The 51,070-nt window shown below is 65.3% G+C and carries 44 protein-coding genes and 1 tRNA gene; 32 read left to right on the top strand and 13 right to left on the bottom strand.

The annotated features are described in order from the left end of the window. Nucleotides 1-32: 32 nt before the first annotated feature. From VOI27_RS19120 to VOI27_RS19110, 3 genes are all read right to left on the bottom strand, one after another. Complete coding sequence (locus tag VOI27_RS19120) at nucleotides 33-1,610, bottom strand: gamma-glutamyltransferase family protein (protein ID WP_323767496.1); 1,578 nt, start codon at nucleotides 1,608-1,610, stop codon at nucleotides 33-35. Between the two features lie 244 nt (nucleotides 1,611-1,854). Next, entirely contained in the window at nucleotides 1,855-2,307 is a 453-nt protein-coding gene (locus tag VOI27_RS19115; protein ID WP_323767494.1) for an ATP-binding protein, read from the bottom strand. A gap of 23 nt (nucleotides 2,308-2,330) precedes the next feature. After that, nucleotides 2,331-2,669 (bottom strand): STAS domain-containing protein, encoded by a 339-nt coding sequence (locus VOI27_RS19110; protein WP_323767492.1) that lies wholly within the window; start codon nucleotides 2,667-2,669, stop codon nucleotides 2,331-2,333. Nucleotides 2,670-2,761: 92 nt separating this feature from the next. On the opposite strand from VOI27_RS19110, the gene VOI27_RS19105 reads away from it, so the two are divergent. The 12 genes from VOI27_RS19105 (at nucleotide 2,762) to VOI27_RS19050 (ending at nucleotide 14,355) form a co-directional block, all read left to right on the top strand. Then, the gene (locus VOI27_RS19105; RefSeq protein WP_323767491.1) at nucleotides 2,762-3,934 is read left to right on the top strand and encodes an acetyl-CoA C-acyltransferase; all 1,173 of its coding nucleotides are present in this window, start codon (nucleotides 2,762-2,764) and stop codon (nucleotides 3,932-3,934) included. A 153-nt stretch (nucleotides 3,935-4,087) separates the two neighbouring features. Further along, the gene (locus VOI27_RS19100; protein WP_323767489.1) at nucleotides 4,088-4,708 is read left to right on the top strand and encodes a DUF998 domain-containing protein; all 621 of its coding nucleotides are present in this window, start codon (nucleotides 4,088-4,090) and stop codon (nucleotides 4,706-4,708) included. A gap of 73 nt (nucleotides 4,709-4,781) precedes the next feature. Further along, entirely contained in the window at nucleotides 4,782-5,333 is a 552-nt protein-coding gene (locus tag VOI27_RS19095; RefSeq protein ID WP_323767487.1) for a DUF421 domain-containing protein, read from the top strand. An 11-nt stretch (nucleotides 5,334-5,344) separates the two neighbouring features. Then, nucleotides 5,345-6,058 carry a tRNA (guanine(46)-N(7))-methyltransferase TrmB gene (trmB, locus tag VOI27_RS19090; RefSeq protein WP_323767485.1) on the top strand — a complete coding sequence of 238 codons (714 nt, stop codon included), beginning with the start codon at nucleotides 5,345-5,347 and terminating at the stop codon, nucleotides 6,056-6,058. A 592-nt stretch (nucleotides 6,059-6,650) separates the two neighbouring features. Next, nucleotides 6,651-8,000 carry a 3-phosphoshikimate 1-carboxyvinyltransferase gene (aroA, locus tag VOI27_RS19085; protein ID WP_323767483.1) on the top strand — a complete coding sequence of 450 codons (1,350 nt, stop codon included), beginning with the start codon at nucleotides 6,651-6,653 and terminating at the stop codon, nucleotides 7,998-8,000. Between the two features lie 24 nt (nucleotides 8,001-8,024). After that, a complete protein-coding gene (locus tag VOI27_RS19080; RefSeq protein ID WP_323767481.1) occupies nucleotides 8,025-8,642 on the top strand; it encodes a d(CMP) kinase in 618 nt (205 codons plus the stop codon). Then, nucleotides 8,639-9,637 carry an aldo/keto reductase gene (locus VOI27_RS19075; RefSeq protein ID WP_323767479.1) on the top strand — a complete coding sequence of 333 codons (999 nt, stop codon included), beginning with the start codon at nucleotides 8,639-8,641 and terminating at the stop codon, nucleotides 9,635-9,637. Before VOI27_RS19080 ends, VOI27_RS19075 begins: the two co-directional genes overlap by 4 nt. A 4-nt stretch (nucleotides 9,638-9,641) precedes the next feature. After that, nucleotides 9,642-10,739 (top strand): hypothetical protein, encoded by a 1,098-nt coding sequence (locus VOI27_RS19070; RefSeq protein WP_323767477.1) that lies wholly within the window; start codon nucleotides 9,642-9,644, stop codon nucleotides 10,737-10,739. Nucleotides 10,740-11,005: 266 nt separating this feature from the next. Beyond that, nucleotides 11,006-12,685 (top strand): 30S ribosomal protein S1, encoded by a 1,680-nt coding sequence (rpsA, locus tag VOI27_RS19065; protein ID WP_323767475.1) that lies wholly within the window; start codon nucleotides 11,006-11,008, stop codon nucleotides 12,683-12,685. Nucleotides 12,686-13,034: 349 nt separating this feature from the next. Continuing rightward, nucleotides 13,035-13,316, top strand: coding sequence for an integration host factor subunit beta (ihfB, locus tag VOI27_RS19060; RefSeq protein WP_323767511.1), 282 nt, complete (start codon nucleotides 13,035-13,037; stop codon nucleotides 13,314-13,316). Nucleotides 13,317-13,325: 9 nt separating this feature from the next. Continuing rightward, nucleotides 13,326-13,676: a LapA family protein gene (locus tag VOI27_RS19055; RefSeq protein ID WP_323767473.1), complete on the top strand. Its 351-nt coding sequence runs from the start codon at nucleotides 13,326-13,328 to the stop codon at nucleotides 13,674-13,676. 10 nt (nucleotides 13,677-13,686) lie between these two features. Beyond that, nucleotides 13,687-14,355, top strand: coding sequence for a phosphoribosylanthranilate isomerase (locus VOI27_RS19050; protein ID WP_323767471.1), 669 nt, complete (start codon nucleotides 13,687-13,689; stop codon nucleotides 14,353-14,355). A 214-nt stretch (nucleotides 14,356-14,569) separates the two neighbouring features. Here VOI27_RS19050 and VOI27_RS19045 read toward each other — a convergent pair whose 3' ends face one another. From VOI27_RS19045 to VOI27_RS19030, 4 genes are all read right to left on the bottom strand, one after another. After that, nucleotides 14,570-15,241, bottom strand: a complete 672-nt coding sequence (locus VOI27_RS19045) for a class I SAM-dependent methyltransferase (RefSeq protein ID WP_323767469.1) — start codon at nucleotides 15,239-15,241, stop codon at nucleotides 14,570-14,572. Continuing rightward, on the bottom strand, nucleotides 15,238-16,224 hold the full coding sequence (locus VOI27_RS19040) for an NAD(P)H-quinone oxidoreductase (protein ID WP_323767466.1): 987 nt from the start codon (nucleotides 16,222-16,224) through the stop codon (nucleotides 15,238-15,240). Before VOI27_RS19040 ends, VOI27_RS19045 begins: the two co-directional genes overlap by 4 nt. Before the next feature lie 10 nt (nucleotides 16,225-16,234). Then, the gene (locus VOI27_RS19035; RefSeq protein WP_323767464.1) at nucleotides 16,235-16,927 is read right to left on the bottom strand and encodes a COQ9 family protein; all 693 of its coding nucleotides are present in this window, start codon (nucleotides 16,925-16,927) and stop codon (nucleotides 16,235-16,237) included. A 133-nt stretch (nucleotides 16,928-17,060) separates the two neighbouring features. Further along, nucleotides 17,061-18,545, bottom strand: coding sequence for a LysM peptidoglycan-binding domain-containing protein (locus tag VOI27_RS19030; RefSeq protein ID WP_323767462.1), 1,485 nt, complete (start codon nucleotides 18,543-18,545; stop codon nucleotides 17,061-17,063). Between the two features lie 177 nt (nucleotides 18,546-18,722). On the opposite strand from VOI27_RS19030, the gene rpsU reads away from it, so the two are divergent. After that, nucleotides 18,723-18,929 (top strand): 30S ribosomal protein S21, encoded by a 207-nt coding sequence (gene rpsU / locus VOI27_RS19025; protein WP_008207378.1) that lies wholly within the window; start codon nucleotides 18,723-18,725, stop codon nucleotides 18,927-18,929. 163 nt (nucleotides 18,930-19,092) lie between these two features. Here the strand turns inward: rpsU and VOI27_RS19020 are convergent, their stop codons facing one another. Both VOI27_RS19020 and VOI27_RS19015 read right to left on the bottom strand, forming a co-directional pair. Beyond that, nucleotides 19,093-19,743 carry a hypothetical protein gene (locus tag VOI27_RS19020; protein ID WP_323767460.1) on the bottom strand — a complete coding sequence of 217 codons (651 nt, stop codon included), beginning with the start codon at nucleotides 19,741-19,743 and terminating at the stop codon, nucleotides 19,093-19,095. Nucleotides 19,744-20,102: 359 nt separating this feature from the next. Next, nucleotides 20,103-20,339, bottom strand: a complete 237-nt coding sequence (locus VOI27_RS19015) for a hypothetical protein (protein WP_323767458.1) — start codon at nucleotides 20,337-20,339, stop codon at nucleotides 20,103-20,105. A 441-nt stretch (nucleotides 20,340-20,780) separates the two neighbouring features. Here VOI27_RS19015 and VOI27_RS19010 point away from each other — a divergent pair. Both VOI27_RS19010 and VOI27_RS19005 read left to right on the top strand, forming a co-directional pair. After that, nucleotides 20,781-20,856 (top strand) — tRNA-Trp (locus VOI27_RS19010). Nucleotides 20,857-21,166: 310 nt separating this feature from the next. Then, nucleotides 21,167-22,912 carry a sugar phosphorylase gene (locus VOI27_RS19005; RefSeq protein ID WP_323767456.1) on the top strand — a complete coding sequence of 582 codons (1,746 nt, stop codon included), beginning with the start codon at nucleotides 21,167-21,169 and terminating at the stop codon, nucleotides 22,910-22,912. Between the two features lie 19 nt (nucleotides 22,913-22,931). On the opposite strand, the gene VOI27_RS19000 is transcribed toward VOI27_RS19005, so the two are convergent. Both VOI27_RS19000 and VOI27_RS18995 read right to left on the bottom strand, forming a co-directional pair. Further along, nucleotides 22,932-24,158 carry a glycosyl transferase gene (locus tag VOI27_RS19000; RefSeq protein WP_323767454.1) on the bottom strand — a complete coding sequence of 409 codons (1,227 nt, stop codon included), beginning with the start codon at nucleotides 24,156-24,158 and terminating at the stop codon, nucleotides 22,932-22,934. After that, the gene (locus tag VOI27_RS18995) at nucleotides 24,151-24,954 is read right to left on the bottom strand and encodes an HAD-IIB family hydrolase (RefSeq protein ID WP_323767452.1); all 804 of its coding nucleotides are present in this window, start codon (nucleotides 24,952-24,954) and stop codon (nucleotides 24,151-24,153) included. The genes VOI27_RS19000 and VOI27_RS18995 overlap by 8 nt, the downstream gene beginning before the upstream one ends. A gap of 179 nt (nucleotides 24,955-25,133) precedes the next feature. Between VOI27_RS18995 and secE the strand changes: the two genes are divergently transcribed. From secE to VOI27_RS18960, 7 genes are all read left to right on the top strand, one after another. After that, nucleotides 25,134-25,331 carry a preprotein translocase subunit SecE gene (gene secE / locus VOI27_RS18990; RefSeq protein ID WP_048532958.1) on the top strand — a complete coding sequence of 66 codons (198 nt, stop codon included), beginning with the start codon at nucleotides 25,134-25,136 and terminating at the stop codon, nucleotides 25,329-25,331. Nucleotides 25,332-25,442: 111 nt separating this feature from the next. Beyond that, nucleotides 25,443-26,084 (top strand): hypothetical protein, encoded by a 642-nt coding sequence (locus VOI27_RS18985; RefSeq protein WP_323767449.1) that lies wholly within the window; start codon nucleotides 25,443-25,445, stop codon nucleotides 26,082-26,084. Nucleotides 26,085-26,264: 180 nt separating this feature from the next. Next, nucleotides 26,265-26,798, top strand: a complete 534-nt coding sequence (nusG, locus tag VOI27_RS18980; protein WP_323767447.1) for a transcription termination/antitermination protein NusG — start codon at nucleotides 26,265-26,267, stop codon at nucleotides 26,796-26,798. A gap of 166 nt (nucleotides 26,799-26,964) precedes the next feature. Continuing rightward, nucleotides 26,965-27,390 carry a 50S ribosomal protein L11 gene (gene rplK, locus VOI27_RS18975; protein WP_323767445.1) on the top strand — a complete coding sequence of 142 codons (426 nt, stop codon included), beginning with the start codon at nucleotides 26,965-26,967 and terminating at the stop codon, nucleotides 27,388-27,390. Between the two features lies 1 nt (nucleotide 27,391). Beyond that, nucleotides 27,392-28,090, top strand: a complete 699-nt coding sequence (gene rplA, locus VOI27_RS18970) for a 50S ribosomal protein L1 (RefSeq protein WP_323767443.1) — start codon at nucleotides 27,392-27,394, stop codon at nucleotides 28,088-28,090. A 125-nt stretch (nucleotides 28,091-28,215) separates the two neighbouring features. Further along, on the top strand, nucleotides 28,216-28,719 hold the full coding sequence (locus tag VOI27_RS18965; protein ID WP_323767441.1) for an oxidoreductase: 504 nt from the start codon (nucleotides 28,216-28,218) through the stop codon (nucleotides 28,717-28,719). Further along, nucleotides 28,716-30,524: an ATP-binding protein gene (locus VOI27_RS18960; protein WP_323767439.1), complete on the top strand. Its 1,809-nt coding sequence runs from the start codon at nucleotides 28,716-28,718 to the stop codon at nucleotides 30,522-30,524. The genes VOI27_RS18965 and VOI27_RS18960 overlap by 4 nt, the downstream gene beginning before the upstream one ends. Before the next feature lie 96 nt (nucleotides 30,525-30,620). Here VOI27_RS18960 and VOI27_RS18955 read toward each other — a convergent pair whose 3' ends face one another. Beyond that, complete coding sequence (locus VOI27_RS18955) at nucleotides 30,621-32,891, bottom strand: polysaccharide lyase family 7 protein (RefSeq protein ID WP_323767437.1); 2,271 nt, start codon at nucleotides 32,889-32,891, stop codon at nucleotides 30,621-30,623. A 386-nt stretch (nucleotides 32,892-33,277) separates the two neighbouring features. Between VOI27_RS18955 and rplJ the strand changes: the two genes are divergently transcribed. From rplJ to VOI27_RS18925, 6 genes are all read left to right on the top strand, one after another. Beyond that, entirely contained in the window at nucleotides 33,278-33,796 is a 519-nt protein-coding gene (gene rplJ, locus VOI27_RS18950) for a 50S ribosomal protein L10 (RefSeq protein WP_323767509.1), read from the top strand. A gap of 73 nt (nucleotides 33,797-33,869) precedes the next feature. Beyond that, complete coding sequence (gene rplL, locus VOI27_RS18945) at nucleotides 33,870-34,247, top strand: 50S ribosomal protein L7/L12 (protein ID WP_323767435.1); 378 nt, start codon at nucleotides 33,870-33,872, stop codon at nucleotides 34,245-34,247. 202 nt (nucleotides 34,248-34,449) lie between these two features. Beyond that, nucleotides 34,450-35,091, top strand: a complete 642-nt coding sequence (locus tag VOI27_RS18940; RefSeq protein ID WP_323767433.1) for a PEBP family protein — start codon at nucleotides 34,450-34,452, stop codon at nucleotides 35,089-35,091. A gap of 464 nt (nucleotides 35,092-35,555) precedes the next feature. Beyond that, the gene (gene rpoB, locus VOI27_RS18935; RefSeq protein ID WP_323767431.1) at nucleotides 35,556-39,692 is read left to right on the top strand and encodes a DNA-directed RNA polymerase subunit beta; all 4,137 of its coding nucleotides are present in this window, start codon (nucleotides 35,556-35,558) and stop codon (nucleotides 39,690-39,692) included. A gap of 88 nt (nucleotides 39,693-39,780) precedes the next feature. Continuing rightward, nucleotides 39,781-44,019, top strand: a complete 4,239-nt coding sequence (rpoC, locus tag VOI27_RS18930) for a DNA-directed RNA polymerase subunit beta' (protein ID WP_323767429.1) — start codon at nucleotides 39,781-39,783, stop codon at nucleotides 44,017-44,019. 185 nt (nucleotides 44,020-44,204) lie between these two features. After that, entirely contained in the window at nucleotides 44,205-45,092 is an 888-nt protein-coding gene (locus tag VOI27_RS18925) for a DMT family transporter (RefSeq protein WP_323767427.1), read from the top strand. Here VOI27_RS18925 and VOI27_RS18920 read toward each other — a convergent pair. Continuing rightward, nucleotides 45,039-45,863 carry a putative rhamnosyl transferase gene (locus tag VOI27_RS18920; RefSeq protein ID WP_323767425.1) on the bottom strand — a complete coding sequence of 275 codons (825 nt, stop codon included), beginning with the start codon at nucleotides 45,861-45,863 and terminating at the stop codon, nucleotides 45,039-45,041. The genes VOI27_RS18925 and VOI27_RS18920 overlap by 54 nt on opposite strands. Before the next feature lie 369 nt (nucleotides 45,864-46,232). Between VOI27_RS18920 and rpsL the strand changes: the two genes are divergently transcribed. From rpsL to tuf, 4 genes are all read left to right on the top strand, one after another. Beyond that, nucleotides 46,233-46,604, top strand: a complete 372-nt coding sequence (gene rpsL / locus VOI27_RS18915) for a 30S ribosomal protein S12 (RefSeq protein ID WP_005862801.1) — start codon at nucleotides 46,233-46,235, stop codon at nucleotides 46,602-46,604. A 12-nt stretch (nucleotides 46,605-46,616) separates the two neighbouring features. Next, entirely contained in the window at nucleotides 46,617-47,087 is a 471-nt protein-coding gene (rpsG, locus tag VOI27_RS18910; protein ID WP_048532943.1) for a 30S ribosomal protein S7, read from the top strand. Nucleotides 47,088-47,105: 18 nt separating this feature from the next. After that, nucleotides 47,106-49,226 carry an elongation factor G gene (gene fusA, locus VOI27_RS18905; RefSeq protein WP_323767423.1) on the top strand — a complete coding sequence of 707 codons (2,121 nt, stop codon included), beginning with the start codon at nucleotides 47,106-47,108 and terminating at the stop codon, nucleotides 49,224-49,226. A gap of 90 nt (nucleotides 49,227-49,316) precedes the next feature. Further along, the gene (gene tuf, locus VOI27_RS18900) at nucleotides 49,317-50,492 is read left to right on the top strand and encodes an elongation factor Tu (protein ID WP_323767421.1); all 1,176 of its coding nucleotides are present in this window, start codon (nucleotides 49,317-49,319) and stop codon (nucleotides 50,490-50,492) included. Nucleotides 50,493-51,070 lie beyond the last annotated feature (578 nt).

Here is a 51,070-nt window from a genome sequence, read left to right as displayed (position 1 = left end):
GACGCTCTTCCGATCTACCGCTGACGCTCGGTTCAATACCCGATCGCGCAACCATCCTTGCGCGGGTCCGATGCTCCTTCGAGCACGCCCTCATCCCGCATCGCGATGGCCTGGGCGCCGCCGATCGGCTCGTCCGGGGTGACCACGTCATGGCCCAGCGCGGCCAGCTTCGCCGCCACCTCGGGGGCATAGCCGCGTTCGAGCTGCAGCCGGCCGTCGTCGACGAACGCCCGCGGCGCGTCGATGGCCGACTGCGGGTCCATGCCGAAATCGCGCAGGTTGGTGACAAAGCGGGCATGGCCGCAGGCCTGATACTGCCCGCCCATCACCCCGAAGGGCATGCTGACGCGACCGGCCTCGCCCAGCATCCCCGGAATGATGGTGTGCAGCGGCCGCCGGCCCGGGGCCAGCTCGTTCGGATGGCCCGCCTCCAGGGTGAAGCCGCAGCCGCGGTTGTGCAGCAGCAGGCCGAACTTCGGGCTGGCGAGGCCCGAGCCGAAGCTGTGAAAGATCGAATGGATCAGCGACACCGCCATGCCGTCGCGGTCGACGGCGGTGATGTAGATGGTGTCGCGATGCACCTGCTCGGTGATCCGCGTGCGGGCGGGCTGCGCCCGCGCCGGATCGATCCGCGCCGCCAGCTCCGCGGCAAGCTCGGGGCTGCACATCCGCGCGGTGGCGTCGCTGACCTCCGGGTCGGCGATCAGCCGGTTGCGGGTGTCATAGGCGAGCTTGCTGGCCTCGGCCTCGAGGTGGGTGCGGGCGGCGCCGAACGGGTCCATCGCAGACAGGTCGAACTGCGCCAGAATGTTGAGCAGCAGGAGCGCCGTCGCGCCCTGGCCGTTGGGCGGATGCTCGAAGACCTCGGTGGCGCGGTACTGGCCGGTGATCGGCGTGGTCTCTTCGCCGCGGGTGCCGGCGAAATCCTCGGCGGTGTGGCTGCCACCCGCCCCGCCAAGCGCGGCCAGCATGTCTTCAGCCACTTCGCCCTCATAGAAGCCGCGAGCGCCATCGCGGGCGATGCGCCGCATCACCTCGGCCTGGCCGGGGGCACGGAACAGCGCGCCGGGGGCCAGCGGCTGGCCGTCTCTCAAATAGTAGTCGCGGGCCGCGCCCTGCAGCCGCGGAGCCTTGTTGGGCCAGTCAAATCCGACCCGCGCCGCCACCGGCACGCCGGCCTCGGCATGGCGGATCGCCGGTTGCAGCAGACGGTCGATCCCGAGCCGGCCATGCGCCTCTGACAATCGGCAAAAGGCGTCGACCGCGCCGGGGATGGTGACCGCATCGGCGCTGCCGTCGGGGATCGTGGCGTGACCTTCGGCGCGCAGCCGCGCCGCATCGGCCGAGGCCGGCGCCCGGCCAGAGCCGTTGAAGCCTATCACCCGATCCGCGCCCGCCGGTTTGATCAAGGCAAAGCAGTCGCCCGCCAGCCCGCACATATGCGGCTCGCACAGGCTCATCACCAGCGCGCCGCAGATCGCCGCGTCCATCGCGCTGCCGCCCTCGCGCAGGCAGGCCAGCGCCTCCGAGGCGGCGAGCGGGTGCGAGGTGGCGACCATGCCGTTCAGGGCAAGGACAGGGGAACGTCCGGGAAAATGGAAATCGCGCATCAGGAGCCTCCGTGGTTGGCAGGAGGCTAACGCCCCGGAGGGCGGAAGAAAATCGCGTTTTCGGGAGAAGGGACCTCGGCACCGCGCACTGGGTGGGGGCTGTTAATACGCGGTACCGAGGTGAAGCTTTATGCAGCTACCCGTACTGTATCGCTGTTCATTCAGGCACCGATTGGATGGCTTTGCGGCCTCTTTGCGGCAAATCCCCCGGTGACGACCCTATTGCATAACACTGTGCGCGATGTCACACAACCATAAAGAGAAGCGTGAGCTCGTTGCGGTTGTCTTTCCGGTGATATCGCAGGTCGGCGGTCATTTCGCGGATCAGGTGCCAGCCGAATCCACCCTCGGGCAGATCCTCGGTCGGCCCGGCGAGATGCGCAGGCCGGCCTTCTGGAAGGTCGCCGCCGGGAAAGGGGCGGCCGTGATCGGTGACGATGCAGGTCAGCGTGCTGTCGGTCAGCTGCAGCTCAAGCTGAAAGGGACCGCCATCGCGCTGGTCATAGCCATGTTCGGCGACATTGTTGAGCACCTCGGCCAGCACCAGCTCGACCGCGCCGCGGCCTTGCGGCGGATAGCCCCAGCGCTCGAGCGCCCGCATCGCCCGCGCCAGCAGGTTGCGCACCGCCAGGCCGCCGGTGCGGGCGCGAAAGCTGGCGCTGCGGTCGGTGGTGCGGGGCTTGGCTGCCGGTTGCAAGGGGCCGTGCTCCTCTGGCGACGTCAGCCTGCGGGGGCCATCAGCGCGGCGTCGAGCGTCGGAAACAGCGCAAAGACCGTGTCCATCCGGGTCAGCCGGAAGACGCTCTCGACCGTTGGCGTCAGCCCGGCCAGGTCGAGCTTGCGCCCGGGTCCGAGCTGTTTCATCGCGGCGACGATGGCGCCGAGGCCGCTGGAATCGATGAAATCCACCTGACTGAGGTCAAGGATCACCCGTGTCGCCGGGCCCTCGGTCTCGGCCCGCATCACGTCCTTGAACTGGATCGCCACCGCGGCGTCGATGCGTTGGGCGTTGACCGAGACGATCTGCAATGCACCTTCGGTCCTGCTGCTCATGTCCATGGCTGGGTCACCTTGCGTTACGAAATCACCCCTACGCTAGACGGCAAACCTTACTAAATTGTATGCAGGGGTGAGGATTTGGGAGACAGGCCATGAACGATGTGATGATCCTGGGTGCCGCGCGCACCCCGATGGGGGGATTTCAGGGCGAGTTCGAGGGCGTTGCGGCCAGCACGCTGGGCGGGGTCGCCATTGCCGCGGCGCATCGCGATGCCGGCAAGCCTGATGTGGACGAGGTGCTGATGGGCTGCGTCCTGCCGGCCGGCCAGGGCCAGGCGCCGGCGCGTCAGGCGGGTTTTGCTGCCGGCCTGGGCGAGGCGGTGCCGGCGACCACGATCAACAAGATGTGCGGCTCTGGCATGAAGGCGGCGATGATGGCGCATGACCGCATCGCGCTGGGCCAGGCCGGGGCAATCGTAGCCGGCGGCATGGAGAGCATGACCGAGGCGCCCTACCTTCTGCCCAAGATGCGCGGCGGCGCGCGGATCGGCCATGGCCAGGTGGTCGATCACATGTTCCTCGACGGGCTCGAGGATGCCTATGACAAGGGCCGGCTGATGGGCACCTTCGCCGAGGATTGCGCCGCGCATTACCAGTTTACCCGCGAGGCACAGGACCAATACGCCATCGCCTCGCTCGACAATGCGCTCGAGGCCGAACGCACCGGCGCCTTTGCCGACGAGATCGCGCCGGTCAAGCTGCACCGGCGGCACGGCGAAGAAATCATCACCTGCGACGAACAGCCCGGCAAGGCGCGGCCCGAGAAGATCCCGATGCTGAAACCGGCCTTCCGCAAGGACGGCACGGTGACGGCGGCCAATGCCTCGTCGATCTCTGACGGCGCGGCGGCGCTGGTGCTGGGCACCCGCGAGATGGCCGAGGCGCAGGGCGTGGCGCCGCGCGGCCGGATCCTCGGCCATGCCAGCCACGCCCAGGCGCCGGGCTGGTTCACCACAGCGCCGGTGCCGGCGGCGCGAAAACTGCTGGAACGGATCGGCTGGCGGGTCTCTGACGTGGATCTCTGGGAGGTCAACGAAGCCTTTGCGGTGGTGCCGATGGCCTTCATGCAGGAAATGGGCCTGCCGCGTGACATCGTCAACGTCAACGGCGGCGCCTGTGCCCTCGGCCACCCGATCGGCGCCTCCGGCGCGCGGATCATGGTGACGCTGCTCAACGCGTTGGAAACGCGCGGGCTGAAACGTGGCGTCGCGGCGATCTGCATCGGTGGCGGCGAAGGCACGGCCATCGCGGTGGAGCTGGCGTAGGGTTCGGCCCGGACGACAGCCTCGCCGCGCGCCCATCAGGGTCCGCGAGAGGCGGTTCCGCGGCACTTCTTGGCTCGACACCGGGTCGGACCACCCTACCTCTTGCTCGACCGGCGCATCCTGTCGCCGCAATCGACACCAAGAGGGGCCCCGATGGTCAGCCAGACCCAGTATCCAGAGGCCCGGCGCGGGCTCGTCACCGCTCTGAGCCTTTATGCCTGTCTCGGCTGCGTGATCTTTGCCGTGACAATCCTGATTGCCGATTTCGTGGTGCCCGATCATGACTGGATCGCTGACACGATCAGCGATCTGGGGGCCGGCAGATACGAGTTCATCGTCGACATCGGCATCTATGCCTTTTCGGCGGCGCTGATCGCCACCGCGCTCTTGGCGGCGCATCTGCACCTCGGCGGCTGGGAGTGGAGCCTCGGGCTGCTGGGACTGGCGCTGTTGGGGCTGATCGTTTTTCTGGTCGGCGCGCGAAACGAATATGGCGATCAGGACAACGAGGGCGTCGTGATCCATATCTATCTGGTCTATGCGCTGGGCCTGCTTTTGCTGCTGGTGCCGCTGGCGCTGGCGCGCGGCGCGAGGCTGCACAGCCCCGGCCATGCCCGCATCCTGATCGGGCTGGCGCTGCTCTGGCTGGTGTCGGCGCCGGTGTTCTTCTTTCTGCCGACCGATATCGACGGGCTCTACGAGCGCTATCTCGGGGTGATCGCCATGGCGATGGTGGCGACACTGGCGCATCTGTCGCGCCGGGTCTGTGGCTAGAGGGCGGGCGCGGCGCGGTCAGGTCGGTCATCGCCCGATGACGTGAAGACAAGACACGAGGAGAGCTAGAACGATGTTTGCCGAATACGCCCCATTCGACGTGCTTCTGCGCGCCCTGCTGCTGTCGACGCTGGCGATGTTCTGGGTGATCTTCGTGGTGCGCTGCATCGGTCTGCGGGCGTTTTCCAAGATGACCTCGTTCGATTTCGTGGCCACCGTGGCCGTCGGCTCGCTTTTGGCCGGCGCCTCGCAGGCGACGGAATGGGGTGAGTTTTTTCAGCCAGCTTTGGCTATCTCGGTCCTGCTCGGGGTGCAATACGTGATCGCGCGGGCGCGCAAGGCCTCCGATCTGGTGGAGCATTCGGTGCAGAACACCCCGGTGCTGCTGATGCGCGACGGGGTGATCCTGGATGGCGCGCTCGAGGCGACGCGGGTTTCGCAGGGGGACCTGATCGCCAAGCTGCGCGAGGCCAATGTGCTCGACTTCTCCGAAGTACGGGCGGTGGTGCTGGAGACCACCGGCGATCTCTCGGTGCTGCATGGCGAGGCGCTGTCGCCGCACCTGCTTGACGGGGTGCAGCGGCGCGATGACGGTGCCGTTGCGCCGCCGGCCAAGCCCGGCTAAACCCGCGCCCCATGAGCGAGACAAAACACCCATCGGGCGCGCCCTGGCGCAATTTCTACGGCCGGTTCAAGGGCAAGGGCCTGCGCAAGTCGCAGGAACGCTATCTTGACGAGGACCTGGCGGCGCTGTCGCCCGGCCCGGTGGGTTGGGAGGAAAACCCCGAGCGCGCGCCTCTGGACGTCGCGGCGCTGTTCGGCGGACGCGATCTCTGGCTCGAGATCGGCTTTGGCGGCGGTGAGCACCTGGTGCATCAGGCGGCCGGCAACCCGCAGGTCGGCATCATCGGGGCGGAACCCTATATCAACGGCGTGGCGATGCTGCTGGGCAAGGTGCGCGAGGCCGGGGTCGACAACCTGCGCATCCATCCCGGCGATGCGCGCGACCTGTTCGACGTGCTGCCCGAACGGTCGGTGTCGAAGGCCTTCCTGCTCTATCCCGATCCCTGGCCCAAGACGCGCCATCACCGGAGGCGGTTCGTGACGCCGGAGCATCTCGAGCCGTTGTCGGCGCTGATGAAACCCGGGGCGGAGTTCCGGGTGGCGACCGATATCCCCGACTATGTGCGCCAGACGCTGGAACAGGTGCCGCGGTTCGGGTTCGCGTGGCAGGCGGAGGGGCCGGAGGATTGGCGGCGTCCCTGGGACGACTGGATTTCGACGCGCTACGAGCAGAAGGCCCTGCGCGAGGGCCGGGTGCCGCATTACCTGACGTTTCGGAAGGTTTAGTCGGCACGGTCGCGACCCTCGGCCCGGAACAAGGGCGTAGCCCGCCGGGCCGGCGGCTGCCCGCCTCACCGGGCCGCCGCTTTTGGCTGCCGCAGGCGCTTAGGCCAGAGGGTCTACGCACTTCGCCGGAATAAATGTGGCCCACAACACCGTCAGAGCGGCACCCCGCAGGCAACCGCTGGCCCGGCTTCTGTTTCGCTAGCGGAGGCACTGGTCCCTGTTTGGCGCCTGTGCTCGCCGGACGTGATCCGGCGCGTCGCCACCAGTGCTGACGGTGAATTTCCGCGGCCCGGAACAAGGGCGCAGCCCGCCGGGCCAGCGGCTGCCCGCCCCACCGGGCTGCCGCTTTGGCTGCTGCAGGCGCGTCGTTCGGGGGTTCTACGGATTTTGCGACCATAAAGTGGACACCACTACCGTTGCAGCGGCACCCCGCGGGCAGCCGCTGGCCCGGCTTCTGTTTCGTCTAAGGCGTGGCACCTGTCTGGCACCCCCGCGCGAGACCATCGCTTTTTCCAACCGGTGTCCGCCACGGGATGGACCCCCTCCAAGCCGCTTGCTATGTAGCCGCGAGCGATAACGAAGGAACCCGCCCATGTCCGGCCACGGCACGCCCATCCCGATGATCTCCGCGCCCTGCGGCCCGCTCTCCGGCACCGCCGAGGTGCCCGGCGACAAGTCGATCTCGCACCGGTCGCTGATCCTCGGTGCCATGGCGGTGGGCGAGACCGTGGTGACCGGGCTGCTCGAGGGCGAGGACGTGCTCGACACCGCCAAGGCGATGCGCGCTTTCGGTGCCGAGATCACCCGCGACGACGACGGCACCTGGCATGTACATGGCGTCGGCGTCGGCGGCTTTGCCGAACCCGACCAGGTGATCGACTGCGGAAATTCCGGCACCGGGGTGCGGCTGATCATGGGCGCGGCGGCGACCACGCCGATCGCGGTGACCTATACCGGCGACGCCAGCCTCAACAAAAGGCCGATGGCGCGGGTCACCGACCCGCTGGCGCTGTTCGGCACGCAGGCCGTCGGCCGCTCTGGCGGCCGGTTGCCGATGACGCTGGTGGGGGCCGAGACCCCGGTGCCGGTGCGCTACACCGTGCCGGTGCCCTCGGCGCAGGTGAAATCGGCGGTGCTGCTGGCCGGGCTCAACGTGCCGGGCCAGACGGTGGTGATCGAACAGGAGGCGACCCGCGATCACACCGAGCGGATGCTGGCCGGCTTCGGCGCGACCATCACCACCGAGCAGACCGAGGAGGGCCGGGTGATCACCCTGACCGGCCAGCCCGAGCTGAAGCCGCAGGTCATCGCCGTGCCGCGCGATCCCTCTTCCGCCGCCTTTCCGGTCTGCGCCGCGCTGATCACGCCCGGCTCTGACGTGCTGGTGCCCGGCATCGGCCTCAACCCGACCCGCGCCGGGCTCTTCACCACGCTGAAGGACATGGGCGCCGATCTCGCCTATGAAAACCTGCGCGATGAGGGCGGCGAGCCGGTGGCCGACCTGCGGGCGAAATTCTCGCCCGATATGACAGGCATCGACGTGCCGGCCGAGCGCGCCGCCAGCATGATCGACGAATACCCGGTGCTCTCGGTGGTGGCGGCCAATGCCAGGGGCGTCACCCGGATGACCGGCGTCAAGGAGCTGCGGGTCAAGGAGAGCGACCGGATCGAGGCCATGGCCAGCGGGTTGCGCGCCTGCGGCGTCACCGTCGAGGACGGGCCGGACTGGTGGCAGGTCACCGGCGAAGGGCCGGGCACGGTCAAGGGCGGAGCGACCTGCGCCAGCCATCTCGACCACCGCGTCGCCATGTCCTTCATGGTGCTCGGCATGTCGACGCAAGCGCCGGTGCGGGTGGACGACGGCACGCCGATCGCCACCTCCTTCCCGATCTTCGAGCCGCTGATGGCACAGCTCGGCGCGGATATCCGCCGCGAGGCATAACCCGGCAACGGAAAGGACAACCCCATGGCATTCACCATCGCAGTCGACGGGCCGGCGGCCTCTGGCAAGGGCACGATCTCCAAGGCGCTGGCGCGCGAGCTGGGCTATGCCCATCTCGACACCGGGCTGCTCTATCGCGCGGTCGGGCGGCAGGTGCTCGACGGGGCCGAGCCGCTGGCGGCGGCGCAGGCGCTGACCGCAGAGACCCTCGAAGACCCCAGCCTGCGCACCCCCGAGGTCGCGCAGGCCGCCTCGAAAGTGGCGGTGCTGGGGGACGTGCGCGCCGCATTGGTGGATTTTCAGCGCGCCTTTGCCCGGCGCGACGGCGGCGCGGTGCTGGACGGGCGCGACATCGGCACGGTGATCTGCCCCGAGGCCGAGGCCAAGCTCTATGTCATCGCCAGCGCCGAGGTGCGCGCCGAACGGCGCTTCAAGGAGCTGTCCGGCAAGGGTCTCGACACCACCTTCGACACCGTTCTGGCCGATGTACGCGCGCGCGACGAGCGCGACATGGGCCGCGCCGAGGCGCCTTTGAAACCGGCCGAGGATGCGGTGCATATCGACACCACCGAGATGAGCATCGAGGCCGCGATTGCCGCCGCGCTCGACGCGGTGCGGGCGCGGCAGGGCACGGGCGCATGAGCCTGCCGACCCGCAAGATCGCCGGCGCCGGGGTCTCGGCCCTGGGCGTGGGCGCGATGTCCTTTGCCGAGTTCTACGGGCCCACCACGGAAGAGAACTCCTGGGCGATCCTCGAGGCCGCGATCGAGTTGGGCGTCAGCCACATCGACACCTCCAACGTCTATGGCATGGGCCGCTCGGAAGCGGCGATCGGCGCCTATCTGCGGCGCAATCCTGCGGCCCGCGACCAGTTCCACATTGCCACGAAGGCCGGCATCACCCGCGACGCCGAGGGCAACCGCCGGTTCGACAATTCGGCAGAGCACCTGGAAGCCGAGCTCGACCAGAGCCTGTCGCGGATGGGGCTTGAGGCGGTCGACCTGTTCTACGTCCACCGGCGCGAGGGCGCCCGGCCGATCGAGGAGGTGACGGAAACTCTGGTGGCGCTACAGGCCAAGGGCAAGATCAAGGCCTTCGGCTTTTCCGAGATCGCGCCCGCCTCGCTGCGCCGCGCCTGCGCGGTGGCACCGGTGGCGGCGGTGCAGTCGGAATACTCGCTGGCGACCCGCGCGCCGGAGCTCGGCCTGGTGCAGGAATGCGCCCGTCAGGGCACCGCGCTGGTGGCATTTTCGCCGCTGGGCCGCGGCCTCCTGACCGACGCTCCGGTCTCGGCCGAGCAGGTCGCGACATTGGCCTTCCTCAAGACCAACCCGCGGTTCGTGACGCCCAACCACGCCGCCAACCTCGCGGCCACCGACCGTCTGCGGGCGCTGGCGGCCGAAATGGGCGAGCCGGCAGCGGCGCTGGCCATCGGCTGGCTGCTGGCGCAGGGCGGTCATGTCATTCCGATCCCGGGCACCCGCTCGGTCAGCCATTTTCGCGAATGCGTGCGCGGCGCCCAACTGTCGCTGACGGCAGACGACCTCGCCCGGATCGAAGCGGCACTGCCGGTGGGCTGGGCCCATGGCGACCGCTACACCGCCGACCAATACGTCGGGCCCGAGCGGTATTGCTGAGCCGATGACCGGCGATTTTGCCTCGCTGCGCCTGCCGGCGCATATGCTGCGCGCTTCGGTGCTGGCCGAGACGTACCGGCCCGAGGGCTATCTCGAGGCGCTGGACCGCGAAACGCTCTGGTACGATGCGATCTGGTCGGAGGGGCGGCTCTCGCTGGTCTGCCCGCCGCTCAACAATTTTCGCAGCGCCTTGCGCAAGGCGGTGTTTCGCGGCGACGACAGGCCGCTGAAGTTCCGCCGGCTGCGGCGCTATGCCCGCCACGAGGTGGCCGAACTCGATGCGCCGGTCTGCCCCGGTGAAGTTTCGGTGCTGATGCAGGGCTGGACCGGCACCAGCCGCGTGAGCCGGGCGGCGCATGAGGAGTTCGCCGGTCTCAACACCGCCTTCGTGATGTCCAAGGACAACCCGATCGACTGGCTGGTGACCCATGCCCGCTATCACCGCGAGGCCCACGGGCTCGAGGCGCTGATCGTGATGGACAATGGCTCGACCGAGTACACCCTGGCCGATCTCAGCGCGGCGCTGGAGACGGTCGGGCTGCGGCGGCTCGAGGTGCTGTCGGTGCCGTTCAAATACGGGCCGGTGGGGCTGAAACCCTATCGCCGGACCGAGAAATACCTGCAGACCGCCCTGTTCAACGCGCTGCGTCTGCGGTTTCTGGGGCAGGCGCGGGCGGTGCTGAACTGCGATGTGGACGAGCTGGTGGTGACGCGCGGCGAGAGCGTGTTCGACGCCGCCTGTGCTTCGCGGCTGGGATTCGTCCAGGTGGCCGGGCATTGGGTCTATCCGGCGCCGGGGGCGGAAGGGCCTTTCAGTCACCTCGATCACAGCCATACCGCCCAGCCGCCGAAACCCTGCCCGCCGAAATGGTGTCTGGTGCCGTCTGGCCGGCTGGGGGGCTTCAGCTGGGATGTGCACGGCATGGAGCGGCTGCCGTTCCTGCGGCGGCGTACCCATGGCGATCTGGCCTTCCTGCATTGCCGCAGCCTGACCACCGGGTGGAAAAGCCTCAAGCGCGATGAGGTGCCCGAGGACACCGTGCCCGATCCCGATGCGGCGGTCGCGGCCGAGGTGCTGCGAGGAAAGCCCGCACGGGCTTGAGGAGCGGCTCCTCGGCCCCTTGCCGCGCCTCCTCGCGCCATCGAAGGGTCTTGAAACTCGCATCGCAGAGGTGTAAGGACGCTCCGTCGACAAGGCGATCAACGCCGTAGAACAAGAGATCGGGCAGGGTCGGGATTTACCGGCCCTCTTTCGTTTTGCGGAGGCCCACGTGACCAAAGGTCCGTCGCAATGGCGGGCATCACATAAGACCGGTGGAGACAACCACCCGGCCAGAATAGTGACTTGAAAAAGGAATCTACCGCCACATGGCAAACACATCGATGGAGGAATTCGAAGCCCTCCTGAACGAAAGCTTCGAAATGGACACTCCCGACGAGGGGACTGTCGTCAAGGGCAAGGTCATCGCGATCGAAGCGGGACAAGCCATCATCGACGTCGGCTACAAGATGGAAGGCCGCGTCGAGCTCAAAGAATTCGCAAATCCCGGCGAACAGCCCGACATCACCGTCGGCGACGAAGTCGAGGTCTTCCTCCGCTCCGCCGAGAACGCCCGTGGTGAAGCCGTCATCTCGCGCGAGATGGCCCGCCGCGAGGAAGCCTGGGATCGCCTGGAAAAAGCCTATGCCGACGACCAGCGCGTCGAAGGCGCGATCTTTGGCCGCGTCAAGGGTGGCTTCACCGTCGATCTCGGCGGTGCCGTCGCCTTCCTGCCCGGCTCGCAGGTCGATGTCCGTCCCGTGCGCGACGCCGGCCCGCTGATGGGTCTGAAGCAGCCGTTCCAGATCCTCAAGATGGACCGTCGCCGTGGCAACATCGTGGTTTCGCGTCGTGCGATCCTCGAAGAGAGCCGTGCCGAACAGCGTGCCGAAGTCATCGCCAACCTGGCCGAAGGCCAGGCGGTCGACGGCGTGGTCAAGAACATCACCGAATACGGCGCCTTCGTCGATCTCGGCGGTGTCGATGGCCTGCTGCACGTCACCGACATGGCATGGCGCCGCGTCAACCACCCCTCGGAGATCCTGTCGATCGGCGAGACCGTGAAGGTCCAGGTCATCAAGATCAACAAGGAAACCCACCGTATCTCCCTCGGCATGAAGCAGTTGCAGGAAGACCCGTGGGATCTGGTGGCGGCCAAGTACCCGCTGGAATCGACCCATCAGGGCCGCGTGACCAACATCACCGATTACGGTGCATTCGTTGAGCTCGAGCCCGGTGTCGAAGGTCTGGTTCACGTCTCGGAAATGTCCTGGACCAAGAAGAACGTGCACCCCGGCAAGATCGTCTCCACCTCGCAAGAGGTCGAGGTCATGGTGCTGGAAATCGACCAGGCGAAACGCCGTGTCTCGCTTGGCCTCAAGCAGACCATGCGCAACCCGTGGGAAGTCTTTGCCGAGACCCATCCCGAGGGCACCGTCGTCGAAGGCGAAGTCAAGAACATCACCGAGTTCGGTCTGTTCGTTGGCCTGCCCGGCGAGATCGACGGCATGGTTCACCTCTCGGACCTGTCGTGGGACGAGCGTGGCGAAGACGCGATCCAGAACTACCGCAAGGGCGACATGGTCCAGGCCGTGGTCTCCGAGGTCGACATCGACAAGGAGCGTATCTCGCTCTCGATCAAGAACGTCGGCGGCGACAAGTTTGCCGATGCGATCGGCGGCGTGAAGCGCGGCTCCGTGATCACCGTCGAAGTGACGGCGATCGAAGACGGTGGCATCGAGGTGGAATACGAAGGCATGAAGTCCTTCATCCGCCGCTCCGACCTGTCGCGTGACCGTGCCGAACAGCGCCCCGAGCGCTTCTCGGTCGGCAACAAGGTCGACGTCCGCGTCACCAACGTCGACAGCAAGACCCGCCGTCTCGGCCTGTCGATCAAGGCACGCGAGATCGCCGAAGAGAAAGAGGCCGTGCAGCAGTATGGCTCCTCCGACTCCGGCGCCTCGCTGGGCGACATCCTCGGCGCGGCGCTGAAGGGCGGCGACGAGTAAGCCACGCGCGTGTTGTGAGAATGGAAAAGCCCCGGTGCGCTGCACCGGGGCTTTTTTCTGGCCCGCGCTCAGGCCTTCCCTCAGAGCCGCCCTCAGGCCTGACCCGGCTGATGCGGCGGCAGGGCCGCGTTGAAAAACGCTCCGAATCAAAGCCGGGCCTTGACAGGCCGGCAATCGCCACGGCCCGCCGATTTGCCGCCCGATTTGGCACCGCAGCGCCTGCGCAAGCGAAAAAATCGCGGATTTTCAGGGAGTTTGCCCCTCGCGCATGTTTGCGAACCCCGACAATCTATCTATAGTCACGAAGGTGAGACTTCACGCCCGGACCGGTTCAGGGGGGATGGCGCAGATGATCAGATCGGAACTGATCCAGAAACTTGCGGATGAAAACCCGCACCTCTATCAACGCGATGTGGAGCGCATCGTAAACACCGTCTTCGAAGAGATCACCGGCGCCATGGCGCGCGGCGATCGGGTCGAGCTGCGGGGCTTTGGTGCCTTCTCGGTCAAGAAACGCGACGCGCGCACCGGACGGAACCCGCGGACAGGCGAGGCCGTTGAGGTGGAAGAAAAGCACGTGCCGTTCTTCAAGACCGGCAAGCTGCTGCGCGATCGTCTGAACGGAAAGTAAAGTCACACCATGCGCTATATCAAATACGCCTTTCTGGCGATCGTGGCCCTGGCGCTTGTCGCCGTTGCCGTGGCCAACCGCGATATCGTCACCCTGACGCTGCTGCCATCGGGGCTCGCCGCTCTGGCCGCGACCAATCAGTCGATCGATCTGCCGCTCTTCGTGGTGATCATTGCCGGGGTCGCCCTGGGCCTGTTGATCGGGTTCATCTGGGAGTGGCTGCGAGAGTTCAAGCAGCGCGCCGAGAGCGCCCGCAAGGACCGCGAGATCAAGGAGCTCAAGCGCCAGCTGCGCCGTCTGCGCGCCGAGAAGCATGAAGGCGAGGACGAGGTCCTGGCCATTCTCGACGAGGCGAGCTGATCCGCCGCCGATGACCGATGTCCGCACCAAGATCTGTGGCCTGACCCGGCCGCAGGACGTCGCTGCCGCCGCCGAAGCGGGGGCGCATTACCTCGGCTTCAACTTCTTTCCGAAATCACCGCGCTACGTGGATATTCCCAATGCCGGTCAGCTCGCGCTGGACGTGCCGCCGGGGATTGCCAAGGTGGTGCTGGTGGTCAATCCCGACAATGCGCTGCTCGATGCCATTACCGGCGGCATGCCACTCGACATGATCCAGCTGCATGGCCGGGAGAGCCCCGAGCGGGTGACCGAGATCAAGGCACGCTATGGCCTGCCGGTGATCAAGGTGGTGGGGGTGGCCGATGCCTCTGACCTCGCACCGCTCGAGACCTATGGCCGGGTCGCCGACCAGCTGCTTGTCGATGCCAAGCCGCCGAAGACCGCCGAGCTGCCGGGGGGCAACGGGCTGACCTTTGACTGGCGGCTGATCGCCGGGCGACGCTGGCCGGTGCCCTGGATGCTGGCCGGCGGGCTGACGCCTGACAACGTGGCCGAAGCGGTGGCGATGACCGGCGCGACCCAGGTCGATGTGGCCAGCGGCGTCGAGAGCGGGCCGGGGATCAAGGATGCGGGCAAGATGGCGGCGTTTGTGAAGGCGGCCAACGCGGGACGTCAAGCACCGCCCAAGCTGCGCTGAACCGGGCCGGCGGCTGCCTGCCAGGTGGCGCTCCGACGGTTGTGTTGTCCACTTCATCCCGGCAAAACCCGTAGAACCTTCATTCGGGAGTTCCTGCAGCAGCCTAAGCGGCAGCCCGGTCACGCCAGAGGCGTGACCACTAATATCGGCGCACCTCTGGTGCGACGGGGCGAGCCGCGCCCATATTTCGGGCCTTGGTTGCCCTCCCTTGCCGTCACACCGCCCGCGTCATCTCGATCGCCACCGCCTGCTCGGAAAACCCGACAAACCGGTAGCTGTCCTCCGGCAGGCTTTCGCGCAGCGCCTTGTACTCGTGGTGCCGCCAGCCGGGATAGCCGTAGAGTTCGTCGAACAGCAGCACCGTGCCCGCCACCAGCCGCGGCCGGATCCGCTCGAGCACGAAGGCGGTGGGCGTATAGGTGTCCATGTCGAAATGCGCCAGCGCAAAGGGCACATCGCCCTGTTCCGCCAGCCAGCCCGGCACCGTGTCCTGCACCCAGCCCTTGACCAGCGTCACGTTGCGCCGCACGTCCGGCAGTTCGCCGTCGAGGTTGTAGCGCCCGGTCTCGCCGCCCTTCTGGTGGCCGGTCCAGTCCTCCTCGAGCCCCTCGAAGCTGTCGAAGCCGGTCACGTGACCGCCTTCGCCCTCGATCATCCGGGCAAAGAGGTTGGCGCCATGGCCGCGCCAGACCCCGAACTCGGCGAAGAGCGCTTTGGGACCATGCGTCGCCAGCGCCTGCCTTGCGCAGTATTTCCGCAGCCACGCCTTGCGCGGGAACAGCATCGCCTGCGCCATCTCCTCGCGGAAGGTCTCGAAACTGTCGCGGACGGCGTGTTCCTGCAGCAGGGTGAGCGGCGTCATCCGCTCCGGCTTGTCCTCGCTCATCCCGCCACCTTGAGGACGATCTTGCCGATGTGCCCGCCGTCCTCCATCCGCGCATGGGCCGCCGCCGCCTCGGCCAGGGGAAACTCGCTGTCCATCACCGGACCGATCCGGCCAGCGTCCAGCAGCGGCCAGACCTCGCGGCGCAGGTCCTCGGCGATGCGCGCCTTGGCGAGATCGGACTGCGGCCGCAGGGTCGAGCCGGTGACGGTCAGCCGCCGGGTCATCAGAGGGGCAAAATTCACCTCGGCCTTGGGGCCTTGCAGAAAAGCGATCTGCACCAGCCGTCCATCCTCGGCGAGGGTCTTGAGGTTGCGGGCGATGTAATCGCCGCCGACCATGTCGAGAATCAGGTCGGCGCCGCCCTCGGCGCGCAGCACCTCGACGAAATCCTCGTCACGGTAGTTGATGGCGCGTTCGGCACCCAGGTCGGTGCAGGCCTCGCACTTCTCGGCCGAGCCGGCGGTGGCAAAGACCCTGGCGCCGAAATGCTGCGCCAGCTGGATCGCGGTGGTGCCGATGCCGGACGAGCCGCCATGCACCAGAAAACGCTCACCGGCCTGCAAGCCGCCGCGGCGAAAGACGTTGGACCAGACGGTGAAATAGGTCTCCGGCAGGCAGGCCGCCTCTTTCAACTCCATGCCCTTTGGCACCGGCAGGCAATGCGCGGCAGGGGTCGCCACGTATTCCGCATAGCCGCCGCCGGGGAGCAGGGCGCAGACCTTGTCGCCCACAGTCCGGTCGCTGACGTTCGACCCGATTGCCACGATCTCGCCGGCGGCTTCGAGGCCGGGCAGGTCGCTGGCGCCCGGGGGCGGCGCATAGGCCCCGGCGCGCTGCAGGGCATCAGGGCGGTTCACCCCGGCCCAGGCCACCCGGATCACCACGTCGGCCGGTCCGGGCTCTGGCACCGGGCGCTCGGTGAGTTGCAGCACATCCGGCCCGCCGGGGGCGGTGATCTCCACCGCCTGCATCGTCTTGGTCATCGCGTGTCCCTTAGTTGTCGGTATCCTCAGGCCGCCAGCGCCCCGGAAAGCCTGACGGCGGTTTCGGCGCCCGCAGGCGCGACAGCACCATGTTGGGGCCAGCCATCAGCTTGGACAAGACCGGATTGTCGCGCGCCTGCGCCTTGAGCTTCTCGATCTGCATCACGTTGTCGATCCGGCGGTCGAGAAATTCCCAGGTGGCATGGTTGTCCGCACTCTGGTCCCCCAGCCAGTAGAGCACGGTGGCGCTGTAGACGGCGCTCAGGGTGGCGCGCTTGGTGTACCAGTTGACGTCGTCGGAACTGTCGCCGAGCGCCGTCCAGATCGCATCGACGGTGCCCCAGACCGCGCGGGCACCGTCGGGGGCGTGGTTCGGCAGCGAGAACAGCGTCATGCCGCGTCGCACCAGTTCCTTGTCGTCAACCGCTTCGAGCCGGGCGCGCACCGCAAAGGCGATCCGGTCACGGAACCGCATCGCCGAGAGGTCGGTCTCGTTGATCCGCGCGATCATCGCGCTGTCGCCCCGGCGGTGATAGGCCAGCGCGAGGTCCACCGCGCCCCGCGGATAGAGCGCCCGGGCAACGGTGTCGCTGACCTCGCTCTCGGCAATGGCAGCGCGATAGGCGGCCTCGCTCCAACCGTCGAAGGGGACATGCGGGATGATGGCCTTCAGCAGCCTGTCTTCCACCGGGGTCTGTGTCATTGGCTCTCTCTCCTGTCAGCCAGAGGATACCGTGGCGGGCAGCGCGGTGAAACCCGCATCCGCCGCCCAGTTGGATGAAACCACCGGGCGCGGATGCGGGGCGGCGAGACGTCAGGCCCCCGTCCGGGGCCGCTCATCCGCATTTGACGAACACCCGGCCGTCACCGGAAATGCGACGCCCGCCAAGCTCGATTGCGCCCTGCTGCGGAGGCAGCACCGCCACACCGTCGACGCCGCGGCGCTCGAGTTCAAGCTCGCGGTGCGGGCTGTCGAAGATGAAGGCCGCCGTGGCACCGGTCTCGACGCGGTCGGTGCGCGGCGCGCCGTCGAGCGAGGTTTCGACCGCGAGGCCGCCGCCGGGCACATTGGAAACATCGAAATCCGACCGGTCGCAATCGCCTCCCTTGGCGGCCCAGGCCCCCTTCATGTAGTCCACGGTGACCTGCTGACCGTCCTCGGGTGGAGAGACCTCGCGCAGGTCGGTGACCTGGATGGTGCTCCGACCCTCCATGCAGAATGACATTCCGGCGCGGGTGCCGTCGATCTCGACGTATTCGCCGATGGCACCGTCGACATCCTCGCCGGTCAGCGCGTAGCGGTCGCCACCCGGCGCCACGAGCACCGGGCATTCGGTGCCGGGCCGCACTCGGCCTTCCAGGGTGACGCCGCCGTTGCCGCCCTCGGGCGGGCTGACCTCGCGCAACTCGCGGACATCGACGGTGGTCAGGTCAGCAGCGCAAAAGGCGGGCGCCTCGGTGCCGGTGATCTCGACGTATTCACCGATGGTGACCGGCGGGGTATCGCCGGCCAGTGCATAGCGATCGCCATCTGGGGTCACCAGTTCGGGGCACTCAGCGCCGGCCTCGACCCGGCCTTCCAGGCTGAGCCGGCCGGAGCGTTCGGCCACCACATCGAACGGGTCGGACTTGAAGGTCACGCCGCGATCGGTGTCGACGACGAAGATCAGCGTGTCACCGGCATCGGCATAGTCGGGCAGCGCCACCTCGGCCTGCAGGTCGCCATCGCTGTCCACCTGCACTTCGCGCAGCGCCTGCCACTCGGCGGCGCGGCGACCGGCGCCGATGGTCACGTAGTCGTCTGGCCTGAGGTTGCTGGCGCTGACCGTCACCCGGGTGCCGGCGGTGCCGGAACGCGGCGAGACCTCGACGGTGGCGGCCGGACGGTCGTCGGGAATGCCGATGATCTCGCCGATATCGAGCTGCGACGGATCGAGTTCGCCGTTCTCGCTGATCAGTTCCAGCACCGAAACGCCGAACCGACGGGCGATGCTGTAGAGCGTGTCGCCGGCCTGGACCTCGTAGCGTTCACCGCCGCGGGGGACGTCGTCTCTCGGCTGGGCGGCATCGTCGCCGGCCACCAGTTGGAGCCGGGTGCCGACGGAAATATCGCGCGGATTGCCGAGCGAGGGGTTCAGGTCCATGATCCGCGCCAGCGACACCCGGCAGGACTGCGAGATACTGTAGAGCGTGTCGCCGGCGGCGACCTCATAAGTCGCTCCGCAGCGCGACTGGGCCGACACCGCATTGGTCGAGAGCATCAGCCCGCCTGCGAGGATCGCGGTGGTGGCGGTCATCCGGCGTGTTGTGCTGCTGGGCATGGTGTCTTCCTTGGTCTGCGAATGTTCCCGGTCAACAATGCCCGCACTGCGGATGTTCCAAGGCTCCGGCCTGGCGGGACGTGCTGTGCGGGGCTGGACAAATGCTGTGAGGATTGCTATATGGCGGCTTCCTGCAATTTCCTTGCAACTCAAACTTAGAAAGGTGGTGAAAACCACATGCAGGTTAGTGTTCGCGACAACAATGTCGATCAGGCGCTTCGTGCCCTGAAGAAAAAGCTGCAGCGTGAAGGCGTATTCCGCGAAATGAAGCTCAAGCAACATTTCGAGAAGCCGTCCGAGAAAAAAGCGCGCGAGAAAGCTGAAGCGATCCGCCGTGCCCGGAAACTGGCGCGCAAGAAAGCCCAGCGCGAAGGGATGCTCTGAGCAGCCCCGGCTTTGGACACGAAAAGATACGGACCCCCGGGCTTACGCTTCGGGGGTTTTTCTTTGGCCAAAGTCTGGCGCCAGACGAAAAAAGGACCGGCCTCGCGACCGGTCCCTTGACACTGGCCAGACCCGAAGGGACCGGCCGGGATGTGCGAAACGCTTACTCGAAGCGGGCCTGGATGGCCTGACGCTTGTCGCCTTCGCTGTCTTCACCCGAAATGATGTTCAGGATGATGGCAACTTCCTCGTCACCGATGCGCGCCAGATCAGCGAGCGAGACGCTGGGGGCGTAGGCCTTGATCTTGGCGACGTTGGTTTCATTGACGAAATCCGAGGTCGCATTGGCATTCATCGCCATCGAGTCGTCAGCTTCGAACAGCGAACGCACGGTCGACGCCTTGTCACCGCCGGCATCACCCGAGTTGATGGTGTTCATGATGGTGGCGATCTTCTCGTTATCCATGTTCGCGAGATCGGCCATGGTGGCCTCGGGCACGTACTGCTGGATCGCCACCAGGTTGGCTTCGTTGGCGAAATCCGACGTGGTCGCGGACTCCGTATCGACATCGCTGGCGTCCATGAACAGGGCGCGTACGGTCGAAGCCTTGTCGCCGCCCGAGTCGCCCGAGCTGATCGCGTTCAGGATGACGCGGATTTCGGTATCGGACATGGCCTCAAGGTCGATCATGGTGGCTTCGGGCACGTATTGCTGGATTGCCAGCAGGTTCTGTTCGGTGGCCTCGATGGTCGCGGCATAGGCGCTGGTTGCACTGGCGATGGCGAGGGCGCTTGCAAAAATCATGCGTTTCATGTTTTGTCCTTTCGTTAAACGGCCGTGGGGGGCCGGCACTTGGTTACACGTTAGGTGACAGGTCACTGCCACCAGCACCAATCCAAGTGGCGCAGGTCGGCCCGGTCTCAATGGCGCGACCCGTAAATGCTGGTAAACAAGATGTTTGTTGCCGAGAGCGCTAATCACACTAGCAGCCGGCCCGGGCCCTCATGACCTCAGTTTCGCGCGCTCGCGGAGGCGCGACCTGTCCCGGCACGGAAGGAGGGTGTCGGGGGGGGAAACCCTTGCCTGAAAACGCGAAAACCGGCCACTGGGGCCGGTTTGAGGGGCTGTTCTGCCGGAGGGAGGTATCCGGCAGAACGGCTTTGGCAGCGGGCTCAGCCTGCGTTGTTGACCAGCGAGCGCACGGTCGAGGAGACTTCGCTGCGCGACTCGTCGGAGTTGATCGCGTTCAGGATCACCAGGATCTGGCGTTCGGAGAGCTGCGACAGGTCGGCGTCGGGGGCGTACTGGTGGATGGCCTGCGTCGCGACCGAGTTGGCAACGGTGGCAGCCGAAGCGGTGGTGGCGGCGCCGGCGAGGATCAGTGCGGTGATTGCGATGACGTTTTTCATGGTGGTTCCTAACTTTGGTTGTGCCCCGCGGGGCGATGTTGTCCGATGTCGGTGTTTGCCTCCGACACGAGTGAAATTGGGGCAGGCGGCGGCGAAGCTCAAATCACGCTCTGGGTCACGGCGGCTCACCGAAACGTGGACTTGAAACCGCGGGATTTGCGCCCAACCGGATGAAAACAGGTTGTTTTTCGAGATCGATTGATCCGGCGGCGCCGGGTGAGCTCGCGAGACGCCGCTGTCAAACCGGGCCCTGAGGGAGATCAACATTAATTGTGCGTTCATGCACGGGAAAAACTGAAACATCGCATCACGGCGCGGTGACGCGCAGCGACGGAAGCCCGATCCTGACCCGTATCATGCTGTCGGGGGGGCAGGATGCGTGGGGCGGGAAAATCGGGGTTGATTTCGGTTCGGGCCGGTAGTATCCGGTCACCCGGCCACAGGGGTATAGCTCAGCTGGTAGAGCGACGGTCTCCAAAACCGTAGGTCGCGGGTTCGAACCCTGCTGCCCCTGCCATTTCTCTCAAGTCAGGTCTGAATGTGCCCGGAGCGGCGCACACGCGCCGTGCTTCCTGTGCCATGATCCGCCTGGGTCGCGCTGGTTCTGCGCGAGCCAATGGCCCGCCGCCGACCCTTGGGTGGTCCGCTTGCACTCACTCCCGGCCGCCACTACGCTGAATTCCTGAGCAGCGCGAAGCAATTGCCCGGACAATGGCCTCTCAGGCCGGTCCGGGTTTCGCGCCGGAATTGACTCCACCCGGCCGGCGGGCGTCAAACTCGCAAGAGACTGACCGCCCCCGAGGTAACCAAGAGGAGATCACCTGCGCATGGCGTCCCCCTCCGCCACTTTCTCCACCCGACTGACCAAACTGGTCAAGGAGATCTACCCCGATCTCGATGCCCATATCCTGACGAGCCAGATCTTCGAGGCCTTCTGGCCCGAGGAGGCGCACCGCCGCAAGCGCGGGCGGGTGCCGTCGAACAAGCTCTGGTCGGAGCATGACGCGGTGCTGATCACCTATGGCAACTCGATCGTTGACGGCCAGCACAAGCCGCTCGACCTGCTGCATGATTTCCTGCTGCGCAAGATGAAGGGGGTGGTCAACGGCGTGCATATCCTGCCGTTCTTTCCCTATACCTCCGACGACGGCTTTGCCGTGACCGATTATCGCGCGGTCAACCCGGAGCTTGGCGGCTGGGCCGATATCCGGCGGATCGCCGACGAATTTCACCTGATGTCCGACCTGGTGCTCAACCATGTCTCGAGCCAGGGGCCGTGGTTCAATGCCTACCGGCAGGGGCAGGCGCCCTATGACCGCTACTTCTTTGAAGCCAGCCCCGAGGATGACCTGAACGAGGTGGTCCGGCCGCGCACCACGCCGCTTCTGCAGGAGATCGAGACGCCAAGCGGCCCGCGGCATGTCTGGTGCACCTTTTCGCATGACCAGGTCGACCTCGATTTCCGCAACCCCGAGGTGCTGATCGAGATGCTGCGGATCATCCGCATGCATATCGACAACGGCGTGCGCATCCTGAGGCTCGATGCGGTGGCATTCCTGTGGAAGGAGATCGGCACCTCCTGCATCCACCTGCGCCAGACCCATGCGGTGGTGCAGCTGATGCGGCTGCTGTGTGATTTCGCCACCGAGACGGTGGTGCTGCTGACCGAGACCAACGTGCCGCGGACCGAGAACCTGAGCTACCTCGGCAACCGCAACGAAGCGCATATGGTCTACAACTTCCCGCTGCCGCCGCTGATTCTGCATGCAATGCAATCTGGCAGCGTGCGCTACCTGCACCGCTGGCAGGCCGCGATGCCGCCGGCGCAGCTGGGCTGCGCCTATCTCAACTTCACCGCCAGCCATGACGGCATCGGCATGCGGCCGGCCGATGGTGTTCTGCCGGCGCAGGAAAAGGCGCGGATGATCGAGACGGTCGAGGCCGCCGGCGGGCTGGTCTCGATGCGCTCGTTGCCGGGCGGCGGGCAGGAGCCTTACGAGCTGAACTCCTCGTTCTTCGAGGCGATGCGGCGCACCTTCAAGGGCGAGGACGATCACCACATCGACCGTTTCCTCTCCTCGCAGACCATCGTGATGTCGCTCGAGGGCATTCCGGCGTTCTACATCCACTCGATGCTGGCCACGCCCAACGATCACGAGGCCGTAGAGCGGCGCGGCATGAACCGGGCGATCAACCGCCACCGCTGGGATTACCCGAGTCTGCTGGAGCGGCTGGAGGACCCCGAGAGCACCCAGTCCGAGGTGCTGCGGCGGATGTCCGAGCGGCTGAAGTTGCGCGCCCGGCAGCCGGCCTTTCACCCCAACGGCACGCAGTTCACCCTGACGCTGGACGAACGGATCTTCGGTCTCTGGCGGCAGAGCCTCGACCGGTCGCAATCGATCTTTGCCCTGCACAACGTCAGCGACGCGGACCTGCGGATCGCGCCCTCTTCGGTGAACCTGATCGAGGGCGAGACATGGCTCGACCTTCTGGCCGGCGAGGAGATCGACGCCACAGGCGAGGAGATCGTCTTTGCGCCTTACCAGTGCCGCTGGATCACCAACCGCTGGTGATCCGGGCGCTGATCTGGCCCTAGCTCACGTCGAACTCCGCCTCGTCGGCCGAGACCGCGCTGCGCAGGTCGGCGAGGAACTTGGGATCGGCCGCATGCACCCGGTGCCAGGTCGGGATGAACGGCGTCTCTCGCGGGTTGTCGAGGAACACCTGACCGGCCGAGATGATGTTCTCGGCAAAGAGCTCGATGCTCTTTTCCTCGCGGTGGCGGTCGAACTTCAGCCCGTTCATCGCCGCGTCATTGGCATAGCCGTCGAGCAGATCGAGCGCGGTGCGGTAGTAGGTGGCCTTGAGCGTGCGGAAGACATTCGGCGTGAACACCGTGCCATCGGCGGCCAGCTTGCGGAAGATCGCCTTGCAAATGTCGGTCGACATGCGGCTGAGGCCCTTGGAGGCATCCTCGGGCGAGAGGTCCTGGTGCTTGTGGTCATAGGCGTCCGAGATCTCCACCTGGCAGACCGATTTCGGCGCCAGGTTGCGCCAGGCCTCTGACAGGGTGCCGATCTCCAGCCCCCAGTCCGAGGGAATGCGCAGGTCGGGCAGGATCGGCGTGCGCATGGCGAACTCGCCCGACAGCGGATAGCGGAAGCTGCGCAGGTAATCGATGTAATCGCGGTCGCCGATCACCTTCTTCAGCGCGATCAGAATCGGCGAGACCAGGAGCCGCGTGACCCGACCGTTCAGCTTGTCATCGCCGATCCGCGGGTAATAGCCCTTGGACATCTGGTAGGGAAACGACGGGTTGGCGACCGGGTAGACCAGCCGCGCCAGCATCTCGCGCTCGTAGGTCAGGATATCGCAGTCGTGCAGCGCCAGCACCGCACTGTCGGCGCAGGCGATCAGGTAGCCGATCGAGGACCAGACGTTCTTGCCCTTGCCCTGCTCCTGCGGCGCAAGGCCCAGCGCTTCGAGCCGGTCGTTCAGCGCCTGCATCCGGGGGCTGTCGTTCCAGATCACCGTGTGGGTCTGCGGCAGCCGGTCAAAGAACTTGCGGGCGTGGCGGTACTCGGCCTCGTTGGCCCGGTCGAGCCCGACGATGATCCGGTGCAGATAGGGCACGTGCGACAGCTCGTCGAGGATGTTGGGCAGCGCCTCGCCCTCGAGCTCGGAGAACAGCGACGGCAGGATCAGCGAGATCCGCCGGGTCTGGGCATAGGTGGTCAGCTCGTATTCCAGGTCATCCAGCTCGCGGGTGCGCAGGTTGTGGAGCGTGGTGATATTGCCGTTCTGGTGGAAGTCAGCCATCGGAAGGCGCCTTTTTGTTATGCGTCAGGTCTTGTACTAGGGCCAGCACGGCGGTGTTCCAGCCCTCGGGGCCCGGCTTTTCGGCGCGTGTCACCCGGCCGGCGGCTTCGCCGGGCAGTCGGGGCAGGGGGCGGCTGTGCGGATTAGGGATGATGACGCCGCGAGAGGCGGTTTTCAGCATCTCGACGTCATTGGGCGCATCGCCGAGCGCCAGGGTCACGCGCGGCGCGTAACGGGTGATCAGCGCCGCCATCTGGTCTGCCTTTGTCTGGCCACGAGAGAAAGTGAGGAAGCGGCCACCGCGGCGGGCATGCAGCCCGGTGTCGCGGGCGGCGGCGAGGAAACTCTCCAGTGCGCCCGGGCTGCCGGTCCAGCGCCCCGGCTCGGAAAAGGCGCGGCGGCGTGCCAGCGCGGCCTGTTCCAGCGAAAGACCGGTGATGCCGGCGACCCCCGCGTCGCTCATGTCGCCGAACCCCTCGAAGGCTCCGACCGCCTGCGGCAAGGCCTTGAGCGCCCTGCGGATGGCGCGATAGGCGCTGTCGTCGGTGTCGGCCTCGGCGCCGGCCTCGAGCAGCCCGGCGCCGTTCTCGACGATCGCGGGCCAGTCGGTCAGGCCCAGCTCGCGGCGCAGCGGCGCCACCTCGGCGGCGGTCTTGCTGGTGGCAAGCACAACGCCCGCACCGAACGCCTCCAGCGCTTGCAGTGCCGGACGGGCCAGGGAATAGGAATAGCTGTCGTGGTCGAGCAGCGTGCCGTCGAGATCGGTGAAGACCAGGAGGGGAAGCGGATGTGTCATGCCCAAAGACTAGGCAGACCGACGCCGGGGTTCCAAGAGCCGGCGCGCGCAACTGACGCGTAAATAACACCCGTCGCCCAAAAAACCGGCAGCGGCTTTGGCAAAGCCGGCGTGCCGGACCTTGAAATCCGCCACCGTCCCGCGTAAATCGCCCTCTGACCCTTGCAAGGACAGACCACATGGCAATGACCAACCCCCTTCAGTTCATCCAGCAGGTGCGCGCCGAGATCGCCAAGGTCGTCTGGCCAACCCGCCGCGAAGTTCTGCTGACCACGGTGATGGTGTTCATCATGGCAACCCTGACGGCGATCTTCTTTGCCATCGTCGACCTGCTGATCCGCGGCGGGCTTCAGGCTGTCCTGAACATGTTCGGCTGACAGGCCAGTCCCGCGCCGCGGCCGGGGCGTCGTGTCGCACGCGGGTCCTGACGCCCGGCGGCGGCTGTTGATATCCCCGCAGTTGATATCCCACAGGTCGAGGAGGCCGCGATGGCTGATCTGAAAAGTTCCGAGACGCGCAATCTCGAGCATTACCGCGAGATCCACCGCACCGATCCGCGCTATGGACGCTCGTCGCAGAAGCTCGTCGGCCTGATCGCCGACGCGGTGCGTGCCGGTCAGGCCACGACGCCGGGCTGGCAGCCGAAGACGCTGCTGGATTTCGGCTGCGGCAAGTCGCAGGCGGCCGAGCGGGTCGCCAAGAAGCTGGGGCTGACACATTACCTCTACGATCCGGCGATTCCCGGCCGTGAGGTGCTGCCGGTGGCGCAGGCCGACATCGTGATGAACACCGACGTGCTCGAGCATCTCGACGAGCGCGAGGTTGACCTGCTGATCGGCGACGTCCGCGGGCTGACCGATCACGCCTACTTCAACATCGCCACCGCGCCCGCCTCCAAGGTGCTCGACAGCGGCGAGAATGCCCATGCCACGGTGCAGCCGCCGGAGTGGTGGCAGGCCCGTATCGCGGCGCATTTCCCGACCGTGGTGCGGCTTCCCGCGGCCAAGAACCGGGTGAGCTTTGCCACCTGGCCGATCTCGGACACGGCGATGCGCCGGGTGGTGGCCGGCGACATGTGGCGCCGCAAGGACCGGGTCAAGGCGATCCTCTATCGGCTCGGGCTGGGCTAAGACCCCCTTGAATTCGCGGCGGTGTGGCAGTAAACAGCCGCCATCCCAAGACATCTGGCGCGTGGCGATTCGGTTCACGCGCCGATTTTTTGTTTCCGGGACTCATGCCGGGCTTGGCCCGCGCATCGCATAAAAACGCTTTCGGTCGGGCAGGCCGGGTCAACGCAAGGTGAGCGCCAGATGGCAAAACGGTGGTATTCGGTCAGCGTCCTCTCGAACTTCGAGAAGAAGATTGCCGAACAGATCAAGACAGCGGTGGAAGAGCAGGGACTCGAGGATCAGATCGAAGAGGTCCTGGTGCCCACCGAAGAGGTGATCGAGGTCCGCCGTGGCAAGAAGGTCTCGACCGAGCGCCGCTTCATGCCGGGCTACGTGCTGGTGCGGATGGAGATGTCGGATCAGGGCTATCACCTGATCAACTCGATCAACCGCGTCACCGGGTTCCTCGGTCCGCAGGGTCGGCCGATGCCGATGCGCGACGCCGAGGTCGAGGCGATCCTCGGCCGCGTCGCCGAGGGCGAAGAGACGCCGCGCACGCTGATCCACTTCGAAGTGGGCGAGAAGGTCAAGGTCTCCGACGGGCCGTTCGAGGATTTCGACGGCATGATCGAAGAGGTCGACGAGGACAACCAGCGCCTCAAGGTCTCGGTCTCGATCTTCGGTCGCGAGACACCGGTGGAACTGGAATTCACTCAGGTCGCCAAGCAGGGCTGAGGGAACGGTGGGTTGAGAAACCCACCCTACGGGCCGAAAGGTCCGTTTCGTTCGTGGGGGGTGAGGGCACGCGTGCCGGAGCCACACCACGCTAGCAAGAGGCCGGAACGCGTTCCGGTTTTCGTAGGGTGGGTTTTCAACCCACCGATGACACAGGAGAAGGCCCATGGCCAAGAAGCTCGTCGGCAGCATGAAGCTGCAGGTGCCCGCAGGGCAAGCCAACCCGTCGCCGCCCGTCGGCCCCGCGCTCGGTCAGCGCGGCATCAACATCATGGAATTCTGCAAGGCGTTCAACGCCAAGACGCAGGACATGGAGCAGGGCGCGCCTTGCCCGACCGTGATCACCTACTATCAGGACAAGTCCTTCACCATGGACATCAAGACGCCGCCCGCGTCTTACTACCTGAAGAAGGCCGCCAAGCTGAAATCCGGCGCCAAGACCCCCTCGCGCGAAACCGTGGGCTCGGTCACCGTCAAGCAGGTGCGTGAAATCGCCGAAGCGAAGATGAAGGACCTCAACGCCAACGATATCGAAGCGGCGATGAAGATCATTGTTGGCTCTGCCAACTCCATGGGCATCGAGGTGAAGTAAGATGGCGAAACTCGGAAAACGCACCCGCGCCGCTCGTGACGCCTTTGCCGGCAAAGAGAACGTCTCGGTCGAAGAGGCCGTTGAACTGATCAAGTCCAGCGCCAACGCGAAATTCGACGAAACCGTCGAGATCGCCGTCAACCTCGGCGTCGACCCGCGCCACGCCGACCAGATGGTCCGCGGCGTCGTCGGTCTGCCGAACGGCACCGGCAAGACCGTGCGCGTCGCCGTCTTTGCCCGTGGCGCCAAGGCAGAAGAAGCCGAAGCCGCAGGCGCCGACATCGTCGGTGCAGAGGACCTGATGGAAACCGTGCAGAGCGGCAAGATCGAGTTCGATCGCTGCATTGCCACCCCCGACATGATGCCGATCGTCGGCCGTCTGGGCAAGGTTCTGGGTCCGCGCAACCTGATGCCGAACCCCAAGGTCGGCACCGTGACCATGGATGTCGCCGAAGCGGTGAAATCCGCCAAGGGCGGTCAGGTCCAGTTCAAGGTCGAGAAGGCCGGTGTGGTGCACGCAGGTGTCGGCAAAGCTTCCTTCGACGCCGAGAAACTGGCCGAGAATGTGCGCGCCTTCATCGGTGCCGTGTCCAAGGCCAAGCCCTCGGGCGCCAAGGGCACCTACATGAAGAAGATCTCGCTCAGCTCGACCATGGGCCCGGGCGTCTCGGTCGCAGTGGACTCGGCCAACGCCGAGTGAACCGTGTCGAAATTGAAGGAAAAACGCGTCCCTCGGGGCGCGTTTTTTCGTTTGCGGGAAGGGTTTCTTAGGCATTTGGGCACATCCTGCCAGCGATTTCGACGCCGGCGAGAGAGAGGTGCCCCATGTTATCGAAGGTTCTGACAACCCTGTTTCTGTCTATGGCCTGCGCCGTGCCCGTTGCCGCGGCCGGGCTTGCGGCACCCGAAGGGCGGGTGCTGCTGACCGTCTCGGGCGCGATCGGTGCGATGAATGCCGAGGATGCCGCCCGGTTCGACCGCGCCATGCTCGAAGCGCTGGAGTGGCGCGAGGTCGAGACCTTCACGTCTTTCACCGAAGGACCACAGGTCTTTGCCGGGCCGACGCTGGCCTCGCTGCTCGACGCGGTACAGGCCGATGGCGGCACCCTGACAGTGACGGCGCTCAATGACTACGCGGTCACCTTTCCCGCCGAGATGGCGTCGGAGCATGCGGTGCTGCTGGCAATGGATCATTCGGGCCGGCCGATGCGCATCCGCGAGAAGGGGCCGATCTGGATCGTCTTTCCGTTGAGCGAGGCCGAGGCCGCCTCGGCGCCCTTCGACAACCAGATGGTCTGGCAACTGGCAAAGATCCACGTGGGCCCGTGACCCGGCCTGGCCGTGTCTGGGGCGCACTGGTCGAGAACGGCCGCAGCATCCGTGCCATCGTGGCGGTGGCGGTGATCGTCGCCCTGGCCGTGTTGTTCGAGGTGCAGCAATCCGAGATGAGCCGGACCCGGGAACGGGCGATGGACCGGGTCTCGGCCACGTCCTGGAAGGTCAGCGAGCTGGTGTTCGAGACCCTGCGCTTCTCGATGGCGCTGCGGCTGCATGCCAGCGGCGAGGTCACGCGCGAAGAGGTCGAGTTCAGCTTCGAGCTGTTGTGGAGCCGGATCGACGTGGTCGCCAATACGCCGGTGGCCGACACGCAGGAGATCCGCCAGATCCTGACCCGGTTCCGCGCAATGATGTCGGACCAGGAGGCGATGATCTTCGACCGGCCGCTGATCCCGCCGCGGATGGCGGTCAGCCTGGCCCACGAGATGTCCGGGATCGCCCGCGAGCTGCGGGTGGTCTGGCTCGGCACCTTTCAGAACGGAAGCTTTGCCGATCTGACCCTGCGCAACCTTGCCGACCCCGGATCGGAACGGCTGCAGAGCCTTATCGTCGGGCTGATCTGCGTGCTGGTCGCCTATGTCATCGCCGAGATCATCTATGGCGGCGTGGCGCAGCAGCGCGAGATGCGGCTGCGCAAGGCGGCGGCCCAGGCGAGCGAGGCCAAGACCCGTTTTCTGGCCAATGTCAGCCATGAGATCCGCACGCCGCTGGACGGCATCCTCGGCATGACCGGCGAACTGTCCGAAACCCGGCTCGACGCGGATCAGATTGCCTGCCTCGGGGTGATCCGGCAATCCGGCGAGGTGCTGCTCAACACGCTCAACGACGTGCTGGACCTGGCCAAGGTCGAGGCCGGCGAACTGGTGATCGAGCGGCGGCCCTTCGATCTGGCGCAGGCGATCGGCGTGGCCCATGCGCTCTATCAATCCACCGCGCGCGACAAGGGCTTGCAGTTTGGCACCGAGATTGCGCCGGACCTGCCGCAAATGGTGCTGGGCGATGACACGCGGCTGCGGCAAGTGTTGCACAACCTGATCAGCAACGGGCTGAAGTTCACCGCCGAGGGCGAGGTTCGGGTGCGCGCCGAACCTGTGCCGGGCAGCGCCCGGATCCGCATCTCGGTGACCGACACCGGGCCGGGCATCGCGCCAGAGGCGCAGGCGATGATCTTTCGGCCCTTTACCCAGGCGGATGCCAGCATCACCCGCAAGCATGGCGGCACCGGCCTCGGTCTCTCGGTCTCGCGGCAATTGGTCAGGTCGATGGGCGGCGAGCTTCGGCTGCAGAGCGCGGCTGGCGCCGGTGCGACCTTCTGGTTCGATCTCGACCTGCCGGCGGTCGCGCCGATCCCGCCCGCCGCCGCCGTGGTGGACAGGGTGCCAGACCCGCCCGAGGCGGATGGGTTGCGGATCCTCGTGGTGGACGACAACGCCACCAACCGCCTGTTGCTGCGGCGCTATCTCAGACAGGTGGCGTGCCATGTGGCCGAGGCCTGCGACGGGGCCGAGGCGGTGACAGCGGTCTCTGGCGCGCGGTTCGACGTGGTGCTGATGGACATCCAGATGCCGGTGATGGACGGCATCGAGGCGACCCGCCGGATCCGCCGGCGCGAGGCCGCAGAGGGGCAGCGGCCGGTGCGGATCATCGCGGTGACCGCCAACATCATGGAGCATCAGAGCCGCGGCTACCTGGAGGAGGGAATGGATGATGTGATCGGCAAGCCGGTGTCGAAAAAGCGGCTGCTGGCCAAGCTGGAGCCGCAGGTCGGTGAAAGCGCCATCGCCGGCGCCGCCTGAGGTGTCAGGCCGGTGACAGAGCGGAGGCAGGCATGCGGTGAGTGACAAGAAAGGGGCGCCCCGAAAGGCGCCCCCGGTCCCGCAATGGCGCGCGGTTCAGTCGCCAAGCACCTCAAGCGTCACCCGGGTGAAATCGAGCCCGTTGTCGGCCTCGCCCGGGGTCTTGGAGGCGCCAAAGGTCTTGGAGTTGACGTGAAACGCCAGCATTCCGACGGTCTCGAGCGTGCTGTCCGGGTCCTGCTGGCTGAAGCTGCTGAGCACCGCGCCATCCTGCATCAGCGCGCCGGTGATTTCGACACCTTCGTCCAGCCGGGTCACAGCGATCGTGCCGGTGTAGCTCTGGCTCGGCGCGAAGTTGTAGCTCTCACCGCCTTCGCCCAGCCTGTCCCAGGCGTCGAGCCCGCCAAGCAAACGGCCGAGCGCCGTGTCATTGTGCCGGCGGATCTCGATATTGGCAGCCGATGCCGTGTTGACGTCATAGGCGACCAGATAACCCGGCAGCGTGTCATAGGCCGCATTCGGGCTCTTGGACGAGGCCGAGAGATCGCCATCGAGCTCGGCCCGCCCGAGAGTGTCAAACAGGCCGACACGAAAGGCCGCGCCGCGGTCCTCGCCGATGGTCTGCGGGGTCTCGAAGGTGAAGCTGGCCTTCAGGGTCTGGCCAACAGCCAGCTCTTGCGGCGCAAAGGTGGTGCGGATACCGCGCCCGGAGCCGCCAGAGACAAGGCCGAGACGGCCCTCGGTGACCTCGATCGAGCTGCTGTTGGAGGTGGTCCACCAGTTGGCGTCCTGGGCGTCGGCACCGTCATCACGGCTGCCATCGGCGAAACTGTCGTCGAAGACGATCCCGGCAGTGGCGGGCACGGGCTGGGCCGGGGCGGCGGCTTCGGTCGCATTGCCCAGCGCCGGGCCTTCGGCCGGGGGCGTGTCGTGCGAATAGTCCAGCTCGTAGAAGATCACCCGGTCGAAATCGGTCTCGGGCGCCGGGCTGGTGTTGTTGCCGGTATAGGCGCCGGCCTTGAAGAACATGAACTCGTCTTCCACCGAAAAGCCGCTGTCGCGCATGTCGAAGGGCTCGGCCACCACCTCGGAGCCATCGTCGCGGATGATCTTGAGGTGCAGCATCGGGATGATCGCGTCACCCTCGGGCTTGCCCTTGACCTCGATCTCGTAGGTGAAGATCTCGTCAAGCGCGATGCCGTCCTCGGGGTTGGCGATGCGGTCACCGCGGCTGCCGATCACGTCGACCCAGGCCTCCTTGCCGACCTCGGGGTCGTGGGCGAAGTAGAGCGAGCCGTATTTGTTCTGCGGCAGCTTGCGGTAATAGAGCCGGATCGGCTCGTCGTTCTTGGCGTGGATCTGGCCGATCACCACCCGGCCGACCTGATAGGCCTTGCCCTGGCGGGTGACCTGGTTGACCGAGAGCGTGGCGCGCAGCTTGCCGTCGACACCGCCCGAGGCGGCCTGGGCCGAGAGCGGCGCAGAGGAGAACACCCAGTTGTTCTTGTTGGGATATCCGCCCTCGACCCGGGTCTCGATCGAATAGTCGCCACGGCGCAGCATGCCGCGCAGCTCCGAGCGGGTGTAGCTGGTGTTGGCAGATGTCTTGGCACCCGCGGGCGTGACGCGGAACACCATGCCGCCGGTTGCGGGATCGGTGTAGAAGTAGCGCGGATCGGTCCAGCCGGCGGCGAGTTCGTTTTCATAGACGCTGTCGGAGATGCCGTCGCCATCATCGTCGGCCGGCGTGGTCATGTACCAGCCGCTCAGGTCGAAGTTCTCGCCCGGTGTCTTTTCCGGGTCGAGACCGAAGAGCCCGGGGCCTTGACGCTCGGTCAGGACCGGCTGGTCGGGTTTCTCGACCGCCACGCCGCAGCCGCGCGCCTCGACCTCGACGATGCTGTTCCAGTCGTTGGCCTCGTTGCCATTGGCCAGGATGCGCAGGTACTGCGCCCGCACCGGGTCGATCTCGTAGCTTTCCAGCTCGGTCGTGGTGCCGCCGGACTGGCGGGGGGCGATCACCGTCTGAAAGGTTTCGCCATCGGCCGAGGTTTCGACCTCGAACTGCGATTTCCGGCTGTCGCCGTTATACCAGGCGATGGCCAGCGATTTCAGCGTCTGCTCGGCGCCGAGATCGAGGGTCAGCGCCTTGGGCGTGCCCTGGCCCTGGTTCGACCAGCGCGAATCCGGGTCGAGATTGCCGTCGATGCTGTTCTGCGGCCCGTGGGTCTCTTCGTAGAGACCGTCATCGACCGCCGAAATGATTGTCAGGGGGCCGCTGTCGTCGCAGGCGGTATTGGCATGGACCTGCGATCCGAGAAGGCTCGCCGTGGCGGCCAGGATCGTGTTCCGAAGAAGGTGGTTCACAGTGTTCTCCCAAATGCTGTGATCGCGATGGCAGTGCCATCTGGGATACTAGACTACCGGGAGTCGCGCCGGCGCGCCAGCGTTTTCTGGTGTCTCGACCGGCCGGCGGGGCAGGGCGGCCATCTCCCCCTTGATCCCGGGCGCGATCCGGCTTAGGCCACGCTCCTGTACCGCGGGTCCGATTCGGGCGCGTGGTGCATTTCGTCCGAGACGGTGGGTGGGGCCCTTGCCCCTTAATCTCCTGCCTGAGACGGGAAGAGACCAGATTGGCCGAGGGCTTTGCACCTCGGGCGCTCTTGGCGGACCCCCGTAAAATGGACCTGAACGTCGGGCGTCATGCCCGGCAGAACGAGCCGGGGGGCAACCCCCAAAATTGGAGTGAAACTGTGGATAGAGCCCAGAAAGAGAAATTGGTCGACGAACTCGGCCAGATCTTCGAAAGCTCTGGCGTCGTGGTGGTATCCCACTACGAAGGTCTCACGGTTGCCGAGATGCAAGACCTCCGCTCGCGTGCGCGCGATGCGGGTGGTGCTGTGCGTGTCGCCAAGAACAGGCTCGCCAAGATCGCCCTTGAGGGAAAGCCCTGCGCAAGCATTGCCGACTTCCTTACGGGCATGACCGTGCTCACCTATTCCGAGGACCCCGTGGCAGCAGCCAAGGTGGCCGAGGACTTCGCCAAGGACAACAAGAAGTTCGAAATCCTTGGCGGGGCAATGGGTGAAAACGCTCTGGACCGGGCCGGTGTCGAGGCCGTGTCGAAAATGCCGTCGCGTGATGAGCTTATTGCTACCATCGCGGGCATGATCGGCGCCCCTGCCTCGAACATCGCCGGTGCCATTGGCGCACCTGCTTCGAACATCGCTTCCATCCTCTCGACCATCGAGGAAAAGGCCGAAGCGGCGTAAGGCAAACCGAGACGACTTTCGTGGGGCATGCGCCCACACGTTGGAACACATCTAGATACGGAAAGAGTCGAAAATGGCTGATCTGAAAAAACTGGCAGAAGAGATCGTTGGTCTGACCCTGCTGGAAGCACAAGAACTGAAAACCATCCTCAAAGACGAGTATGGCATCGAGCCCGCCGCCGGCGGCGCAGTGATGATGGCTGGTCCGGCAGATGCCGGTGGCGAAGCTGCTGAAGAGCAGACTGAATTTGACGTGATCCTCAAGTCCGCTGGCGACAAGAAGATCAACGTCATCAAAGAAGTCCGCGGCATCACCGGCCTGGGCCTCAAAGAAGCCAAAGAGCTGGTCGAAGCTGGCGGCAAAGCCGTCAAAGAGCAGGTTTCGAAAGAAGAAGCCGAAGAGATCAAAGGCAAGCTGGAAGCAGCTGGCGCCGAAGTCGAGCTCAAGTGATTTCGCGCTCCGCGCAAGGGGCATCCCGGACCTGATCCGGGGTCTCCCGCTCGGAGGCCATGGGCGACACCGCCCATTCGCAATCAAGGCAAGCGCTCCCGCGAGGGGGCGCTTGTTTTCTTTCCGCCCGCGCCTATCGTTCTGGGGAACCGGGGGCGGCGAAGCCCGTTCCCGATGTCTGATCGCTTGGAAGGGGACCCCCATGTCACGCAGTCTTGTCGCAGCCGCGCTGCTTCCGATCCTCGCGGCGCCGCTGGCCGCCGAGACCCTCGAGGCCGACGTCTGGGCCGACAACTGGTTCGAGATGCGCATCGACGGCCGCAAGGTGGCCGAGGACAGTGTGCCGATCACCACCGAACGCTCGTTCAAGGCCGAGAGCTTCACCTTCGATGCCGACCGCCCCTTCGTGATCGGCGTGATCGCCATGGACTACAAGGCCAATGACACCGGGCTGGAATATATCGGCACCGATCGCCAGCAGATGGGCGATGGCGGGCTGATCGTGCAGATCCGCGACGCCGAGGGCGATGTCGTTGCGGTCAGCGACGAGGGCTGGCAATGCCTGACCATTCACACCGCCCCGCTCGACACCGCCTGCGCGGACGAAGATGCACCTTTGGCCGGCAGCGAGGCCTGCGGGTTCAAGGTGGTGGAAGAGCCCGTGGGCTGGGATCACGTGGGCTTCGACGCTTCTGGCTGGCAGCCAGCCAGCACCTACTCCGAAGCGGAGGTGCGCCCGAAGGAGGGTTATGACGAGATCGACTGGGACGCCCGGGCCAAGCTGATCTGGGGGCCGGATCTGCAGCAGAGCAACACCGTGCTCTGTCGTCTCAGCGTCGAATAGATACGATTTTCGGCAACAGGTGACCTCGCGGCAGCCGGCAAGCGGCTTGGCTGCTTGACCCGCCCGACGTATTTTGCCAAAGTTGGCGGATATCACGAAACCGCAAATCCCTCCCGAGGGGTCTTGCGTTCGCGCCGTTCACCGAATATTCGGAAGTCTCCCGCGGGTTCGACCGATTCGAACCCGTGTCTGTTTCGTTCTGGACGTGAGGTGGCGACGACGCATTGAATTCATCGTAGTGACCCCCATATCCCGACTTCTTCAACACAGATGGTTCGCAGGCCCTTCTTGGCAAGCCCCCCTAAAGGGGAGTTTTCCAAGGCAGGGAAATCGAGATCGAGTGACGCGCGGTGGGACGTGCGCCGAGAATGGATCCGTTTCACGCCGTCACTGACGAGAATGCGCCGTTGCAGCCCCGGCACTGCGCGCGTTCAGGCAGAGAAAATCGAAAGGGCACTCCCCTCATGGCGCAAAGCTTCCTTGGCCAGAAACGTCTTCGCCGGTACTACGGCAAAATCCGTGAAGTCCTCGCAATGCCGAACCTCATCGAGGTTCAGAAATCCTCTTACGACCTGTTCCTGAAGTCCGGCGACCAGCTGACACCGATGGACGGCGAAGGCATCAAGGGTGTCTTCCAGTCGGTCTTCCCGATCAAGGATTTCAACGAGACCGCGGTTCTCGAATTCGTCGACTATGCGCTGGAAAAGCCGAAGTTCGACGTCGAGGAATGCCAGCAACGTGACCTGACCTACAGTGCCCCTCTGAAGGTGACGCTGCGGCTCATCGTGTTCGATATCGACGAGGACACCGGCGCCAAATCCGTCAAGGACATCAAGGAACAAGACGTCTACATGGGCGACATGCCCTTGATGACGCCGAACGGCACCTTCGTGGTCAACGGCACCGAGCGGGTGATCGTCAGCCAGATGCACCGGTCGCCCGGCGTGTTCTTCGACCATGACAAGGGCAAGACCCACTCCTCGGGCAAGCTGCTCTTTGCCTGCCGGATCATTCCCTATCGCGGCTCCTGGCTCGACTTCGAGTTCGACGCCAAAGACATCGTCTTCGCCCGGATCGACCGTCGCCGCAAGCTGCCGGTGACAACCCTGCTCTATGCGCTGGGTCTCGATCAAGAAGCGATCATGGACGCCTATTACGACACCGTGACCTATACCCTGCGCAAGGGTGAGGGCTGGGTGACGAAATTCTTCCCCGAGCGTGTGCGTGGCACCCGCCCGACCTATGACCTGGTCGACGCCGCCAGTGGCGAGATCATCGGCGAGGCCGGCAAGAAGGTCACGCCCCGCGCGGTCAAGAAGCTGATCGACGAGGGCAACGTCAAGGAACTGCTGCTGCCCTTCGAGCAGATCGTCGGCAAGTTCGCCGCCAAGGACATCATCAACGAAGAAAACGGCGCGATCTACGTCGAGGCCGGCGACGAGCTGACCTGGGAAGTCGACAAGGATGGCGACGTCACCGGCGGCACGCTGAAAGAGCTGGTCGACGCCGGTGTTACCGAGATTCCGGTGCTCGACATCGACAACATCAACGTCGGCGCCTACATGCGCAACACCATGGCGATGGACAAGAACATGGGTCGCGACACGGCGCTCATGGACATCTACCGCGTCATGCGTCCGGGCGAACCGCCCACCGTCGAGGCCGCCTCGGCGCTGTTCGAGACGCTGTTCTTTGACGGCGAGCGCTATGACCTCTCGGCCGTGGGCCGGGTCAAGATGAACATGCGCCTCGCGCTCGACAAGCCCGACACCCAGCGCACGCTGGACCGCGAAGACATCGTCGCCTGCATCAAGGCGCTGGTTGATCTGCGTGACGGTCGCGGCGACATCGACGACATCGACCACCTCGGCAACCGCCGGGTGCGTTCGGTCGGCGAGCTGATGGAAAACCAGTACCGCGTCGGCCTGCTCCGCATGGAGCGCGCGATCAAGGAACGCATGTCCTCGGTCGAGATCGACACGGTGATGCCGCAGGACCTGATCAACGCCAAGCCGGCCGCGGCCGCGGTGCGCGAATTCTTCGGCTCCTCGCAGCTGTCGCAGTTCATGGACCAGACCAACCCGCTGTCGGAAGTCACCCACAAACGCCGTCTTTCGGCGCTTGGCCCGGGTGGTCTGACCCGCGAACGTGCCGGCTTTGAGGTGCGCGACGTGCACCCGACCCACTACGGCCGGATGTGCCCGATTGAGACGCCGGAAGGCCCGAACATCGGTCTGATCAACTCGCTGGCGACCTTTGCCCGCGTCAACAAATACGGCTTCATCGAAACACCCTATCGGGTGGTCAAGGACGGCACCGTCACCGACGAAGTGCACTACATGTCCGCGACCGAGGAAATGCGTCACACGGTGGCGCAGGCCAACGCCAACCTCGACGAGAACATGAAGTTCGTCAACGATCTGGTCTCGACCCGGAAATCCGGCGACTACACGCTCTCGCCCAACGAGAACGTGGACCTGATCGACGTTTCGCCGAAGCAGCTGGTGTCAGTTGCGGCCTCGCTGATCCCGTTCCTGGAAAACGACGACGCCAACCGCGCTCTGATGGGCTCGAACATGCAACGTCAGGCGGTTCCCACCCTGCGCTCGGAAGCGCCGCTGGTCGGCACCGGCATCGAGGAAATCGTGGCGCGCGACTCCGGTGCGGCGGTGATGGCGCGCCGTGGCGGCATCATCGACCAGGTCGATGCCCAGCGGATCGTGATCCGGGCCACCGACAATCTGGAAGTGGGCGACCCCGGCGTCGACATCTACCGGATGCGCAAGTTCCAGCGGTCGAACCAGAACACCTGCATCAACCAGCGTCCGCTGGTGAAGGTGGGTGACACCGTGCAGCAGGGCGAAGTGATCGCCGACGGTCCCTCGACCGACATGGGCGAATTGGCCCTCGGCAAGAACGTGATCGTCGCCTTCATGCCGTGGAACGGCTACAACTATGAAGACTCGATCCTGATCTCCGAGCGCATTGCGCGCGACGACGTCTTTACCTCGGTGCACATCGAGGAATTCGAAGTCGCCGCCCGCGACACCAAGCTCGGGCCGGAAGAGATCACCCGCGACATTCCCAACGTCGGCGAGGAAGCCCTGCGCAACCTCGACGAGGCGGGCATCGTCTATATCGGTGCCGATGTGGAGCCGGGCGACATTCTCGTCGGCAAGATCACCCCGAAAGGCGAAAGCCCGATGACGCCGGAGGAGAAACTCCTGCGCGCCATCTTCGGCGAAAAAGCCTCTGACGTGCGCGATACCTCGCTGCGGGTGAAACCGGGCGACTTTGGCACGGTTGTGGAAGTGCGGGTGTTCAACCGTCACGGCGTCGAAAAGGACGAACGTGCACTGCAGATCGAGCGCGAGGAAATCGAGCGTCTGGCCCGTGACCGGGACGACGAGCTCGCCATTCTCGACCGCAACATCTATGCCCGCCTGAAGGACCTGATCTTCGGCAAGGTGGCGGTCAAGGGCCCGCGCGGCGTGCGTCCGAACTCCGAGATCACCCAGGATCTGCTCGACAGCCTGAGCCGCGGCCAATGGTGGCAGCTGGCGATCGAGGACGAGGAAGACGCCAAGATCGTCGAGGCGCTGAACGAGCAGTACGAGGCGCAGAAGCGCCAGCTCGACGCACGGTTCGAGGACAAGGTCGAGAAGGTCCGTCGCGGCGACGACCTGCCGCCGGGCGTGATGAAGATGGTCAAGGTCTTCATCGCGGTGAAGCGCAAGCTTCAGCCGGGCGACAAGATGGCGGGCCGTCACGGCAACAAGGGCGTGATCTCCCGCGTGGTGCCGATGGAGGACATGCCGTTCCTCGCCGATGGCACCCCGGTCGACTTCTGCCTCAACCCGCTGGGCGTTCCGTCGCGGATGAACGTCGGTCAGATCCTCGAGACCCACATGGGCTGGGCCGCGCGCGGTCTGGGCATCAAGGTCGACGATGCTCTGGGCGAGTACCGCCGCTCGGGCGACCTGACCCCGGTGCGCGACGCAATGCGGACCGCCTATGGCGACGAGGTCTATGAAGAGGGCCTGTCGGACATGGACGAGGCGCATCTGCTCGAGGCGGCAGGCAATGTCGCACGCGGCGTGCCGATCGCGACGCCGGTGTTTGACGGCGCCAAGGAGCTGGACGTCAACGATGCGCTGACCCGCGCGGGCTTTGACACCTCGGGGCAGTCGATCCTGTTCGACGGCCGCACCGGCGAGCAGTTCTCGCGTCCCGTCACCGTCGGCGTGAAGTACCTGCTCAAGCTGCACCACCTGGTGGACGACAAGATCCACGCGCGCTCGACCGGGCCCTACAGCCTCGTCACCCAGCAGCCGCTGGGTGGTAAGGCGCAGTTCGGTGGCCAGCGCTTCGGTGAGATGGAAGTCTGGGCGCTGGAAGCCTATGGCGCCGCCTACACCCTGCAGGAGATGCTGACCGTCAAGTCGGACGACGTGGCAGGCCGGACCAAGGTCTATGAATCGATCGTCAAGGGCGAGGACAACTTCGAGGCGGGCGTTCCCGAGAGCTTCAACGTGCTTGTCAAGGAAGTCCGCGGCCTCGGCCTGAACATGGAACTCCTGGATGCGGAGGAGGAAGACTGAAGGTGCGCCCCAAGGGCAGACCCCACGTAGGGTGCGCAGTCACTGCGCACCTCTCCTCCCCTGCACCCTCCCGTTTTGAGGAAGACAAATGAACCAGGAACTGACCAACAACCCGTTCAACCCCGTCGCCCCGGTCAAGACCTTCGACGAGATCAAGGTCTCTCTTGCCAGCCCCGAGCGCATCCTCTCGTGGTCCTACGGCGAGATCAAGAAGCCGGAAACCATCAACTACCGCACGTTCAAGCCCGAGCGTGACGGCCTGTTCTGCGCGCGTATCTTTGGCCCGATCAAGGATTACGAATGCCTCTGCGGCAAGTACAAGCGGATGAAGTACCGCGGCGTCGTCTGCGAGAAATGCGGCGTCGAAGTCACGCTGCAGAAGGTCCGCCGCGAGCGCATGGGCCACATCGAGCTGGCCGCGCCCTGCGCCCACATCTGGTTCCTCAAGTCGCTGCCCTCGCGCATCGGCCTGATGCTGGACATGACCCTGCGCGATCTTGAACGTGTGCTCTACTTCGAGAACTACGTGGTGATCGAACCGGGCCTCACCGACCTCACCTACGGCCAGATGATGACCGAAGAAGAGTTCATGGACGCCCAGGACGCCTATGGCATGGACGCCTTCACTGCCAATATCGGCGCTGAAGCGATCCGCGAGATGCTGGCTGCGATCGACCTCGAGTCCGAGGCCGAGACCCTGCGCGCCGATCTGAAAGAGGCGACAGGCGAGCTGAAGCCGAAGAAGATCATCAAGCGTCTGAAAGTGGTCGAGTCCTTCCTCGAATCCGGCAACCGCCCGGAGTGGATGGTCATGACCGTGATCCCGGTCATCCCGCCCGAGCTGCGCCCGCTGGTGCCGCTGGACGGTGGCCGCTTTGCGACCTCGGATCTCAACGACCTCTACCGCCGGGTGATCAACCGGAACAACCGCCTCAAGCGGCTGATCGAACTGCGCGCGCCCGACATCATCGTCCGCAACGAAAAGCGGATGCTGCAAGAGTCCGTCGATGCGCTGTTCGACAACGGCCGTCGCGGTCGGGTGATCACCGGCGCCAACAAGCGTCCGCTGAAATCGCTCTCGGACATGCTCAAGGGCAAGCAGGGCCGCTTCCGTCAGAACCTTCTGGGCAAGCGGGTCGACTTCTCCGGCCGTTCGGTCATCGTGACCGGCCCCGAGCTGAAGCTCCACCAGTGCGGTCTCCCGAAGAAGATGGCGCTCGAGCTGTTCAAGCCGTTCATCTACTCGCGGCTTGAGGCCAAGGGCCTGTCGTCGACCGTCAAGCAGGCCAAGAAGCTGGTCGAAAAGGAACGTCCCGAGGTCTGGGACATCCTCGACGAGGTGATCCGCGAGCACCCGGTGCTCTTGAACCGCGCGCCGACACTGCACCGTCTGGGCATCCAGGCCTTCGAACCCACGCTGATCGAAGGCAAGGCGATCCAGCTGCACCCGCTGGTCTGCTCGGCCTTCAACGCCGACTTCGACGGGGACCAGATGGCGGTTCACGTGCCGCTCTCGCTGGAAGCCCAGCTCGAAGCGCGCGTGCTGATGATGTCGACCAACAACGTCCTGTCGCCTGCCAACGGCGCGCCGATCATCGTTCCGTCGCAGGATATGATCCTCGGGCTCTACTACCTCACCATCCAGCGCGATGGCATGAAGGGCGAGGGCATGGCCTTCTCCTCGATCGAGGAAGTCGAGCACGCGCTCGGCGCCGGTGAAGTGCACCTGCACGCCAAGATCACCGCGCGGGTCAAGCAGATCGACGATGAGGGCCAAGAGGTCATGAAGCGCTACGAGACCACCCCGGGCCGTCTGCGCCTCGGCGGTCTGCTGCCGCTGAATGCCAAGGCACCGTTCGATCTGGTCAACCAGCTCCTGCGGAAGAAGGACGTGCAGCGCGTCATCGACACCGTCTACCGCTATTGCGGTCAGAAGGAGAGCGTCATCTTCTGTGACCAGATCATGTCGATGGGCTTCAAGGAAGCCTTCAAGGCCGGCATTTCCTTCGGCAAGGACGACATGGTCATCCCCGACACCAAATGGCCGATCGTCGAAGAGACCCGCGAACAGGTGAAGGATTTCGAGCAGCAGTACATGGACGGTCTGATCACCCAGGGTGAGAAGTACAACAAGGTCGTCGATGCCTGGTCGAAGTGTAACGACAAGGTCACCGAAGCGATGATGTCGACCATCTCGGCCGAACGTCACGCCGAGGATGGCTCGGTCATGGAGCCGAACTCGGTCTACATGATGGCGCACTCCGGTGCGCGGGGCTCGGTCACGCAGATGAAGCAGCTGGGCGGGATGCGCGGCCTGATGGCGAAGCCGAACGGCGACATCATCGAGACCCCGATCATCTCGAACTTCAAGGAAGGTCTGACCGTTCTTGAATACTTCAACTCGACCCACGGCGCGCGGAAAGGTCTGTCGGACACCGCTCTGAAGACGGCGAACTCGGGCTACCTGACCCGTCGCCTGGTGGACGTGGCGCAGGATTGCATCGTGCGCATGCACGACTGCGAGACCGACCGGGCGATCACCGCGGAAGCGGCGGTCAACGACGGCGAGATCGTCTCGTCGCTGGGCGAACGCATCCTCGGCCGTGTCTCGGCCGACGACGTGCTTCAACCGGGCACCGAAGAGGTGATCTGCAAGGCCGGTACGCTGATCGACGAGCGCATGGCCGACACCATCGAGGCCTCCGGCGTGGCCAAGATGCGCATCCGCAGCCCGCTGACCTGCGAGGCCGAAGAGGGCGTCTGTGCCATGTGCTATGGCCGTGACCTGGCGCGCGGCACCATGGTCAACTCCGGCGAGGCGGTGGGCATCATCGCGGCGCAGTCGATCGGTGAACCTGGCACCCAGCTGACGATGCGGACCTTCCACATCGGCGGCGTGGCCCAGGGTGGTCAGCAGTCCTTCCAGGAGGCCGGCACCGAGGGTGTGGTCACCTATGAGGGCGCCAACACGCTGGAGAACGCCGTTGGCGAGACCCTGGTGATGGGCCGGAACATGAAGCTGGTGATCCAGGACGAGCACGGCGTCGAACGGGCCAGCTTTAAGCTGGGCTACGGCACCAAGCTCTTCGTCAAGGAAGGCGCGAAAGTGGGCCGGGGCGACAAGCTCTATGAGTGGGACCCCTATACCCTGCCGATCATCGCCGAAAAGGACGGGACAGCGCGTCACGTCGACCTGGTGAACGGTGTCGCCGTCCGCGAGGAGACCGACGATGCCACCGGCATGACCCAGAAGATCGTCGCCGACTGGCGCGCGGCTCCGAAGGGCAACGAGCTCAAGCCCGAGATCATCCTGATCGACGGCGACGGCGAGCCGGTGCGCAACGAGGCGGGCAACCCGATCACCTATCCGATGTCGGTCGACGCCATCCTGTCGGTCGAAGACGGGCAGGACGTGAAGGCCGGTGACGTGGTGGCGCGCATCCCGCGCGAAGGGGCGAAGACCAAGGACATCACCGGTGGTCTGCCGCGTGTGGCCGAGCTCTTCGAGGCGCGGCGTCCCAAGGATCACGCGATCATCGCCGAGATCGACGGCTATGTGCGCTTTGGCAAAGACTACAAGAACAAGCGCCGCATCGCCATCGAGCCTGCCGACGACAGCCTGGAGCCGGTCGAGTACATGGTGCCCAAGGGCAAGCACATTCCGGTTCAGGAAGGTGACTATGTCCAGAAGGGCGACTACATCATGGACGGCAACCCGGCGCCGCATGACATCCTCGCCATCATGGGGATCGAGGCGCTGGCCAACTACATGATCGACGAGGTTCAGGACGTCTATCGTCTGCAGGGCGTGAAGATCAACGACAAGCATGTCGAAGTGATCGTGCGCCAGATGCTGCAGAAGTGGGAGATCCAGGACTCGGGCGACACCACGCTGCTCAAGGGCGAACACGTGGACAAGGCCGAATTCGACGCCGCCAACGAAAAGGCGCTGTCGAAAGGCGGGCGCGAGGCGACCGGCGAGCCGATCCTTCTGGGGATCACCAAGGCCTCGCTGCAGACCCGGTCGTTCATCTCGGCGGCCTCGTTCCAGGAGACCACCCGGGTTCTCACCGAAGCGTCGGTGCAGGGCAAGAAGGACAAGCTGGTCGGCCTGAAGGAGAACGTCATCGTCGGCCGGTTGATCCCGGCAGGCACCGGTGGCGCGACCCAGCAGATGCGGCGCGTGGCCCAGGATCGGGACAACGTGGTGATCGAGGCACGCCGCGAGGAAGCGGAAGCCGCGGCCGCGCTGGCGGCACCGTCGGACGACATGATGGCGGGCGATGCCTTTGCCCAGCCGGTGATGGACGAAGACAGCCGCGACTGATTGCCGGTCGCTGACAGCATTTGCCCCGTCCGGTTCCGCCGGGCGGGGTTTTTACATTGTGCGCCTGCGGCGCGCAGTGTTCTGGTTCTGCCGGGAGAGCTTGCACGATCTGGCCCGAGCGGCGCGCTCCGGGCCGGCGGGGGCCTCCGGCGGGAGGTTTTTCCGGCAAGATGAAGGTGGGAGCGATGCAGGACAACACGCGCGGGGCGCTCTTGATGATGGGCTCGATGGCCGGGTTCACCTTTAACGACACCTTCGTCAAGCTGACCGCCGGCGAGGTGCCGCTGTTTCAGCTTGTCTTCCTGCGAGGGGTAATCGCCAGCCTGTTCCTGTTCCTGCTGGCCCGCCATCTCGGCGCGCTGCGGCTGGACCTGTCGCGGCGCGACTGGCTGCTGGTCGGCGTCCGCTCGCTGACCGAGGTGGGGGCGACGGTGTTCTTCCTTTCGGCGTTGTTCCGGATGCCGCTGGCCAATGTCACCGCGATCCTGCAGATCCTGCCGCTCAGCGTGGCGCTCGGGGCGGCGCTGTTTTTGCGCGAGCCGGTGGGCTGGCGTCGCTGGATCGCGATTGCCGTGGGCTTTGGCGGCATGTTGCTGATCGTGCGGCCCGGACCGGAGGGGTTTTCCGACGCGACGCTGTTCGCGCTGGTGGCGGTGGTCTGTTCCACCCTGCGCGACCTGGCGACACGGTCGATGTCGGTCAAGGTGCCGTCGCTCTTGGTGTCCTTCGCAGGCGCGCTGTCGGTCATGGTTTTCGCCGGGCTGGCGAGCCTGCCGGGGGGCTGGCAGCCGATCGCGCCGCAGAACGCGGCGTTCATCGTGATCGCCTCGGTGTTCATCCTCGGGGCCTATCTGTGCTCGGTGATGGTGATGCGGGTGGGCGAGGTCAGCTTTACCGCGCCGTTCCGCTATACCGGTCTGATCTGGGCGCTGATCCTGGGCTACCTGGTCTGGGGCGACTTTCCGCAGCCGCTGACGCTGCTGGGGGCGTTCATCGTGGTGGCGACGGGGGTCTTTAGCCTATGGCGCGAGTCGCGGCGTTCCGGCAAAGATCGCGCGTACCCGGTCAGATGAGATTGCAAAGTCCTGGTCGAAGGCCTGTTCGCCCGCGGCGTCGAGCCGCCGGAGTTTGACCTTGGTGACCTTTTCGCCCTGCCGGCTGTCGTTGTGGTCGTTGTGGCCGCGCACGAACATCGGCTCATGGGTGAAGGTCACCGTCGGCATGAAGCGGTTGAGCCGGTTGTGGCCGAAATTCATGATCGTGTGGCGCGCCCAGGGTTTCACCGCCATGGCCAGCGCCACGCCCCAGTAGGGGGTCACGGTCTCCTGCGCCAGCAGGCCGCCGCTGTCCGGCCGGGCGATGTAGCCGCGGTTGAAGTCGAAGCCCACCAGCCGGTGGTCGCGCAGCAGCCCGGGGCAGTCGGCCGCCGCCTCGCGCAGGCGCTGCACGAAGGTGACGCCGACTGCGTCGTCATCGTCATGGCGGAACTGCAGGCAGGGGTGGCCCAGGTCGGCGCGGGCGTCGTTGAGGATCTCGGCCATGACCGGGCGGTGTTCGCGCGGAGGCTGGGCCACGATGCGGGCCTGCGGGAAATCGGCCACCAGGTCGTGCAGCCGGTCGAGATGGGGCTGCGGCAGCTGGTCGCCGATGACGATCAGGAAGGTGAAATCGCCATCGGTCTGCGCCTTGAGGCCGGGCAGGGTGATCGCCTCGAAATGCCGGAACCGCTCCTCCATCCGCTCGGCTCCGTAGAGATAGGCGATGCGGTCCTCGACGCTGTCGTGCTCGACCTGGAAGCCGCCGAGCGCGGGGTAGGAAAACCGACACAAACCAATGACCTGCACTGCTTTTTCTCCGCCTGGGGATGTGCTAACCGTTGCCGCAGACTTGCATTGCCGCAGCGGGCTTGGCAAGCGGCACGCGCCCCCCGGGGCGGGCTGTTGACAAGCCCCGCGACTCCCCCTATACGCCACCCTCATCTCGGCTTCGGGTCCGTCCCGCGTGCCGACATCATATTACAGTGGTCAAGATCCGGGCAGTTAGCGCTCCGATCCTCTGATAACCAACCGCGTCGCAGACCTCGGAATGGCTGTGATCGCGGGTTTTGCGCTTGTTACCGTCCCGCAAGGGGCGCGGGCGCGGGAATGGAAGACAACCGCATGGGGGTGCCCTCATGCACCCTGAACGAGAGCGAAAGCGGAGACGATACCTCTATGCCAACGATCCAACAGCTGATCCGCAAGCCGCGGCAGCCGAAAGTCAAACGGTCCAAGTCGCAGCACCTGGAACAATGCCCGCAGAAGCGCGGCGTCTGCACCCGTGTCTATACCACCACCCCGAAGAAGCCGAACTCGGCGATGCGGAAAGTGGCCAAGGTGCGCCTGACCAACGGTTACGAAGTGATCAGCTATATCCCCGGTGAAAGCCACAACCTGCAGGAGCACTCGGTGGTTCTGATCCGCGGCGGTCGTGTCAAAGACCTTCCCGGTGTGCGTTACCACATCCTTCGCGGTGTTCTGGATACCCAGGGCGTCAAAGATCGTAAGCAACGCCGCTCGAAATACGGCGCGAAGCGTCCTAAGTAAGGGAAACAGGATATGTCACGTCGTCACGCTGCTGAAAAACGCGAAGTCCTGCCCGACGCCAAATATGGCGACCGGGTTCTGACCAAATTCATGAACAACCTGATGATCGACGGCAAGAAGTCGGTCGCGGAGAAAATCGTCTACAATGCGCTCGACCGCATTGAAGGCAAGGTCAAGCGCGCCCCGGTGGAACTGTTCCACGAAGCGCTCGACAACATCAAACCCTCGGTCGAGGTCCGCTCGCGCCGCGTGGGTGGTGCCACCTACCAGGTGCCGGTCGAAGTGCGCCCCGAGCGCCGCGAGGCGCTGGCGATCCGCTGGCTGATCAACGCCAGCCGCGCCCGCAACGAGAACACAATGGAAGAACGCCTCGCAGGCGAGCTGCTGGATGCTGTCAATTCCCGCGGTTCCGCTGTTAAGAAGCGCGAAGACACCCACAAGATGGCCGACGCGAACAAAGCGTTCAGCCATTACCGCTGGTAAATTCAGAGGCTTTATCCAATGGCACGCGATTATCCGCTAGACCGCTACCGCAACTTCGGCATCATGGCCCATATCGACGCAGGCAAGACCACCTGCTCGGAACGGATCCTGTTCTACACCGGCAAATCCCACAACATCGGTGAGGTGCATGATGGCGCCGCCACCATGGACTGGATGGAGCAGGAGCAGGAACGCGGGATCACCATCACCTCGGCTGCGACGACCACCTTCTGGGAGCGCACCGAAGACGGTCAGACCCCCGACAGCCCGAAGCACCGCCTGAACATCATCGACACCCCCGGCCACGTCGACTTCACCATCGAAGTCGAACGTTCGCTGGCGGTTCTCGACGGGGCCGTCTGCGTGCTCGACGCCAACGCCGGTGTCGAACCCCAGACCGAAACCGTGTGGCGTCAGGCTGACCGCTACAAGGTTCCGCGCATCGTCTTTGTCAACAAGATGGACAAGATCGGCGCCGACTTCTTCAACTGTGTCGAGATGATCGAAGACCGCACCGGCGCCCGCGCCGTGCCCGTCGCCATCCCGATCGGCGCCGAGACCGAGCTCGAGGGTCTGATCGACCTCGTCACCATGAAGGAATGGGTCTGGCGTGGCGAAGATCTGGGCGCGTCCTGGGTTCAGGAAGACATTCGTGACAGCCTGAAAGACATGGCTGACGAATGGCGCGGCAAGATGATCGAAGCGGCCGTCGAGATGGACGACGACGCGATGGAAAACTACCTGATGGACGGTGCCGAGCCTGACGTTGCCACCCTGCGCAGCCTGCTGCGCAAGGGCACGCTCTCGCTCTCCTTCGTGCCGGTCCTGGGTGGTTCCGCGTTCAAGAACAAGGGCGTCCAGCCGCTGCTCAACGCCGTGATCGACTACCTGCCCAGCCCGCTGGACGTGGTCGACTACATGGGCTTCAAACCCGGCGACGAGACCGAGACCCGCAGCATCCCGCGCCGCGCGGATGACGACATGGCGTTCTCGGGTCTGGCGTTCAAGATCATGAACGACCCGTTTGTCGGCTCGCTGACCTTCGTGCGGATCTACTCGGGCAAGCTCGTCAAGGGCGACTCGATGCTGAACTCGACAAAAGGCAACACCGAGCGTGTCGGCCGGATGATGATGATGCACTCGAACAACCGCGACGAGATCACCGAAGCCTGGGCGGGTGACATCATCGCGCTTGGCGGTCTGAAGAACACCACGACCGGTGACACCCTGTGTGACAAGTCCGATCCGGTGGTTCTGGAAACCATGACCTTCCCCGATCCGGTGATCGAGATTGCCGTGGAACCCAAGACCAAGGGCGACCAGGAGAAGATGTCGGCCGGCCTCGCACGGCTGGCGGCAGAAGATCCGTCGTTCCGCGTCGAGACCGACATCGAGAGCGGTCAGACCATCATGAAGGGGATGGGGGAACTTCACCTCGACATCCTCGTCGATCGTCTGAAGCGCGAGTTCAAGGTCGAAGCCAACATCGGTGCACCGCAGGTGGCCTACCGCGAGACCATCTCGCGCGAGGTCGAGCACACCTACACCCACAAGAAACAGTCGGGTGGTTCGGGTCAGTTCGCCGAGGTCAAGCTGGTCATCACCCCAACGGAGCCGGGCGAAGGCTATTCCTTCGAGTCGAAGATCGTTGGTGGTGCGGTTCCCAAGGAATACATCCCGGGTGTCGAGAAAGGCATCAAGTCGGTCATGGACTCCGGTCCGCTGGCAGGCTTCCCGGTGATCGACTTCAAGGTGGCCCTGATCGACGGCAAGTTCCACGACGTGGACTCCAGCGTTCTGGCCTTCGAGATCGCAGCCCGCATGGGCATGCGCGAAGGCATGAAGAAGGCCGGCGCCAAGCTCTTGGAACCGATCATGAAGGTCGAAGTGGTGACGCCCGAGGACTACACCGGCAACATCATCGGCGACCTGACCTCGCGTCGGGGCCAGGTGACCGGCCAGGAGCCGCGCGGCAATGCCGTGGCGATCAACGCCATGGTGCCACTGGCCAACATGTTCGGCTACATCAACACCCTGCGCTCGATGTCGAGCGGCCGGGCACAATTCACGATGCAGTTCGACCATTACGATCCGGTGCCGCAGAACATCTCGGACGAGATCCAGTCGAAATACGCATAACGAGCGGTGCGCCGTAACGGCGCACCCTACATCCCCCCCGTAGGGTGCGCATTGATGCGCACCGCAAGACCAAATCAAGGAGCCACGACCATGGCAAAGGAAAAGTTTGCGCGTAACAAACCGCATTGCAACATTGGCACCATCGGCCATGTTGACCACGGCAAGACGACGCTGACCGCGGCGATCACCAAGTATTTCGGTGACTTCAAGGCCTACGACCAGATCGACGGCGCGCCGGAAGAGAAAGCCCGCGGCATCACCATCTCGACCGCCCACGTGGAATACGAGACCGAGGCACGTCACTATGCCCACGTCGACTGCCCCGGCCACGCCGACTACGTCAAGAACATGATCACCGGTGCCGCCCAGATGGACGGCGCGATCCTCGTCGTGAACGCCGCCGACGGCCCGATGCCCCAGACCCGCGAGCACATCCTGCTCGGCCGTCAGGTCGGCATTCCCTCGATGGTGGTCTTCCTCAACAAGGTCGACCAGGTCGATGACGAAGAGCTGCTCGAGCTGGTGGAAATGGAAGTCCGCGAGCTGCTGACCGAATACGACTACCCGGGCGACGACATCCCGATCATCGCAGGCTCGGCCCTCGCCGCTCTGGAAGGTCGTGACGAGGCGATCGGCGAAGAGAAGATCAAGGAACTGATGGCGGCCGTGGACGAGTACATCCCGCAGCCGGCGCGTGCGGTCGATCAGGACTTCCTGATGCCGATCGAGGACGTGTTCTCGATCTCCGGCCGCGGCACCGTCGTGACCGGCCGTGTCGAGCGTGGCGTGATCAACGTTGGCGACGAGATCGAGATCGTCGGCATCCGCGACACCAAGAAGACCACCTGCACCGGTGTTGAGATGTTCCGCAAGCTGCTCGATCGCGGTGAAGCCGGCGACAACATCGGCGCGCTGCTGCGCGGTGTCGACCGTGAGGGCGTCGAGCGCGGCCAGGTTCTCTGCAAGCCGGGTTCGGTCAAGCCGCACACCAAGTTCGAGGCGGAAAGCTACATCCTGACCAAGGACGAAGGTGGCCGTCACACGCCGTTCTTCGCCAACTACCGCCCGCAGTTCTACTTCCGGACCACCGACGTGACCGGCACCGTGGAACTGCCCTCGGGCACCGAGATGGTGATGCCGGGCGACAACCTGAAGTTCACCGTGGAGCTGATCGCCCCGATCGCGATGGAAGAAGGCCTGCGCTTCGCCATCCGTGAAGGCGGCCGCACCGTGGGATCGGGCGTCGTCTCGAAGATCATCGAGTGATCTGAGCCGCCGTCCCGGAGGTGATCCGGGACGGCCGCGACAGACAGAAAAGGGCCGGTCTTTCGACTGGCCCTTTTTTCGTGCGCCGCTGCCGGAGCGCCGCGCCGGTGAACTCCGGTGGGGGGGAGGCCCCGGCGCGGCGGCCGGGCTGCGGAGACGACTGCGGCTGACGTCTGCGGGCCTGTCCCGGCCTGGCGGTGCGGCCTTCTACCGCGCCCCTGGTCAGCAAGACAGGGTGAGGCCACAGCGCGAGGCCGGGGCGGGCGAGGCTGGGTGATCCACGTCCCGGGCTTGACCCGGGACCTCGCCCGGGGCGGTGTATCCCCTCCGCAGGCGCTCCGATCGGCCGCAGGAGGCCCCGGCGCAGGGGCCGGGACGGGTGGGTAGCCACACGTCCCGGACTTGACCCGGGACCGTGAGGGGAGAGGTTCGGTGCCCCGTGTCCCGGGCTTGACCCGGCAACCGTAATCGGTCACCGCGTGTCAGACGGCTTTCGGGTCGAAGGGTTTGCCCGTTCGCAGCATCGCGTTGAGGATCGTTAGAAGCTTGCGGGCGACCGCGATGATGGCCTGTTTCGC

The organism is Marinovum sp., from assembly GCF_034669705.1.
Classification (GTDB): Bacteria; Pseudomonadota; Alphaproteobacteria; order Rhodobacterales; family Rhodobacteraceae; genus Marinovum.
The sequence above is the reverse complement of the archived record's forward strand: the minus strand, read 5'-3'. Positions and strand labels throughout refer to the sequence as shown.

What these genes read in the sequence shown, in the direction of transcription:
- secE (WP_048532958.1), top strand. Translation starts at nt 25,134, where the DNA reads ATGGCAATGACCAACCCCCTTCAGTTCATCCAGCAGGTGCGCGCCGAG.
- VOI27_RS18985 (WP_323767449.1), top strand. Translation starts at nt 25,443, where the DNA reads ATGGCTGATCTGAAAAGTTCCGAGACGCGCAATCTCGAGCATTACCGC.
- rpsG (WP_048532943.1), top strand. Translation starts at nt 46,617, where the DNA reads ATGTCACGTCGTCACGCTGCTGAAAAACGCGAAGTCCTGCCCGACGCC.
- VOI27_RS18940 (WP_323767433.1), top strand. Translation starts at nt 34,450, where the DNA reads ATGTCACGCAGTCTTGTCGCAGCCGCGCTGCTTCCGATCCTCGCGGCG.
- VOI27_RS19030 (WP_323767462.1), bottom strand. Translation starts at nt 18,545, where the DNA reads ATGCCCAGCAGCACAACACGCCGGATGACCGCCACCACCGCGATCCTC.
- tuf (WP_323767421.1), top strand. Translation starts at nt 49,317, where the DNA reads ATGGCAAAGGAAAAGTTTGCGCGTAACAAACCGCATTGCAACATTGGC.
- rpoB (WP_323767431.1), top strand. Translation starts at nt 35,556, where the DNA reads ATGGCGCAAAGCTTCCTTGGCCAGAAACGTCTTCGCCGGTACTACGGC.
- VOI27_RS19005 (WP_323767456.1), top strand. Translation starts at nt 21,167, where the DNA reads ATGGCGTCCCCCTCCGCCACTTTCTCCACCCGACTGACCAAACTGGTC.
- ihfB (WP_323767511.1), top strand. Translation starts at nt 13,035, where the DNA reads ATGATCAGATCGGAACTGATCCAGAAACTTGCGGATGAAAACCCGCAC.
- rpsU (WP_008207378.1), top strand. Translation starts at nt 18,723, where the DNA reads ATGCAGGTTAGTGTTCGCGACAACAATGTCGATCAGGCGCTTCGTGCC.
- VOI27_RS19000 (WP_323767454.1), bottom strand. Translation starts at nt 24,158, where the DNA reads ATGGCTGACTTCCACCAGAACGGCAATATCACCACGCTCCACAACCTG.
- nusG (WP_323767447.1), top strand. Translation starts at nt 26,265, where the DNA reads ATGGCAAAACGGTGGTATTCGGTCAGCGTCCTCTCGAACTTCGAGAAG.
- VOI27_RS19070 (WP_323767477.1), top strand. Translation starts at nt 9,642, where the DNA reads ATGACCGGCGATTTTGCCTCGCTGCGCCTGCCGGCGCATATGCTGCGC.
- rplL (WP_323767435.1), top strand. Translation starts at nt 33,870, where the DNA reads ATGGCTGATCTGAAAAAACTGGCAGAAGAGATCGTTGGTCTGACCCTG.
- rpsL (WP_005862801.1), top strand. Translation starts at nt 46,233, where the DNA reads ATGCCAACGATCCAACAGCTGATCCGCAAGCCGCGGCAGCCGAAAGTC.
- VOI27_RS19100 (WP_323767489.1), top strand. Translation starts at nt 4,088, where the DNA reads ATGGTCAGCCAGACCCAGTATCCAGAGGCCCGGCGCGGGCTCGTCACC.
- rpoC (WP_323767429.1), top strand. Translation starts at nt 39,781, where the DNA reads ATGAACCAGGAACTGACCAACAACCCGTTCAACCCCGTCGCCCCGGTC.
- VOI27_RS18965 (WP_323767441.1), top strand. Translation starts at nt 28,216, where the DNA reads ATGTTATCGAAGGTTCTGACAACCCTGTTTCTGTCTATGGCCTGCGCC.
- VOI27_RS19080 (WP_323767481.1), top strand. Translation starts at nt 8,025, where the DNA reads ATGGCATTCACCATCGCAGTCGACGGGCCGGCGGCCTCTGGCAAGGGC.
- rpsA (WP_323767475.1), top strand. Translation starts at nt 11,006, where the DNA reads ATGGCAAACACATCGATGGAGGAATTCGAAGCCCTCCTGAACGAAAGC.
- VOI27_RS19020 (WP_323767460.1), bottom strand. Translation starts at nt 19,743, where the DNA reads ATGAAACGCATGATTTTTGCAAGCGCCCTCGCCATCGCCAGTGCAACC.
- VOI27_RS19055 (WP_323767473.1), top strand. Translation starts at nt 13,326, where the DNA reads ATGCGCTATATCAAATACGCCTTTCTGGCGATCGTGGCCCTGGCGCTT.
- rplK (WP_323767445.1), top strand. Translation starts at nt 26,965, where the DNA reads ATGGCCAAGAAGCTCGTCGGCAGCATGAAGCTGCAGGTGCCCGCAGGG.
- fusA (WP_323767423.1), top strand. Translation starts at nt 47,106, where the DNA reads ATGGCACGCGATTATCCGCTAGACCGCTACCGCAACTTCGGCATCATG.
- VOI27_RS19015 (WP_323767458.1), bottom strand. Translation starts at nt 20,339, where the DNA reads ATGAAAAACGTCATCGCAATCACCGCACTGATCCTCGCCGGCGCCGCC.
- VOI27_RS19050 (WP_323767471.1), top strand. Translation starts at nt 13,687, where the DNA reads ATGACCGATGTCCGCACCAAGATCTGTGGCCTGACCCGGCCGCAGGAC.
- VOI27_RS19040 (WP_323767466.1), bottom strand. Translation starts at nt 16,224, where the DNA reads ATGACCAAGACGATGCAGGCGGTGGAGATCACCGCCCCCGGCGGGCCG.
- VOI27_RS19035 (WP_323767464.1), bottom strand. Translation starts at nt 16,927, where the DNA reads ATGACACAGACCCCGGTGGAAGACAGGCTGCTGAAGGCCATCATCCCG.
- VOI27_RS19045 (WP_323767469.1), bottom strand. Translation starts at nt 15,241, where the DNA reads ATGAGCGAGGACAAGCCGGAGCGGATGACGCCGCTCACCCTGCTGCAG.
- VOI27_RS19110 (WP_323767492.1), bottom strand. Translation starts at nt 2,669, where the DNA reads ATGGACATGAGCAGCAGGACCGAAGGTGCATTGCAGATCGTCTCGGTC.
- VOI27_RS19075 (WP_323767479.1), top strand. Translation starts at nt 8,639, where the DNA reads ATGAGCCTGCCGACCCGCAAGATCGCCGGCGCCGGGGTCTCGGCCCTG.
- rplA (WP_323767443.1), top strand. Translation starts at nt 27,392, where the DNA reads ATGGCGAAACTCGGAAAACGCACCCGCGCCGCTCGTGACGCCTTTGCC.
- VOI27_RS19105 (WP_323767491.1), top strand. Translation starts at nt 2,762, where the DNA reads ATGAACGATGTGATGATCCTGGGTGCCGCGCGCACCCCGATGGGGGGA.
- VOI27_RS18995 (WP_323767452.1), bottom strand. Translation starts at nt 24,954, where the DNA reads ATGACACATCCGCTTCCCCTCCTGGTCTTCACCGATCTCGACGGCACG.
- trmB (WP_323767485.1), top strand. Translation starts at nt 5,345, where the DNA reads ATGAGCGAGACAAAACACCCATCGGGCGCGCCCTGGCGCAATTTCTAC.
- VOI27_RS18925 (WP_323767427.1), top strand. Translation starts at nt 44,205, where the DNA reads ATGCAGGACAACACGCGCGGGGCGCTCTTGATGATGGGCTCGATGGCC.
- VOI27_RS19120 (WP_323767496.1), bottom strand. Translation starts at nt 1,610, where the DNA reads ATGCGCGATTTCCATTTTCCCGGACGTTCCCCTGTCCTTGCCCTGAAC.
- VOI27_RS19095 (WP_323767487.1), top strand. Translation starts at nt 4,782, where the DNA reads ATGTTTGCCGAATACGCCCCATTCGACGTGCTTCTGCGCGCCCTGCTG.
- aroA (WP_323767483.1), top strand. Translation starts at nt 6,651, where the DNA reads ATGTCCGGCCACGGCACGCCCATCCCGATGATCTCCGCGCCCTGCGGC.